This window comes from Eximiradius sp. (genome assembly GCA_937127445.1).
GTDB lineage: Bacteria > Bacteroidota > Ignavibacteria > Kapaibacteriales > UBA2268 > JAKIZO01.
Map to the genome: position 1 here is coordinate 57,672 of CAKZLY010000018.1, position 57,671 is coordinate 115,342.

The 57,671-nt window shown below is 34.7% G+C and carries 52 protein-coding genes and 2 tRNA genes (2 of these 54 cut by a window edge); 26 read left to right on the forward strand and 28 right to left on the reverse strand.

What is annotated here, in order from left to right; genetic code table 11:
• On the reverse strand, positions 1-542 hold the 5' portion of the coding sequence (locus AC6QZF_RS05690) for a sugar phosphate nucleotidyltransferase (RefSeq protein ID WP_499798912.1). 439 nt of this gene lie to the left of the window's left edge; 542 of the gene's 981 nt are visible here — the first part of the coding sequence; its start codon is at positions 540-542; its stop codon lies off the left edge, out of view.
• An 87-nt stretch (positions 543-629) separates the two neighbouring features.
• Positions 630-1,448 carry a polyphosphate kinase 2 gene (gene ppk2, locus AC6QZF_RS05695; protein WP_499798913.1) on the reverse strand — a complete coding sequence of 273 codons (819 nt, stop codon included), beginning with the start codon at positions 1,446-1,448 and terminating at the stop codon, positions 630-632.
• Between the two features lie 90 nt (positions 1,449-1,538).
• On the opposite strand from ppk2, the gene polA reads away from it, so the two are divergent.
• Positions 1,539-4,331 carry a DNA polymerase I gene (gene polA / locus AC6QZF_RS05700; protein ID WP_499798914.1) on the forward strand — a complete coding sequence of 931 codons (2,793 nt, stop codon included), beginning with the start codon at positions 1,539-1,541 and terminating at the stop codon, positions 4,329-4,331.
• Positions 4,332-4,440: 109 nt separating this feature from the next.
• On the opposite strand, the gene AC6QZF_RS05705 is transcribed toward polA, so the two are convergent.
• On the reverse strand, positions 4,441-5,376 hold the full coding sequence (locus AC6QZF_RS05705) for a flagellin (RefSeq protein ID WP_499798915.1): 936 nt from the start codon (positions 5,374-5,376) through the stop codon (positions 4,441-4,443).
• Between the two features lie 28 nt (positions 5,377-5,404).
• On the reverse strand, positions 5,405-6,340 hold the full coding sequence (locus AC6QZF_RS05710; RefSeq protein ID WP_499798916.1) for a flagellin: 936 nt from the start codon (positions 6,338-6,340) through the stop codon (positions 5,405-5,407).
• Between the two features lie 526 nt (positions 6,341-6,866).
• Between AC6QZF_RS05710 and AC6QZF_RS05715 the strand changes: the two genes are divergently transcribed.
• The 5 genes from AC6QZF_RS05715 to AC6QZF_RS05735 all read left to right on the forward strand — a co-directional run bounded on the left by AC6QZF_RS05715 (position 6,867) and on the right by AC6QZF_RS05735 (position 13,070).
• Entirely contained in the window at positions 6,867-7,247 is a 381-nt protein-coding gene (locus AC6QZF_RS05715; RefSeq protein ID WP_499798917.1) for a hypothetical protein, read from the forward strand.
• A 68-nt stretch (positions 7,248-7,315) separates the two neighbouring features.
• Complete coding sequence (locus tag AC6QZF_RS05720; RefSeq protein WP_499798918.1) at positions 7,316-7,750, forward strand: hypothetical protein; 435 nt, start codon at positions 7,316-7,318, stop codon at positions 7,748-7,750.
• Between the two features lie 91 nt (positions 7,751-7,841).
• Positions 7,842-12,218 carry a T9SS type A sorting domain-containing protein gene (locus AC6QZF_RS05725; RefSeq protein ID WP_499798919.1) on the forward strand — a complete coding sequence of 1,459 codons (4,377 nt, stop codon included), beginning with the start codon at positions 7,842-7,844 and terminating at the stop codon, positions 12,216-12,218.
• Positions 12,219-12,378: 160 nt separating this feature from the next.
• The gene (locus tag AC6QZF_RS05730) at positions 12,379-12,510 is read left to right on the forward strand and encodes a hypothetical protein (protein ID WP_499798920.1); all 132 of its coding nucleotides are present in this window, start codon (positions 12,379-12,381) and stop codon (positions 12,508-12,510) included.
• Positions 12,507-13,070, forward strand: a complete 564-nt coding sequence (locus AC6QZF_RS05735; protein ID WP_499798921.1) for a C40 family peptidase — start codon at positions 12,507-12,509, stop codon at positions 13,068-13,070. The genes AC6QZF_RS05730 and AC6QZF_RS05735 overlap by 4 nt, the downstream gene beginning before the upstream one ends.
• Here AC6QZF_RS05735 and AC6QZF_RS05740 read toward each other — a convergent pair.
• Together AC6QZF_RS05740 and pheS are read right to left on the reverse strand one after the other, a co-directional pair.
• Positions 13,067-14,158 (reverse strand): hypothetical protein, encoded by a 1,092-nt coding sequence (locus tag AC6QZF_RS05740; protein WP_499798922.1) that lies wholly within the window; start codon positions 14,156-14,158, stop codon positions 13,067-13,069. The genes AC6QZF_RS05735 and AC6QZF_RS05740 overlap by 4 nt on opposite strands.
• Positions 14,158-15,174 carry a phenylalanine--tRNA ligase subunit alpha gene (pheS, locus tag AC6QZF_RS05745; protein ID WP_499798923.1) on the reverse strand — a complete coding sequence of 339 codons (1,017 nt, stop codon included), beginning with the start codon at positions 15,172-15,174 and terminating at the stop codon, positions 14,158-14,160. Before pheS ends, AC6QZF_RS05740 begins: the two co-directional genes overlap by 1 nt.
• 137 nt (positions 15,175-15,311) lie before the next feature.
• Here pheS and AC6QZF_RS05750 point away from each other — a divergent pair, with 137 nt between their 5' ends.
• A complete protein-coding gene (locus AC6QZF_RS05750; protein WP_499798924.1) occupies positions 15,312-15,731 on the forward strand; it encodes an arsenate reductase ArsC in 420 nt (139 codons plus the stop codon).
• Positions 15,732-15,883: 152 nt separating this feature from the next.
• Here the strand turns inward: AC6QZF_RS05750 and AC6QZF_RS05755 are convergent, their stop codons facing one another.
• From AC6QZF_RS05755 to AC6QZF_RS05780, 6 genes are all read right to left on the reverse strand, one after another.
• Entirely contained in the window at positions 15,884-17,974 is a 2,091-nt protein-coding gene (locus tag AC6QZF_RS05755) for an alpha/beta hydrolase family protein (RefSeq protein WP_499798925.1), read from the reverse strand.
• A 141-nt stretch (positions 17,975-18,115) separates the two neighbouring features.
• Positions 18,116-20,380, reverse strand: a complete 2,265-nt coding sequence (locus tag AC6QZF_RS05760; RefSeq protein ID WP_499798926.1) for a methyl-accepting chemotaxis protein — start codon at positions 20,378-20,380, stop codon at positions 18,116-18,118.
• A 394-nt stretch (positions 20,381-20,774) separates the two neighbouring features.
• Positions 20,775-22,097: a transcription termination factor Rho gene (gene rho, locus AC6QZF_RS05765; RefSeq protein WP_499798927.1), complete on the reverse strand. Its 1,323-nt coding sequence runs from the start codon at positions 22,095-22,097 to the stop codon at positions 20,775-20,777.
• 110 nt (positions 22,098-22,207) lie between these two features.
• On the reverse strand, positions 22,208-22,411 hold the full coding sequence (gene xseB / locus AC6QZF_RS05770; RefSeq protein WP_499798928.1) for an exodeoxyribonuclease VII small subunit: 204 nt from the start codon (positions 22,409-22,411) through the stop codon (positions 22,208-22,210).
• 11 nt (positions 22,412-22,422) lie between these two features.
• Entirely contained in the window at positions 22,423-23,613 is a 1,191-nt protein-coding gene (gene xseA, locus AC6QZF_RS05775) for an exodeoxyribonuclease VII large subunit (RefSeq protein ID WP_499798929.1), read from the reverse strand.
• Positions 23,610-24,446, reverse strand: a complete 837-nt coding sequence (locus AC6QZF_RS05780) for a hypothetical protein (protein WP_499798930.1) — start codon at positions 24,444-24,446, stop codon at positions 23,610-23,612. Before AC6QZF_RS05780 ends, xseA begins: the two co-directional genes overlap by 4 nt.
• 141 nt (positions 24,447-24,587) lie before the next feature.
• Here AC6QZF_RS05780 and AC6QZF_RS05785 point away from each other — a divergent pair, with 141 nt between their 5' ends.
• The gene (locus AC6QZF_RS05785) at positions 24,588-25,463 is read left to right on the forward strand and encodes a tyrosine recombinase XerC (RefSeq protein ID WP_499798931.1); all 876 of its coding nucleotides are present in this window, start codon (positions 24,588-24,590) and stop codon (positions 25,461-25,463) included.
• Here AC6QZF_RS05785 and AC6QZF_RS05790 read toward each other — a convergent pair.
• The 5 genes from AC6QZF_RS05790 to gcvT form a co-directional block, all read right to left on the reverse strand.
• Positions 25,460-26,338 (reverse strand): HDOD domain-containing protein, encoded by an 879-nt coding sequence (locus AC6QZF_RS05790; protein ID WP_499798932.1) that lies wholly within the window; start codon positions 26,336-26,338, stop codon positions 25,460-25,462. The genes AC6QZF_RS05785 and AC6QZF_RS05790 overlap by 4 nt on opposite strands.
• A 161-nt stretch (positions 26,339-26,499) precedes the next feature.
• Positions 26,500-27,495, reverse strand: a complete 996-nt coding sequence (obgE, locus tag AC6QZF_RS05795) for a GTPase ObgE (protein WP_499798933.1) — start codon at positions 27,493-27,495, stop codon at positions 26,500-26,502.
• The gene (locus AC6QZF_RS05800; RefSeq protein ID WP_499798934.1) at positions 27,482-29,401 is read right to left on the reverse strand and encodes a hypothetical protein; all 1,920 of its coding nucleotides are present in this window, start codon (positions 29,399-29,401) and stop codon (positions 27,482-27,484) included. The genes obgE and AC6QZF_RS05800 overlap by 14 nt, the downstream gene beginning before the upstream one ends.
• A 73-nt stretch (positions 29,402-29,474) precedes the next feature.
• Positions 29,475-29,891: an OsmC family protein gene (locus AC6QZF_RS05805; protein WP_499798935.1), complete on the reverse strand. Its 417-nt coding sequence runs from the start codon at positions 29,889-29,891 to the stop codon at positions 29,475-29,477.
• A 146-nt stretch (positions 29,892-30,037) separates the two neighbouring features.
• Positions 30,038-31,129: a glycine cleavage system aminomethyltransferase GcvT gene (gene gcvT / locus AC6QZF_RS05810; protein WP_499798936.1), complete on the reverse strand. Its 1,092-nt coding sequence runs from the start codon at positions 31,127-31,129 to the stop codon at positions 30,038-30,040.
• Positions 31,130-31,322: 193 nt separating this feature from the next.
• Between gcvT and AC6QZF_RS05815 the strand changes: the two genes are divergently transcribed.
• Complete coding sequence (locus AC6QZF_RS05815) at positions 31,323-32,774, forward strand: S1 RNA-binding domain-containing protein (protein WP_499798937.1); 1,452 nt, start codon at positions 31,323-31,325, stop codon at positions 32,772-32,774.
• A gap of 59 nt (positions 32,775-32,833) precedes the next feature.
• Here AC6QZF_RS05815 and hpf read toward each other — a convergent pair whose 3' ends face one another.
• The 3 genes from hpf to AC6QZF_RS05830 form a co-directional block, all read right to left on the reverse strand.
• The gene (gene hpf, locus AC6QZF_RS05820) at positions 32,834-33,157 is read right to left on the reverse strand and encodes a ribosome hibernation-promoting factor, HPF/YfiA family (RefSeq protein WP_499798938.1); all 324 of its coding nucleotides are present in this window, start codon (positions 33,155-33,157) and stop codon (positions 32,834-32,836) included.
• A 127-nt stretch (positions 33,158-33,284) separates the two neighbouring features.
• On the reverse strand, positions 33,285-34,208 hold the full coding sequence (gene xerD, locus AC6QZF_RS05825; protein ID WP_499798939.1) for a site-specific tyrosine recombinase XerD: 924 nt from the start codon (positions 34,206-34,208) through the stop codon (positions 33,285-33,287).
• The gene (locus tag AC6QZF_RS05830; protein ID WP_499798940.1) at positions 34,205-35,008 is read right to left on the reverse strand and encodes a class I SAM-dependent methyltransferase; all 804 of its coding nucleotides are present in this window, start codon (positions 35,006-35,008) and stop codon (positions 34,205-34,207) included. The genes xerD and AC6QZF_RS05830 overlap by 4 nt, the downstream gene beginning before the upstream one ends.
• 114 nt (positions 35,009-35,122) lie before the next feature.
• Here AC6QZF_RS05830 and AC6QZF_RS05835 point away from each other — a divergent pair, with 114 nt between their 5' ends.
• Positions 35,123-36,571, forward strand: a complete 1,449-nt coding sequence (locus AC6QZF_RS05835; protein WP_499798941.1) for a PAS domain-containing protein — start codon at positions 35,123-35,125, stop codon at positions 36,569-36,571.
• Here the strand turns inward: AC6QZF_RS05835 and AC6QZF_RS05840 are convergent.
• Positions 36,562-36,978 carry a 6-pyruvoyl trahydropterin synthase family protein gene (locus AC6QZF_RS05840; RefSeq protein WP_499798942.1) on the reverse strand — a complete coding sequence of 139 codons (417 nt, stop codon included), beginning with the start codon at positions 36,976-36,978 and terminating at the stop codon, positions 36,562-36,564. The two genes, AC6QZF_RS05835 and AC6QZF_RS05840, sit on opposite strands and share 10 nt — an antisense overlap.
• 1 nt (position 36,979) lies before the next feature.
• Positions 36,980-37,318, reverse strand: a complete 339-nt coding sequence (gene queF, locus AC6QZF_RS05845; protein ID WP_499798943.1) for a preQ(1) synthase — start codon at positions 37,316-37,318, stop codon at positions 36,980-36,982.
• Positions 37,319-37,397: 79 nt separating this feature from the next.
• On the opposite strand from queF, the gene rlmB reads away from it, so the two are divergent.
• From rlmB to AC6QZF_RS05910, 13 genes are all read left to right on the forward strand, one after another.
• Complete coding sequence (gene rlmB / locus AC6QZF_RS05850; protein ID WP_499798944.1) at positions 37,398-38,165, forward strand: 23S rRNA (guanosine(2251)-2'-O)-methyltransferase RlmB; 768 nt, start codon at positions 37,398-37,400, stop codon at positions 38,163-38,165.
• A 2-nt stretch (positions 38,166-38,167) separates the two neighbouring features.
• Positions 38,168-38,656 (forward strand): pantetheine-phosphate adenylyltransferase, encoded by a 489-nt coding sequence (coaD, locus tag AC6QZF_RS05855; protein ID WP_499798945.1) that lies wholly within the window; start codon positions 38,168-38,170, stop codon positions 38,654-38,656.
• A gap of 1 nt (position 38,657) precedes the next feature.
• Positions 38,658-39,779 carry an anhydro-N-acetylmuramic acid kinase gene (locus AC6QZF_RS05860; RefSeq protein ID WP_499798946.1) on the forward strand — a complete coding sequence of 374 codons (1,122 nt, stop codon included), beginning with the start codon at positions 38,658-38,660 and terminating at the stop codon, positions 39,777-39,779.
• Between the two features lie 114 nt (positions 39,780-39,893).
• Positions 39,894-41,333: a carbon starvation CstA family protein gene (locus tag AC6QZF_RS05865; RefSeq protein ID WP_499798947.1), complete on the forward strand. Its 1,440-nt coding sequence runs from the start codon at positions 39,894-39,896 to the stop codon at positions 41,331-41,333.
• Between the two features lie 53 nt (positions 41,334-41,386).
• Positions 41,387-42,004: a putative metalloprotease CJM1_0395 family protein gene (locus AC6QZF_RS05870; protein ID WP_499798948.1), complete on the forward strand. Its 618-nt coding sequence runs from the start codon at positions 41,387-41,389 to the stop codon at positions 42,002-42,004.
• A gap of 92 nt (positions 42,005-42,096) precedes the next feature.
• On the forward strand, positions 42,097-42,741 hold the full coding sequence (locus tag AC6QZF_RS05875) for a hypothetical protein (protein WP_499798949.1): 645 nt from the start codon (positions 42,097-42,099) through the stop codon (positions 42,739-42,741).
• A 12-nt stretch (positions 42,742-42,753) separates the two neighbouring features.
• Positions 42,754-43,887 carry a GNAT family N-acetyltransferase gene (locus tag AC6QZF_RS05880; RefSeq protein ID WP_499798950.1) on the forward strand — a complete coding sequence of 378 codons (1,134 nt, stop codon included), beginning with the start codon at positions 42,754-42,756 and terminating at the stop codon, positions 43,885-43,887.
• Complete coding sequence (locus AC6QZF_RS05885) at positions 43,868-44,251, forward strand: GIY-YIG nuclease family protein (RefSeq protein ID WP_499798951.1); 384 nt, start codon at positions 43,868-43,870, stop codon at positions 44,249-44,251. Before AC6QZF_RS05880 ends, AC6QZF_RS05885 begins: the two co-directional genes overlap by 20 nt.
• Positions 44,252-44,319: 68 nt before the next feature.
• A complete protein-coding gene (locus AC6QZF_RS05890; protein ID WP_499798952.1) occupies positions 44,320-45,366 on the forward strand; it encodes a hypothetical protein in 1,047 nt (348 codons plus the stop codon).
• Complete coding sequence (locus AC6QZF_RS05895) at positions 45,367-45,819, forward strand: GatB/YqeY domain-containing protein (protein ID WP_499798953.1); 453 nt, start codon at positions 45,367-45,369, stop codon at positions 45,817-45,819.
• Positions 45,819-48,197 carry an endonuclease MutS2 gene (locus AC6QZF_RS05900; RefSeq protein WP_499798954.1) on the forward strand — a complete coding sequence of 793 codons (2,379 nt, stop codon included), beginning with the start codon at positions 45,819-45,821 and terminating at the stop codon, positions 48,195-48,197. The genes AC6QZF_RS05895 and AC6QZF_RS05900 overlap by 1 nt, the downstream gene beginning before the upstream one ends.
• Positions 48,197-50,038: an ABC transporter ATP-binding protein gene (locus AC6QZF_RS05905; RefSeq protein ID WP_499798955.1), complete on the forward strand. Its 1,842-nt coding sequence runs from the start codon at positions 48,197-48,199 to the stop codon at positions 50,036-50,038. The genes AC6QZF_RS05900 and AC6QZF_RS05905 overlap by 1 nt, the downstream gene beginning before the upstream one ends.
• Before the next feature lie 84 nt (positions 50,039-50,122).
• Entirely contained in the window at positions 50,123-51,070 is a 948-nt protein-coding gene (locus tag AC6QZF_RS05910) for a BadF/BadG/BcrA/BcrD ATPase family protein (RefSeq protein WP_499798956.1), read from the forward strand.
• 156 nt (positions 51,071-51,226) lie between these two features.
• On the opposite strand, the gene AC6QZF_RS05915 is transcribed toward AC6QZF_RS05910, so the two are convergent.
• The 4 genes from AC6QZF_RS05915 to AC6QZF_RS05930 all read right to left on the reverse strand — a co-directional run bounded on the left by AC6QZF_RS05915 (position 51,227) and on the right by AC6QZF_RS05930 (position 52,490).
• Positions 51,227-51,311, reverse strand: a tRNA-Leu gene (locus AC6QZF_RS05915).
• A gap of 7 nt (positions 51,312-51,318) precedes the next feature.
• Positions 51,319-51,396 (reverse strand) — tRNA-Val (locus AC6QZF_RS05920).
• Positions 51,397-51,460: 64 nt separating this feature from the next.
• Positions 51,461-52,057 (reverse strand): hypothetical protein, encoded by a 597-nt coding sequence (locus AC6QZF_RS05925; protein ID WP_499798957.1) that lies wholly within the window; start codon positions 52,055-52,057, stop codon positions 51,461-51,463.
• The gene (locus AC6QZF_RS05930; RefSeq protein WP_499798958.1) at positions 52,038-52,490 is read right to left on the reverse strand and encodes a CBS domain-containing protein; all 453 of its coding nucleotides are present in this window, start codon (positions 52,488-52,490) and stop codon (positions 52,038-52,040) included. Before AC6QZF_RS05930 ends, AC6QZF_RS05925 begins: the two co-directional genes overlap by 20 nt.
• A 150-nt stretch (positions 52,491-52,640) precedes the next feature.
• Between AC6QZF_RS05930 and htpG the strand changes: the two genes are divergently transcribed.
• Positions 52,641-54,491 (forward strand): molecular chaperone HtpG, encoded by a 1,851-nt coding sequence (htpG, locus tag AC6QZF_RS05935; RefSeq protein WP_499798959.1) that lies wholly within the window; start codon positions 52,641-52,643, stop codon positions 54,489-54,491.
• Between the two features lie 24 nt (positions 54,492-54,515).
• Positions 54,516-55,559: a tRNA preQ1(34) S-adenosylmethionine ribosyltransferase-isomerase QueA gene (gene queA, locus AC6QZF_RS05940; RefSeq protein ID WP_499798960.1), complete on the forward strand. Its 1,044-nt coding sequence runs from the start codon at positions 54,516-54,518 to the stop codon at positions 55,557-55,559.
• 147 nt (positions 55,560-55,706) lie between these two features.
• On the opposite strand, the gene AC6QZF_RS05945 is transcribed toward queA, so the two are convergent.
• Positions 55,707-56,444: a zinc ribbon domain-containing protein gene (locus tag AC6QZF_RS05945; protein WP_499798961.1), complete on the reverse strand. Its 738-nt coding sequence runs from the start codon at positions 56,442-56,444 to the stop codon at positions 55,707-55,709.
• Complete coding sequence (locus AC6QZF_RS05950) at positions 56,441-57,295, reverse strand: Nif3-like dinuclear metal center hexameric protein (protein ID WP_499798962.1); 855 nt, start codon at positions 57,293-57,295, stop codon at positions 56,441-56,443. The genes AC6QZF_RS05945 and AC6QZF_RS05950 overlap by 4 nt, the downstream gene beginning before the upstream one ends.
• 129 nt (positions 57,296-57,424) lie before the next feature.
• Here AC6QZF_RS05950 and AC6QZF_RS05955 point away from each other — a divergent pair, with 129 nt between their 5' ends.
• A protein-coding gene (locus tag AC6QZF_RS05955; protein ID WP_499798963.1) for a hypothetical protein crosses the window boundary here: on the forward strand, positions 57,425-57,671 show its 5' end (the start). Its footprint extends 443 nt past the window's final position; only the first 247 of its 690 coding nucleotides appear in the window; its start codon is at positions 57,425-57,427; the stop codon falls past the right edge of the window.

Sequence of the window (57,671 nt, forward strand, 5' to 3'; positions counted from 1 at the left end):
AATTTAGAAAGTGCAGTAACAAGTTTTTGAGTATCTTTGATAAAATATAGTCCGACGATTGCAAGTTTAGAAATTGGTTCATCGGGTTTTTCGACTAATTTTTCGATAAAATTAGAACCATTTGTTATGACAACACCAAAGCGACGTGGGTCTTCAACTTCTTTTACTCCAATTGAATTACAATCAGATTCGAAAGCTAAGCTAAGGTCAACATCAAAAATAGTATCTCCAAGAATAATCAATAGAGGCTCAGTTTCATAAGTATCACGTCCTGTCCAGATAGCGTGTCCCAATCCAAGCATTTGCTTTTGTTCGACGAAATCGACTTTCATCATTGAATATTTTTTTGTAACGAAATCTTCAACTAAATCACCCATATAACCAGTAATAATGGTTGCGTCGGTAATACCTTGTTGAAGAAGAGAATCAAGGATATGAGCAAGGATTGGCTTTCCTGCAACGTTTAGCAATACTTTTGGCTGAGAATATGTATGGGGTCTTAACCTTGTCCCAACTCCTGCAACTGGAATAACAGCTCTCATAATCAGAAATAATTAATATTCGTAAATTTAGTGATTATTAATTTACAATTTTTTTCTTAAATGATTTATAAAAAATACAATTAATATTTAATAAATATCATCAACGTAAGTCAGTTCATCAATTGGGGGACGAACATAATCAGCACTAATTTTTCTTGGTGGTAATTCTAATGTTGGAGGAGTAACGTCCTCATATTTTATCATTTTTAGGATGTGAGCAATACAATTAAGACGAGCTCTGCGTTTATCATCGGAATGGACGTTGTACCAAGGGCATTGTTTTGTATCAGTATAGCGGAACATTTCGTCTTTTGCACGAGAATAATCACACCACTTATGCCAAGAGGCAATGTCAATATCGGAGAGTTTCCAGCGTTTCATAGGATTAGTTGCACGCTCACGAAAACGAATTTCTTGCTCTTCATCACTGACGGAAATCCAATATTTAAGTAACATAATCCCAGAGCGGACAAGCATTTTTTCAAACTCTGGGCAAGAACGAAGGAATTCTTGGTATTCTTCTTCGGTGCAGTAGCCCATTACGTGTTCGACACCAGCACGATTATACCAGCTTCGGTCGAAAATCACAATTTCACCTGCACTTGGAAGATGCGCAACATACCGCTGGAAATACCATTGGGTGCGTTCTTTGTCGGAAGGTTTTTCGAGAGCAACCACTCGACAACCACGAGGATTTAGGGGCTCCACTATTCGTTTAATTATTCCTCCTTTGCCAGCGGCATCACGCCCTTCGAAAACAATTACAACACGAAGACCTTTTTGTTTGACCCAATATTGGAGTTTAACAAGTTCTTGTTGGAGTTTAGCAAGTTCTTGTTCGTAAAAATCTTTTGAAATTTTGCCTTTCTTATTGAATTTTTCAACGGGTTGGTCTTTTTTACCCATAAGATATCTCCAAAATTTTTTACTTTTAAATTATTGAAAAAAGTTATTAAATTCAATTAATAATGTTTCATAATATATTTTTTATGTTTGATGAATAAAAGACTATATTTAATTGATGGGATGAGCATTGTTTTTCGTGCTTACCACGCAATGAAATCAACAGAGTTGAGAGACAAAAACGGCGAACCTACAGGTGCAATTTTGGGATTTGTTAATATTATCACCTCTTTTTTAGAGAGGGAATCTCCTGAATATATGGCAATAGTATTCGATACTGAACATCCTACATTTCGCAATGAACTTTATAAACAATATAAAGCAAACAGGGATAGTTTTCCCGAAGATTTAGCCCCACAACTATTGAAAATCAAGAAATTTATACATTTAATCGGGATAGAGCAAATTGAAGTGCCAGGGTTTGAAGCGGACGACGTGATTGGAACGATAGCTAAAAAATCAGCACAAGAAGGTTATGAAGTAGTATGCCTGACAAACGATAAGGATTATTACCAATTAGTTGACGAAAAGATAAGTTTGATGAAACCATCACGGAAAGGAGAAGACTTTGAGATAGTTCGCAGATCGCAAGTTTTTGAAAAATTTGGAGTTAAACCTGAGCAAGTTGTAGATGTATTAGCATTAATTGGTGATACAAGCGATAATATTCCAGGTGTGAAAGGTATAGGGGAAAAAACAGCAATACCACTGGTGCAAGAATTTGGTTCAATTGAAAAGATATATGAAAATTTGGATAAAATCGAAAAAACTTCAATTAGGACCAAATTGGAAAACGACAAAGAAAGTGCTTTTTTAGCAAAAAAATTAGTTACCATCGACACGAACATACAGAAAGATTTCAATTTGGAAGAAATGAAGTTGAGAACCCCTGATTATTATGGACTGGACAAATTTTTTGAGGAATTATCGTTTATTCAAATTCGTCAGAGGTGGCAACAGAAGGGTAATATAAGCGTTAATTTCGATAAAACAAACAACTCTCAATTGAATAATATTGACAATATTAAGATAAATTATCAAATTGTCACAAATTCAGCACTTCGTAAAATCATCAATTATCTAAGCAGTTTTGAAATTATTGCTTTTGATATAGAAACCGATTCGCTCGATAGGCAAAGTTGCGAAATTGTTGGTGTTTCGTTTGCTGCAAAGCCAAATGAAGCGTTTTATATTCCAATTGCTAAGCGAAAAGATGATGGGTTGTTCAGTATTAAAGGCACATTATTCGATTTTTCAAATGGTGAAGAAAATAAAGAAGACGGAATTCCATTCGAAATGGCTATCAGCGAAATAAAGAAAATTTTAGAAAACCCACAAATTGCAAAATGTGGTCAAAATGCAAAATTTGATGCTTTTATTTTAAAACGATTTGGAATAAATATATATCCGATTGTATTTGATACAATGGTTGCAGATTATTTGTTAAATCCGGAGGTACGGCACAATCTTGATGCATTGAGCGAACGGTGGTTAAACTACAAACCAATTCCAATTTCTGATTTAATCGGCGAAAACAAAAAGCAACAAATCTCTATGCGAGATGTTCCAATAGATATTGTTTCGAAATATGCCTGTGAAGATGCAGATTTAGTGATAAAGCTGAAAAATGTATTGGAGAAAGAACTTGAAAAAACAGAGATGACAAAATTAGCAAATGAAATTGAGTTTCCGTTGGTATCAGTTCTTACAGATATGGAATACGAAGGAGTAAAAGTAGATAGAAATGTTTTACAATCAATTTCGGTCGAACTAAATGAAGAAATCTTAAAGCTTAAAAAAACAATTTTTAATTATGCAGGGAAGGAATTCAACATAGATTCACCAAAGCAATTAGGTGAAATATTATTTGATAAATTAAAAATTAAAGCTTTGAAAAAGACGAAAACAGGATACAGTACTGATGCTTCAGTACTGTCTGAATTGGCGGCAAAACATCCAATTGCAGAAACATTATTGGAATATAGACAGTTGATGAAGTTAAAGTCAACGTATGTAGATGCACTACCTGAACTAATTAATCCACGAACCGGCAAAGTACATACGAACTTCAATCAAACAGTAGCTTCAACTGGAAGGCTGTCTTCGACTGACCCAAATTTACAAAATATACCTATTAAAACAGACAAAGGGAGAGAAATTCGAAAAGCATTTGTTCCAACAAGAGAAAACAACGTAATAATTTCGGCAGATTATTCGCAGATTGAGCTGCGAGTAATGGCATTTATTTCTAAGGATAAAAATTTGACAGAGGCTTTCAAGCAAGGTCTTGATATTCATTCAGCAACAGCGTCATTATTATTTAACACTGATATTGATAAAGTGGATAGTCAGAAACGCAGAATAGCTAAGACGGTAAATTTTGGAATTCTTTATGGACTTGGAAGTTTTGGATTAGCGCAAAGATTGGGTATTTCAAGAACAGAAGCAGCAGAAATCATTGATAATTATTTTAAGAAATACTCTGCAATTAGAGATTACATTAATAACACTATAGAATTTGTTCGAAAGAATGGATATGCAGAAACACTATGTGGAAGGCGTAGATATTTTCAGGATATTAACAGCAAAAATTCTAATTTAAGAGCAGCTGCTGAACGTGCAGCGATAAATATGCCCATACAGGGGACAGCATCGGATATGATAAAAATAGCAATGATACGTATTCATAACCGATTATTGAATGATAGTTATAAAACACGCATGATAATGCAGGTGCACGACGAATTGGTATTTGACGTTCCTGAAAAAGAGGTTAAATCCGTCTCCCACCTTATCGAAAGCGAAATGAGCAGTGCTTTGTCGTTAGGTGAAGTGCCCGTAGCAGTAGATATTGGCGTTGGTAAAAATTGGTTCGAGGCACATTAGCTATCAATATATTTTAAGTTTAATAATCACAACATAAGTTTTATTTATTAAGTTCAACATTAGAAAGTAATATGAAAACATTTTTTCTCCTCCTACCAATTGGCTAAAATTAGCCTTGCAATAGTCTTAAATAAGCATTTGGATTTTGGTTCGACTGACTCAATGAGACAAGCGAGGCTTGCTGCAAGAATTGAGATTTAATTAGTTGTAGCTGTTCTTTTGCAACGTCAGCATCTTCAAGACGAGAAATAGCAGCTTTATAGTTAACTATTTGATTCTTGAGCAAATCTTCTTGGGACGAAAGTCTGTTTGAAATTCCACCAAGGTAAGAAGCGACTTTATTAATATTTTCAATAGCATTAGCAAGACTGGTAAGAGTAATGTCAATTCTACCGATATCGAAAATACCAAGGTTGAAAATTGAAACATCGTTTAATTGACGGAGATCAAGACCCGTAATGCCAGCAAACATATTAGTTTGAAGTGAGTTAATATCAAAATAGTTGCTTTCAATATTAAAATCGATATTCTCTCTTCTCATATCAATATTAATTGAAAGCAAAGTGTTGCGAGCATCGAGACCAATGAGAAAATTAGCAGTATAGGTACCACTGAGAAGTTGAGCCCCACCAAACACAGTAGAATCAGCAACAGTTTGAATTTGTTGAGCCATACGATAAGCGGCTTTGGCAAGAGCTACTTTTTCGTCAGTGCCCATCGCGCCTGATGCGGCTTGAGCAGCAGCATCTTTTATCTTTATCATCAGCTCATTAATATTATCAAGAGAATCCATGACAATATTAGCCACGTTGTTGGCATCACCTACAGTATTAAGAGCAGATTGCAAAGCACCGTTGCGAGCCATAAGTGAGCGAGAAGTAATATAACCCGCGACATCATCTGAAGCGTTATTGATCCTTTTACCTGTCGAAAGTCTCAATTGACGGAGAGAGATATCACGATTAGAGACTTCAAGTGCGTTATATGCATTTTCGGACGGTATATTTGTCCTTATTCTTGCATTCCCTCCAATAGCAAATGGCATTTTATCACCTACATATTATTCAAAATAATTATCTTTGAATTAATTGCAAGAATGCTTGCGGATTAGCATTAGCTTGAGCTAATGAAGCAAGCGAAGCTTGTTGCAAAAACTGTGATTTAATTAACTGCAATTGTTCTTTTGCAACATCAGCATCTTCAATTCTCGAAATAGCAGCATTATAGTTAGTAATCTGCCCCTTTAACAAATCTTCCTGCGAATTAAGTCTATTGACAATACCTCCAATAAGTGAAGCAACTTTATTTACATTATCAATAGCTTTAGCCAACGAAGAAATAGTTGCGGCGAGCATATCATCATGGAAAATACCCAAGTCACCAGAAGAAACGCTATCCAACAGACGCAAATCCAATCCCGTAACACCAGCAAAATTACCGGTTTTCATTGAATTCACATCAAAATAGTTACTTGGGATGTTGTAATCAGGATTTCTAAATGTCATATCAACACTTAAAGTAATTAATTCGTGACGCGCATTAGTCCCAATAACATAATTAGCCGAATAAGTACCGTCAAGCAGTTGTCGACCACCAAAAACAGTAGAATCGACAACAGTTTGAATTTGTTGAGCCATACGGTAAGCGGCCTTGGCAAGAGCAACTTTTTCATCGGTTCCCATAGCACCCGATGCAGCTGTCGAAGCACCTTCTTTAATAAGATTAAGCAAATTATAGATGTTATCTAATGAATCCATTAGGATGTTAGATACATTAGAAGCATCTCCTACTGCTAAAAGAGCAGCTCTCATAGCACCGTTTCTTGCTTGCAAAGCGCGAGAAGTAATATACCCCGAAACATCGTCTGCAGCATTGTTGATTCTTTTACCTGTTGAGAGCCGCAATTGTCTGAGCGAAATATCTCTGTTTGAAGTTTCCAGAGAATTATAAGCATTCTCTGACGAGATATTCGTCCTAATTCTTGCGTTTCCTCCAATAGCAAATGGCATTCTACACCTCCTGTGTTTGTAGCAACCGCCGGGGGAGCATTTGCTACAATCCAACTATTAATTAATAAAACAATAATTAATTTTCAACTTCAAATATTTTATTTTCAATATATATGCCAACATTATGCCAATATCTATCCTTCAAACTCATCTTTTCAATTTTATCAGAAGCAACAAATTTGTCTTGTTAATAGAAAATAATTTGCCATAAATCGAGAAAATCAGAAAATAAATCCAAAGAATGTTTTTGAAACTATTGTGATTTCTACATTCTGAAGTCAAACATTTCCAGAAAAGGAAAATTGATATTACTATGGGCAAGTACAATATTTTGAATATAGTTATACAAACGGCTAATATTCGCCAAAATAACACTTGAATTTCATAAATATAATTTTTTATTGTTAATAAAGTATCAAATCCCATTTATTAAAAAATTTGACTAATTTTGGACATTCAAATAATATTATACACAATTTTGGCATTTATTTCGTTCATCAAAAGTAAAAATGATGAGAAAAGAATTATGAAAACAATATTAATTGTTGGTGCAGCAACTGTAACATTAGCATTAGTTAGTTATTCGATTGCAATAATAAATGAACAGAGAAATAAAATCGCTTCGAAAAAAGTTTTATACTTTTTGACTATTGGATGGGTTTTAGATGTATCAGCAACGATTATGATGATTATTGGGTCAAGCAATACACCGTTTACTTTACACGGAGCGGTTGGGTATTCCGCTTTGCTGTTAATGACAATTGAAACATATATAATGTGGAAATTGAAAAGAAATAATGGTTTCAATGTAGAGGTACCCCAAAATATTCATATATATTCGAGACTGGCATATATTTGGTGGGTAGCAGCATATATTACTGGTAGTCTGCTTGTGTTCTTAAAGTAAATTAATGAATAATTAATTATTTTATATTTGTTTATTAATTATGCAAGTAATATATTTGTTATATGAAAATGAAGTATTGTCTCATAATTTTCTTTTTTAGCGTAACACTATCATTGATAGCGAGTGATGTTTTTTTATCATCATTTACTGCGAACTCTACCTCAAATACTATAATATTGGAGTGGAGAACAATTGATGAAAATGGATTGAATAAATTTGAGATTGAACGTTCAGTGAAAGGTTCTCCTTTTCAAAAAATATCAGAAGAAAAAGCAAAGGGTACTCCCTCTTTTTACCGTTATGTTGATAACGAAATTTTGATGAAAATTTCCACTGAAATTGATAAGAACGACCCCTCTACATTAAATAAAAATTATTACATTTACAGGATAAAATCTGTATTCAATAATGGAAATGTAGTTTACAGTGACGAAGTAAAAGTAAACCATTCCGTTAATAGCATTCGCCGTACGTGGGGAATGATAAAAGAAATGTTTAAATAATTTTCTATCATTTTTCTTAAAAATATTTTCAATTAGTTTCGTTTAATTAATTAGTTTCTAAATTTTAGTTTCCCTATAAAGAGGAGTTTTTATGGCTAAAAAATGCTTTACTTTTCTTTTAGCAGGTATATTATCACTATTGCTATCTGCTAATCTATCTGCTCAAACCCAAAATCTTACTTTTACCGTTCCTAATAGTCCATCCCAGTATGCATATTACTCAAATTCGCTAACTGATGCAGGATGGACTACTTTTACACGTGCTGACACAGGCTTAATATCATCTGTTTCAGTTACGTTTACCTGGATGACAGACGACTGGCCAGATGAAGGTTCGCTGATAATTCGTCATCCCGATAATACAGCTTATAATTTGATAACTAATGGTGTAACTTCAACGGGACTGACGATTAACGCAAATACGACCAACACTTTTACAATTTCTTTCACAACATTTGCAAACAAGCTTATTGCTGGTACCTGGCAGATGTATGTTTTAGATTCGTACGGTGATGGCGGACACGAAATAACTAACATCACGGTTTCAATTGATTATACTATCCCACCACCAATGAGTTATACTTCATCAACAGTTTTACAGGTTACCAATTCAGTATCACCCGGTACGCCCAAAGCACCAGTTATTGCAATCAGAATAACTACAAGTGGATTAAGTCCAGCAATTAATGCAACCAACTTTTACTTAACAACAACTGGGACTACCGATTTAGGTGATATTTCAAATGCAAGAATATATTATACAGGAAACAGTGCGGTATTCGACACGACTACACAATTTGGAACTGTTGTTGCAACACCAACTGCAGCCTTTAATATTGTAGGGAATCAAACACTACTCTTTGGAGATAACTACTTTTGGTTAACTTTTGATGTTGATTCATTTGCCACACAATATAATTTTATTGATGCAACATGTGATTCTATTATAGTTAACGGAATAACAAGATTCCCAACAACAACCAATCCAACAGGTAATCGGAAAATAGTTGCTCCATTTAATGGAAACTATTACGTCGGTACAGGACAAGTATATACTAATTTGAGTTCGTTAGCTTTTGATATCAGCTCCGTTGGGCTTACAGGCGTGGTTAATATTTATATTAAGAATAACATTACCGAACCACAAAGAATAACATTTTTTGCACCTCCAATTGGCAATGGCTATCAGGTTCGTATAAGACCAGACGCTAATGTAACTGCAACGATTTCAGCAAATCATGGAAGCCAGGTTATGCTGGTAGATGGATTTAATAACATTAGAATTGATGGTTCAAATGTTCCTGGTGGCACAACAAGAAACTTAACGTTTGCGAATAATAGTACAGCTTCGGTTGCCCATGGGATTTTCGTTCAAAATTGTTTTATGTTTGAATTAAAAAACACAAATATCCAAAATGGTAGTTCAAACACTGGAACAGCAGTAGTAGTTTCAACAGTAAATACTGCTACAGTGCAAAACAATGCAATTTCGAAAGCAAATATCGGGCTTACAATCCAGAATAATAGCCAAAACATCAATATTATTGGCAATCAAATTGGAAGTATGACAATATCGAATACTGTATCCGTGGCAGGTATAAATTTTGGGACAGGAACTGGATTTACAACTAGTTGTGATGGTTTTACTGTTGCAAATAATAAGATTGACGGGCTTATTTATACTGGTACTTCTGCAACATTTACTTATGCATTTTTAATAAACAATGCTGTTAACGGTATTGTAGAAAATAATGAAGTGTTAAATGTAGTAAACAGTGCGGGTCATCACATTGTGTTTAGAATAGTAGCAAATGAGGCAACACCTCCGAGGGACTTAAATTTGATTATACGAAATAATTCTGTTAACAATATAAGCGTTTCTGCTTCGAGTGGGAATTTCTTTGGTTTTTATAATACTTACTCTCAGAATGTTAAGATTTTGCACAATACCATCAATATTGGCAGTTCGTCAGTTGCTCCAGTTGCAATTGGACAGCGCTATCAAGTTGGGTGCCTTAATTACCACGTTAATAATAATATATTTGTAATGAACCCAGCTACAACAGGAGGACTAAAGTATATTTATTATATAGATGCAACACAATCAGTTACTCCTTTTGCAAATTTAAACAATAACTTATATAACATAATGACAGGGGCTAACTTCGCGTTTTATCTTGGTGTAGTTCAAGCCACATTAGCTAATTGGACAACAACACTTGGAGGAGGAACGTCTAATTCCGACTACAATAGTTTAATGAAACTTCCATCATTTGCTAGTGCGGGTGCCCCATATCTCGCTGGTTCAGTTCTTGCTGATGCTGAGTATTTGGTGCCAATACTTGTTGATGCTGAAACTGATATAGATGGAGAAATAAGAACCACTCAAAATAACCTTGCAGGTGCTGATATATTAATTCCATCCGAAATACAATTTTCGACTAATTTACCGTTATCTAAAGAAGAAACTGCTGGAATCAGCACAGTTGTATATAGCATTACACCTCAATTAGGTTCTACATTTAACGATGGTATTACTCGAACTCCTCCGACAGGAGATTTGCCTGCAATGAATTATACATGGTTCTTCAATAATAATGAAATTCAAACTGGGGTTAATAATTTTATTGTTAATAGAAATAATTTATCCATAATAAACACTAACGCAACTAATCACAATGGACAGTATTACTGTGTTGTTAATTTCTTCGGGACATATGGAGTAACTAATACTTCGACTTTATCTATTGTAAATCTCCCGCGTCCTGTGCTAACCTCTCCTGCATCAGGAACACAGAATGTCCCAATTACTCAAGTATTCACCTGGGGAACAGTCAACACTGCTCTTCAATATCAAATTCAAGTTGCATATGACGTGAATTTCCAGAATGTAATTGCTTCAAATATAGTAGGTACAAATAGCACATCATTTACAAGTTTGCCATATTTTGCAGATATGTTCTGGCGTGTTCGAGCAATAAGAAATGCCGATACAAGCTTATGGAGCGAAGTATGGACATTTAAAACAGTAGGGCCACCAATTGCTCCGCCGGCAATTATTGCACCAAACAATAATGCTATTGACTTGCCTTTGACGGTATCATTTATCTGGTATTCGTTCTTATCAGCAACGGGTTATACTTTGCAAGTATCAACAGTAAGTAATTTTTCAACTACAATTTATAATCAAGTAGTAACAGATACGTCAGTTACAATTTCGAATCTTCAACCAAACACACAATATTATTGGAGAGTGCGTTCTCTGCGTGGGTCAGAAATTAGCGCTTGGTCTACGGTTAGAACATTTACAACTGGCTCAGGACTCATTATACAATCATATTCGCTCTGGAATGGCTGGAATATGATTAGTGCATATGTAGAGCCAGTAAATAGTAGCATCAGCAACATTATGCAATCGTTAACAGGTAATTTGCAAATGCTCAGAAATTTTGCTGGGCAAGTTTATTCTCCTTCATTTACTAATACGTTGACAAATTGGGATAAATATCAAGCTTATCAAATGAGGCTTACAACAAGTGCTGTCTTTAATTTAGAAGGAGCACAAATTGTCCCAGAAAACACACCAATTACACTTAATATGGTAGGTTGGTATTGGTTGCCATATTTTAGGACATCGCCTGCATCAGTAGCAACTGCACTTGCCTCTATTAATGGGAAATATTTACAGGTAAAAACAATTACTGGACAAGTATATATGCCTCCATTTGCTAATACGCTTACACAACTCGAACCAGGCAAAGGGTATATGATTCGCCTCATTGTCAACAATGGAATTCTTACATATCCAGCAAACGGAGCAATTAAATCAACTGCTAACCACAATACAATCAAAGAGCCAAAATTCTTTGTTCGTCCAAATATATCAACCGGTAAAAACTCATTCATAGCTCTTGATGTTCAAGCAAACGAAGGCGATGAAATTGGTGTCTTCACACGTGATGGATTACTTGTCGGGTCAAGCGTTTGGCAAGAGAGTTTACGTGGCGTAGTAGTCTGGGGTGATGATGAATTTACTACTGAAAAAGATGGTGCATACGAAGGCGAAGATTTGATTGTCAAAGTATGGAAGCATTCTAACGAATGTATTGGCAATCTTAAAATTACTGAAAACAAAGATTTGGCAAGCGGTAATCGTTCTTATTCTTTACGTTACGAAACAGATGCTGTTGTTATGCTGAAAGGAACAGTTGAGATTGAAACATCAAGTGCGATAATCTCTCCACAACCAGCTTACAATGAATTGTTTATTGCTTTTGGGAAAGCATCGAATAGCGCAACTGATGTCGAGATTTATAATCAAAACGGTGATTTAGTGCTCAGATCAAACGTTAATGCTTCAAATGGGATAATTAAGCTCGATGTAAGCAATTTGTCAAGTGGTGTATATAACGTAATAATTCGTACAGGCAATACAACTTTAAAAGAGAAAGCGTTGATTTTGAAATAATATAACATATAAACCAATTCATAGAAAGGGAGTCGTTTTGAAAAAGCGACTCCTTTTCTATTTTCGAACATTTGCTTATTTAAGAATATGTAGTCGGTGTCCTTTGGCATATATTTTGCTGAATTAAGTATAAAATTATCGTATTTTTTGGGGGGAAATTATGAACGAAGCATTATTAAAAGCAGGTTTTATTCTTACTTCCGCTTTTATTTTTGTGCTTATCAATTCTGATATTGTCGTAAAAGTGTCCAATTACGTGAAAAAACAGTTTGTGAGCAATCACAAAAAATGATACAACATGCAAAACATATCATATTTTTGCTAATAATTTTACTGGCTTCAGGTTGCGCCAGTAGCATCCGCTTTTCAAGCGATCAAACAGGTGAAACTACAAAAAAAAATGAACCTCGTGCTACTGAAACACTTTCCCGAAGAAGCTCTGATATAGAAACAATTGAACAGAAAAAAGAAGAAAAAATCAGTGCGGATAGGGAAAAAGTTGTAAAAATTGCTCAAAGTTGGTTGGGGACACCATATGTTTGGGGTGGTAATACTCGCGGAGGTGTTGACTGTTCGGGATTAGTTAAAAATATTTATGAACAGATTGGGATTAATCTTCCGAGAACAGCGCAACAGCAATTTGAATTTGCATGTAGGATAAACGATAGAGAATTACGTCCAGGAGATTTGCTATTTTACCGTAAAGGGAATAAAATATCTCACGTTGCTATTTATATAGGCAAAGGTGAGATTATTCATTCATCTTCATCTGCAAAAGGAGTAATTAAGCAGTCTTTCAATGATAATTATTTATCAAGTATCTATGTTGGTGCTGGGCGAGTGTTACATTAAATTACAACTGTGAAATTTCGCGGTAAAGCTCGTAAAACTCCTTCCTTCAATAAATTTTCTCCGAATCTGTCGCTGAAAATGGAAAAATGCGAGACTAAACAACTTGATTTTAGTAAAAATTTGTCAAGTTTTTCAATAATATTGTCTTTTTCATTGACAATTGACTGAAAAAAGTTGTCTTTTCTTAGATACTCTTCAACTACAAGAGAAAAATAATCAGAAAATGAGTTGATTATTTGCAAAAGATTTGGTTTGATGCCAATTGCAGGACTATCAGCAAAAACTTCAACTCTCATCATTATGTTTTCATTTGGCTTTCTTGCAAAGAAAAGCAGAACAATCGGCTGAGAATTTGTATTAGCAAAAATATTGTATTCAGAAATTTTCGATAAGATTTGAAGAAAATCATCTGAATGTGAAAGCTCAGGCAATTCAGTTTTTAAAAAATATACTTTTTGCAAGCCAAAATTTTCAACATTTTGAGCGAGTTTATTATATAATTCTTTTAAAGGAAGAAATACATCTACAAAGCGTCTAATTAAATCAATATCTTTGCCCAAAGTTATAGATATAGTAAAAATTGCATTGTAATATGCAGATTTTGAATGTATATTTTCATTAAAATTTAAATTGTCCAGTATATTTGAAAAGTTCAGAACTTCTGTTCGAAGTATAGTAGTTTTTTTGACTGATAAAAATTCAATAATTTCAAGGATGCGTTGATTTTCAGGAAGGTTGAGCACTCTCGCGATTTCAGTATGAGGACGCAATTTCCCAGAAGAAGAGGTCGAAACTGAATGAACAAGTAAAACAAGCTGAGGCTCTACTTCGGCAACATAGAAAAAAAGTATATCACCAGTGCGTAATTTACTATGCAGCAACGCGGTAAATGTGCCCATCGGCAATTTGACTTTTGCAATTTCCTTATCTATAATTTCGAGGACAGTCCCCAACACAACTTCGCCAACTTTCAGTTTTTGCGTCTCTGTTTTGAGCTGCTGCCGGGAACGCATCGGAACGTAGTAATTACCAGAGCCTCCTCCCTGCCCTGTTCGGTCTGGTCCACCAATATTTCCAATATCATTCATTAAAATTGTTTTAGAAACTTGTAATTATTTTCATATAACAGTCTTATGTCATCAATACCAACTCGGAGCATCGTAACTCGTTCAATCCCAAAACCGAAAGCATAGCCTGAATATTCTTCCGGGTCTATACCACAATTACGCAGGACGTTTGGATGCACCATACCGCAGCCGACCACTTCGAGCCAACCTGAATGCTTGCAAACACGGCAACCTTTCCCACCACAAAGGTAACAAGTAATGTCCATTTCGGCGCTTGGTTCGGTGAATGGGAAAAATGAAGGGCGGAAGCGAAACTTTATATCACTGCCATACATTTTTTTTGCAAACACCATCATTGTTGCTTTGAGCTCTGCAAAATTAACATTTTTGTCGATATACAAACCTTCAATTTGATGGAATTCGGCAAGTGATCGCGCTGAAATGGCTTCGTTGCGATAAACTCTACCTGGCATAATAGTTCTAATCGGTGGCTTCTGCGATTGCATCACCCGGATTTGAACGGGAGAAGTATGTGTTCGCAACAATATATTTTGTTGGTCAGATTTAATAAAAAATGTATCCTGCATATCGCGAGCGGGGTGGTCAGGCTGGAAGTTCAGGGCATCGAAATTATGGTATTCGTCCTCGATATCTGGTCCTATAGCAACAGAAAAGCCCATACCGACAAAGATTTCCACCATTTTATCCAAAGTTTGATAAATTGGGTGGTAAGTGCCTTTTGGATGACGTCTTCCCGGTAATGTAAGATCAATGGTAGGTCTTGTAATTTCTTGTTCATCAAACTTTTCTTTAAGCAGACGGAATTTATCTTCAACTTCTTTTTTACATAGATTTAGTTCTTTGCCAATTGATGGTTTTTCGGCAGGTGAAATAGTTTTCATTTTGTCGAAGAGAGCTTGTAATGGACCTTTTTTTACTAAATAATCAAGACGAAATTGTTCAAGTTCTTTAGAATTATTGATATCATCGAGCTTTGCCAGCATCTCTTGTTTTAATTTAATTATTTCGTCGAACATAAAACAACCTAAATTAATTATTTACAAAGCTGTAATTTATTAAAATAAAATTAAGTTTCAAACAAACTTTTGTTTTATACAATTTGTAAAAATATAAACGTTATTTAATTTTGTTTGTTGCAGTTTTCTAATTATTTATGAAAATTCTTATTCTTTGCACTGGAAATTCCTGCCGAAGCCAAATGGCAGAAGGATATCTAAAGCATCTTGATAGTTCGTGGGAGGTTTATTCAGCTGGCACTCGTCCGGCAAATGAAGTAAATCCAAATGCTGTAAAAGTTATGCAAGAAATAGGGATTGATATAAGTTCGCAATTTCCAAAGTTTGCTGATAGTTATATCAATGAGGCGTTTGATTACGTTATTACTGTTTGCGACAATGCAAAAGATACTTGTCCTGTATTCACAGGTAAAGTAATGCATCGTCTCCACATTCCATTTGACGATCCTGCTGATGCAGTCGGAACGGAAGAAGAAGTGCTCGCTGTATATCGTCGTGTACGAGATGAAATTACAAAGGAATTTTTGAAGTTTTATAATTCATTAAAGAATTCGTAGAAAGCAAAAAATTCTGGCAAGATGATTTTCATCCTACGGGTTCCTACTTTGCAGATAATTATCCATCAGTTCATTAGTTTATCTATCTCAGTTTTATATGTTAAAAGGCTGCCCTTGAATAGGGCAGCCTTTATATTTGATCAAACTAATTATTAGTTATTATTTTTTGTGTATTTATCCAAGAATTTAATTACTTTATCTTGCCAAATGATGTATTCTTGTGGACGTGAGATAAAGTGAGTTTCATTTGGGAAAACAATTAATTCAGCTGGGATATTTTGACCGCGAGCAGCAGTGAAGGCTTCAAGTCCCTGAGTGTAAGGAACACGGAAGTCATTCATTCCAACCGAAATAAGAATTGGGGTGTCCCAGTTTTGAACATAATTGTGCGGTGAGTTTTTCTCCATATTCTCGCGATGTTGTTTTATCCAGTACGGACCACCAAATTCCCAATTTGGGAAGAATAACTCTTCGGTAGAACCATACTTACTAATAACATCGAAAACGCCATTATGTGCAACAAAGGCGGAGAAACGACCTTTGTGATTGCCAGCAAGCCAATAGGCGGCATATCCACCTGCACTTGCACCAATTGCTGATTTACCCTTGGGAAGCACAAATGGTTCTTTACTGAATTGGTCGGTAGCAGCAAGCAAATCGTTCATTGCCATTCCACCCCAATCTTTGCTAATTGCATCATTCCAAGCTTGTCCGAAGCCAGGAACTCCACGACGATTAGCTGCGAGCACAATATACCCATTCGCAGCATAAATTCCGAAATTCCAGCGATAATGATAATTTTGGCTAATCATGCTTTGAGGTCCACCCTGGCAATATGTAATAACTGGATATTGTTTTGTTGGATCGAAATCAGGTGGGTAAATAATCCAGGCATGAATTTTTTTGCCATCTAGGGCAGTAAACCAACGTGCTTCAAATTTAACTGGATTAATATATTTAAGTCTTTCGTCATTAAATTTAGTAAGTTTTAATTCTTCGCCTGTCGTTAAGTCAAGGCGGTAAAAATCGAGTGGATTGTTGAAATTAGTCTTACCCACAACCAAATATTTGCTATCTGGTGTTATTGCAAGTCCATGTCCGTAGTCCCACTGTCCGCGAGCAATTCTTTTATTGGACTTAGCTTGAATGTCGAACTCGAACAGGCTTACAACACCTGAGTCAGTAGCAGTTGCATAAATTTTCTTGCTATCGGGGGACCAGACAAATTCTTCAATCCATTGGTCGAAACCATTAGTAAGTTCAAAAGTTGACTTTTCTTGTCTATTATAGAGCATAAGGCGAACTCTATCGGATTCGAAGCCATTGCGTTCCTGACTTAGAAATGCAATCCAATTGCCATCAGGCGAAAAAGAAGGATGTTTATCATAGCCAGGTAAACTTTCTGTAATATTTTCACGAACATAATTGATGTTTTTACCATTAGATTCTATTTTTACAAGGAAAATATCTGAATTAGTATTCCAAACAAAATCGTTGTTGATGCGAGCAGTATAGGCGATAATTTTACCATCAGGCGACCATCCCAGTTCTTCGCTCCCACCAAAAGGTGCAAGTGGAGTATCAACAGTATCGTTTTTCATTAAATCAACTGGTTCGAAGCTGCCATCGGCAGGAACTACAAAAAGATGGCTTAATTTATCATCAACCCATTCATCCCAATGTCGGACAGGCAAATCAGTAAAATAAAGCATATTTGCTTTTGGGTATTCCGGATATTCGTCATTAATTGTTTGAAGCATTTTTACTTCAGAAGTAAAGGAAATATATTTCCCGTCTGGCGACCAAAGAATATTCGACACACCTTCAGACAAATTTGTGAGCCGCTTAGGGTTGCCTTTTGGAAAGTCCTGAATATACACTTGAAACGAACCAGATTTGTTAGAGAGATAAGCTATTTTCTTACCATCAGGCGAAAAAATCGGAGACATTTCATTGGCACCATCTGAAGTAATTTGCAAGTTTTTGTTTCCGTCAATAGAAGTAGCCCAAATATCGCGAGTTAGTTTGTTATCTTTGATTGACGGAGTGGCAACTGTATAGATAATCCAACTACCATCAGGGGAAAGCTGCATTTCTGATAGTCTTTTCATCGAGTAAAGGTCGTTAGTTGTGAGGTTGTGAGGTGTACGGTTGATATTATCTTCTTGTGAGGTCTTTTGGCTTTCTTTAGAACAGCCAAAAACAAAAAATGCAGTGAGCATCAAAAGAAATAACTTTTTCATTTTTCACCCAGTAATAGTAACAAAAAAATAAAAATAATAAAAAAAAGACAAATTATTGACAAAATGGAAATAAAAATGGAAAAGTAAATAAAAATGCCCATCCAAAAAATATTGGATGGGCAATAAAAAAATAAATAAGAATTAATGATACCCAGAAAATCGGGCAACTTCGAAAGAAAGACGTTCAGAGGCTGCTCTAATTTTATTAGCTATTTCGTTATTTTCGAATGTGATTTTTTCTATTCCGTTGAAGACTGTAAGGACCTCATTTAGAGAAGTAACTTTGAAAGAAACTTCTTGATTAATACTATCTGCCATAGAAGAAAGGTGTTTGGTGTTTTCAAAAATATTATTAGCAAATTCGCTTTGTTCTTTAGAAATTTTTGCGATAGTTTCAATCATATTTTGGATGTCAGCGAAACTGTTCAGAATATGATTTAAGCTTTGAGAAGCTTCGGAAGCAAGTTTTTGGCCTTCTTTAGCAACAGAGGCACCTTTATTGACAGAGTTAACAGCATTAGCGATATTAAGTTTGATCTCGTTGATAATATTTGTGATATTTTTTGTGAGTGCGTCAGTTCTGTCTGAAAGGACTTTCACTTCGTCTGCCACGACGGCAAATCCACGTCCGTGAACTCCAGCGCGAGCAGCTTCGATAGCCGCATTCAAAGCAAGTAAATTAGTTTGCTTAGCAACACCTTTGATTTCAGCCAACATTTTATCAATAGATTCAGTTTGAGTTTCTACTAAGCTTATTTCTTGAATAATATTGTTCATTTGCTCGTTCATATCCATAACTTTTGTGATAACTTTTTCTACGCTTTGTGAGCTTTCGCGAGCATTGTTCGTATCAGCAATTACTTTACGAGAAATGTCTTCTGAATTGCGAACAATTGAGTTAACCCCATCGTTTATCATCTGCATTGAACCAATTGTATCGTCAATATATTCAGTTTGTTGGGCAATATTATTTTTTATAATTTCGAGAGATTTATAAAATTCTTGCATAGAAGCCGAGAGTTCTTCAATGCTTGCAAGCTGAGTTTCCGAAGATCTAATCATTTTTTCGAAATTCACTTGAAGTTCCTGTTGGATAATATTTGCCACTCGCATAAGTAAGGTAAATCTAAAATGATGACAATTTTCGGGTTTATTCAGTCCGTTAAAGATTGCTTTTGCCATTTGCTCACAAGAGAGATAGCCACAAGCAGAGCAGTTTAGATGGTCTTTTTCGTCGTGTTTTTCCATTATATGATATATTTTATCTAAATCTTTTTTAGATGGATTTTTGACTTTATAATTATCAGATAAATTGATATAAAAACGATCATAAAGATTTTTCTTCCAATAGCGATTTACTTCATCCTGTATTGATTTAGCATCAGGCAATTCTGTTGAGCGTTTTTTATATAATTCGACCATTTTTCTATTTCTCTGCTCGATTAAAAACTCTATTTCATCAGGCGATTTATGTTGATTTAATGTTCCTGGACCACCATTACAACCCATTTCACAATTCAAACAATCAATTAATAATGGTGCATAACCTTTTTCAATATTTTGATATAAATGATCCAAATAGTGATAAATGATTTCAACACCTTCAATTTTACGGGAAACGTTAATAATATCAGGAACTTCGCGCATAGCGGTCCGCATAAGTCCACCGGGAGAAGAAAATAGCACAGCTCTTTCAGCAGGAGGATTATCATAATCAATAGCTGGAAATAAGTTGAGTGAAATATCGTGTTGTTTGAGATATTTATCAATTGATTTATACGTTACATTGAAATCACCAAGCCCTGTTTCATCGAACTCACGACGTTTGGCAAAACAAGGTGAAATTACTACAACTTTGTGATTTCTATATTGCGGATAATATTCTTTTATCATTTTGATAGTATGGAGCATAGGACTATCAGCTGGTGCAAGATATTTGAGCAACTCTAAACGGTAAATCTCGATATAGGTAACAATTGCAGGACAAGGCTGTGCAATAATTGCTTTTGGATTATTCTCTTTAAGGTGTTCAAGGTATGACTTAATCGTTAGTTCAGCACCGAAGGAAACATCAAAAATTGCTTGAACTCCAAGCGATTTCAGCCAACCATTTAGATTAAGATACATTTCTGGGAAGTTGGCAGCAATAGCAGGAGCGGCAATTGCAACAACGTCTTTGTTAAACTGCAAATAATTAAGAAAGGCATCGAAATCATCAATACCAATTCTTGCATCGTGTGTACATGCCTTGATACAATTGCCACAGGCAATACACAAATTAGGATTGATTTTTACATAATTTCCTGTCGCGTCATTGCAAAACTTTGATGGACAAACAAGAATACACATATGACAATTGACACATTTGTCAGAGTCGACAGTTACAACTTGTTTAAGTTCTCTCATAAATTATTCTCTATATGTAAGACATAAAAAATATATACTTAAAATAAAATATCGTTCATTTTTAATAATAATTTACATAAATTTAACAAAAAGTGATTGCTAAACATAGCGTTAACATATTAACAACATAATTGCTATTTTTATTAAATAATTACAAAAATATTCTTTTCAATTAAGTAGCAATGAAAACCTTGTTATGCTCATCATTTTATAACGAAGACAGTTTAAAATCGAATTAAAATTTATTAAAAATTTCGAAGTAATTAAAAATATGTGAAAAAAGAATAATATAAATTTAATATTCAATTAATCTAAATTGATAAAATGGATAAAAAAAAAAGCGAGATCGTCTTATTAGCAGAGACAACCTCGCAGAATAAATAAGCACAAACCATTAGCTATTCATAGAATTCAAAAATTCTCGGTTAGTTTTACGAGTTCTCAATCTATCGAGAAGGAACTCCATAGCCTCGACAGGTGTAAGTTCGCTCAGAACTTTTCTCAAAATCCAAATTCTGTTTAGTTCGTCGGGTTCGAGAAGCAATTCTTCGCGACGAGTACCCGAGCGGTTGACGTCAATTGCTGGGAATATACGGCGGTCAGCAAGGCGTCTATCGAGCACAATTTCCATATTACCAGTGCCTTTGAATTCTTCGAAGATAACTTCGTCCATACGGCTGCCAGTTTCAATGAGAGCAGTAGCAATAATAGTAAGCGAGCCGCCTTCTTCGACATTACGAGCAGCACCGAAGAATCGCTTAGGTTTATGGAGAGCATTAGCATCAACGCCACCTGAAAGAATTTTTCCGGAATGTGGCACAACTGTATTGTTAGCACGAGCCAGGCGAGTAATCGAGTCAAGCAAAATGACAACATCTTGTTTAGCTTCTACAAGACGTTTTGCTTTTTCGAGCACCATATCAGCAACTTGAACGTGGCGATCAGGTGGTTCGTCGAAAGTAGAGGCAACCACTTCAGCTTTTACAGAGCGTTCCATATCAGTAACTTCTTCTGGGCGCTCGTCAATGAGTAGAACTATTAATTTAACTTCAGGATGATTTGTTGTAATGCTATTAGCTATCTGTTGCAATAAAATAGTTTTACCAGATTTTGGAGGAGATACAATAAGCCCGCGTTGACCTTTGCCAATTGGACATAGCAGGTCGACAACACGCATAGAATATTCATTAGGTTGGCGTTCGAGCTTTATTCTGCTATTTGCATAAAGCGGAGTAAGATTATCAAAAATTGTTCTTTCGCGAATATTTTCAGGGGGAAGATAGTTAATCGTTTCAACTTTCAGCAAAGCGAAAAAACGTTCCTGGTCTTTTGGGGCACGCACTTGACCACGGATTGTGTCCCCAGTTCGCAAATAAAATTTTTTAATTTGTGATGGTGAAACGTAGATGTCATCAGGTGAAGGCAAATAATTATAGCCAGGGGAACGCAGGAATCCATAGCCATCAGGCATAACTTCGAGAACACCTTCGCTAGTGATTGCTCCATCAGCCTGGGTATCTTTTACCTGTACTGTTGCCTGTGCCTCGATAATTTTTAAGATGAGTTCCTGTTTTGTGAGGTCGCTGAAATTAGTAATACCCAGGTTTTTAGCAATATTAGTAAGTTCAGCGATACGTTTGGATTTTAATTCATTTACGTCAATAGAGCTTTTATTTTCAGCTCCATTTGCTTCGTTGTTTTGATGATTAGAAGCCATAAAAACCTTAGAATATATTTAGACAAATTAGATAACACGGACAGAACAAGAAAAGTAACTAATTGAATAGTTTAATTTAATCAAAAAAATAATATAAATCAAAATAATAATTATTCATTTTGTTCAAAATCTTTGGAAATTGTTTCGATTTTCATAGTTGCTTCGTCCAGAAACTGTCTGCATTCATTTGCAAGTTTAATACCTTCCTCGTATAGTTCAATCAACTCATTCATCGGGAGAGTGCCTTCCTCCAGTAATTGAGAAATTTTTTGTAATCTTTGGATATTGCTTTCAAAATTTATCTTTTTTTTCATAGACTACCCTTTTAGAATAATTCTTTTGGAAAAATTTTTTCAATTTTTACATTTGCAGAGTCGAATTTTCGAATAATGTCAACAGATTTAAATTTAGAAATTGGTTCATCGACTTTGATAATTCTGCCTTGATGGCGCAATAGAGCAAAACCTTTATCCAGTGGACGAACAGGATTATTAGACGAAATTTGGAGTTCTAAATTTGATAAAACATTTCGCTTATTTTGGATTATCTGAGAAAATAATTTCTGGAAATCCAATAAATCAATCGTTTGATAGTAAGTATTTATTTTGCCAATCATTATTTTTTTTAGATACTTACCGAAATTCATCTCGATTTGTTGTCTTTTCTGATTAATGTAATTTTTCAGCAAACGGTTGAAATTTAATTTATACAAAGTCAATTCTTCTAAAATATCATCTAATAATTTAGGAGTAACAAATTCAGCAGCAGCAGTTGGTGTGGCAGCACGTACATCAGCGACAAAGTCTGAAATTGTAAAATCAGTTTCGTGACCGACAGCAGAAACAATAGGTTTTTTACAATTGAAAATTGCATTAGCAACTATTTCCGTATTGAAGCACCATAAGTCCTCGATAGAACCACCACCCCGCCCAATAATAATAACTTCGGCGGGGGAATTTTCAAGTTCTTTAATGGCTCGTGCAATATCTTCTGCAGCATTTTCACCTTGAACAATAGTTGGACGAAAATAAACTGTACATTTTGGGAATCTTCTCTCGATGGTAGTTTTCATATCTCTAATTACAGCACCAGTTGGAGAAGTAGCAATACCAATATTTAAAGGAAGTTTTGGCAGAGGCTTTTTTCTTGAACTATCGAAATATCCGAGTTTATTGAGTTTTTCTTTAAGTGCTTCAAATGCAATAAACAAGTCCCCCAGACCAGCAGGCTGGATCTGATTAACTTCAATCTGATACTTACCTTGTTGAGCATACACTGTAACGCGTCCCATGACAATCACTTTCATACCATCTTGCATTTCAAATTGCATAGGACGACTTGCCCACATAACGCAATTGATAACAGCATCGCTGTCTTTCAAATTAAAATACTTGTGACCAGAATTATGTTGTTTATAGTTAGAAATTTCACCTTCGACACAAACATTGTCGAAAGAAATTTCCAATGTTTTTTTGATAGCTTGAGTTAGTTGGGATACCGAAACAGCATTTGTCATTTTGATTTAGCAATAATTGGTTGAAGTGGAGTAAATGTAACGTTTTTAATTATTATTTCAGCAGTATCTTTAAGTGGTTTTTCTTCAAAATTGTCTAAGTAATAACCTACCGCTATTTTTAGAGGAACTCCCGTTGGATTGTACACTAATTCGTCTTCGGAATATAAAGAAGCTTTATTGCCTTTTTTAGCAAAGTAAGAATAAAGAACCTTATCAACATTTTGAGTTCTATAAAGAATTTCATCTGGTTTAATTGTAATTGAGTGTGAAGATGGAGTGTATTTATAATCTTTTTCAATAATAGGATTTTTAATCAAAGCAAATTTATGAGAAGTTGTATATTGATAATATTCTATGTGTTGAGTTTCAATAAAAATAGGCTTACCATAAATATTAATTCCTGATTCGGTCATTCCATTAATGTTTCGCCCAGAGCGGCGGACTGCAAATTGAACAAAAGTATTTGAATCAATGTTATTCAGAATGGTTAACAAATTAAAATCGAAATTACCAAAATCAAAACTATCAACTGTTTCCAATTCAGCACCTGCCCATTCTTCATCTTGCTTTGTAATCAACAGATGAAGACAGCCATCATTATCGACGAAAACATTTTTGGAACTTGTAGCATAGAAAAGATCGTTGATGCCTTCAGCTTCTTTTTTTTCTTTAACCTTCCATTTAAGTCCGGCAAATTCGATAATTCCATTTTGCGGAAGAATAATTGTGGTAGTATCAGTTGTATTTAAATCTTGTTTTTGAACATTGTCCTTTTTACAAGCGGTAGATACAAAAATTAAAAGTACTAATAAAAAGCAAATTGAATATTTCATATTTTTCAAATGCCCCCAAAAATTATATACAATATTAGCAACAAATTTTGAAATTCCATAATGAATTTGACGTAATAAAAATGTATTTGTGGCTCAATTTTTGATAATCGTAAGAAATATTATTATTAGTATTAATAAAAGATGAATATAATCAACTATATATATAATTTCCATAATTATCTGAAAAATCAACGTAATTTTTCTGTAAGAACCGTAATCACCTATGAACGTGCGTTGAATGATTTTCTAAACTATTTCGAAGAAACTTATGGAGTAGTTCCAGAAATAGGCGAAATACAAACAGAAGATATTAAACCATTTCTTGGATGGCTGCACGACCGAAATTTATCAAAAAGCAGCATAAAATTGAAAGTGTCGGCTATTAAATCATTTTTTAAGTATTTGAGAAAGCATAATATAATAGATATTAACCCTGCAAAGGCAGTAGCAACACCCAAAAAAGAGAAGAAATTGCCTTCTTATCTTACAAAAACAGAGACAGAACTTTTATTTTCGGAAGCAATATGTCAGAGTTCTCCACAAGTTGTATGTTTGATAGAGCTTTTGTATGGCTGTGGGCTACGCATAAGCGAAGCACTTAATCTAAAACTGAATGATATTGATTATTATAATAAGCAAGTAAAAGTATTAGGAAAAGGCAACAGAGAAAGGATTGTTCCAATTGGAAGCAAAGCAATAGAGGCGATAAAGAATCATTTGAAAATGCGGAGAACAAGCAACAACTATCTATTTTCCTCAAAAACAGGTAAGAAGTTAAATTCAGCGGTTGCTTATCGTCAAATAAAGCAAGAAATAACAAAAGTGTCCGGGACAAAACGTAAAAGCCCACATACTTTGAGACACACTTTTGCTACACATCTTCTTGATAATGGTGCGGACTTAAAGGCAGTAAGTGAAATGCTCGGACATAGATCATTATCGACTACACAAGTATATACTCATCTTTCGATAGAAAGATTGAAACAAGCATATAAGCAAGCACATCCAAAAGCTTAGGCGCTTTCTTTAGCAATAATACTTAAAAAGTCAGAAGATTTTCGGAAATCTTGTTCGAGTTCGAAAGTGAACATTTCGACATCAAGAGTTTTTAATTCAGGTAAGTAGTTAGTAAGGCACAGCCAGGCTGGATGATTTTCTAGTTTCAAAGACTGAATTCCTTCGTAGAAGCCAGCATCCCAAACTTCGCAAAGTAAGTCTGCAACACGAACAACAGAAACCAATTCCTGATAGTTTTGTGCTTCGAATGGATTTGTATGATATGCAATAATAGTTGTTAATTCGTGAGGCAAACGCCACAGTTTGGCAATTTCGCCTCCAACCTGCATATGATTAACGCCGTAGATTTCGATTTCAGCTTCGATATCGGTTGCTCCCTGAGTGACTTTATCGACGACTTGATAATATTTCTTGGCATCATATTGAAGCATAGCAAGTTTGCCAATATCGTGAAGGAGCCCGCCTATGAACTCATTCTCTTTGTATGATTTATTTATTTTTGTAGATAATGATTTGGCAACCATACCGGTGCAGGATGCATGCCACCAGAATTTTTCCATAAGCCCGACAGCAATTTTCTGAGAGCTGAGCAAGAATTTTGAAAATATTGAAACTCCTAGAACTATATTAGTAAGTCTATTCAACCCAAGAGTAATAATTGCTTGATGGATTGTGTTTATCTCAGTTCGTGTTGCATAGAGTGGAGAATTTGCGACGCGTAATAATTTCAAAGTAAGCGATGCGTCAGCTTCAATTACTTTCGACAAACTTCTAATATCAATATTGTCATCTTCTAATAAAGCTAAGACTTTAGAAGCAACAGGAGGCAATGTTGCAAATTCTTGCGTCTCTATTAAACTTTCTATTATAGACATTTTGCCTTTACCAGAACCATTATTTTATTAATCTACAAATTTATTAATGTTTATAATACAAAAAAAATTTATTTATTTCAAGATAAATATAAGAAATTTTAAACATTTACATTAAATCACTTTTAATATTACAAAAAATTCATTTAAAATTCACAAATTAATTACTGTTTATCATTAATTAAAGCCCACATTTTATATTTAATTTCTTCTATTCCAATATTTGCAACAGAAGAAATTAAAATAGTATCGACATCTTTTTCCCTGAATTTAATTTTCTTTAATTCTTGGATTTGTTCTGGTAGAAGAGCATCAATTCTGCTAAAACAAATAATTTTTTTCTTATTAAGAAGGTCTTTGTTATACAATTTTAGTTCATTTTTAAGAATTTTATAGTCAGCTTTTGGATCGGGACTAAGTCCATCGAGCATAAAGAGCAGCGCTCTTGTTCGCTCTATATGGCGAAGGAATTGGAGCCCTAAACCTTTACCTTTTGATGCACCTTCGATAAGACCGGGTACATCTGCAACGGTGAAGCTTTCAGTTTCAGAAATACGAACCAACCCTAAATTTGGGGTTAGTGTTGTAAATGGATAATTTGCAATCTTTGGCTTTGCAGCAGAAATAACAGAAATCAACGTGGATTTGCCGACGTTAGGGAAACCGACAATCCCCACATCGGCGATTAATTTAAGTTCGAGGATGAGATTTCGTTCTTCACCGGGAAGCCCAGGATTAGCCTTTCTTGGAGTTTGATTTGTGGGAGTAGCAAAGTGAGTATTTCCCCAGCCACCATTACCACCGTGAGCAATAACAAATTCCTGATTGTGTTCGACCATATCAACAATGACATCACCAGTTGCAGCGTCTTTAACAACCGTTCCTTGTGGAAGCTTGATAATAATATCTTTTCCATTGCTACCTGTTTTCATTCCCCCTTTGCCGGGGCGGCCATCTTCGGCAATATATTTATTTTTATAATGAAAATCAAGCAAAGTAGTAAGTTGTCTATCAGATTTTAAAATAATATTTCCTCCCCGACCACCGTCCCCACCGTCGGGACCACCTTTGGGCACATATTTTTCGCGACGAAAGGAAATAGCACCATTCCCACCACGACCTGCTTTAACGTATATTTCAACTAAATCAACGAATTTCATTATCTTGTTCTTTTTTGTTTAATAATAATAAATCAATATCAATTTCTTCGTTGCTAATATTTATTTTCTTTTCTTTCTCTTTCATATTACTCAGCAATTCATTGTTCAATTCGTAACTTTCACGAGCTGCTCTAGTAGTGTCGTCTTCGATTTTTGGTTCTATTAATTCACCAGTATCTACATCGAATTCATATTCAGCTGAGGTTTGTTTTATAGAAAAGTCATCAACTTGTACATCAATATCGTTATATTCTGATATTGTATATTCGCTTGCATTATCAATATTGTCGAAATCACTCTCTGCAAATTGTTCCAATAGTTCAGTTTCGGAAGGTTCAGATTGAGAGGCAGAATAATTAGCATCACTGATTGACTGGGGAATATTTTCATTATTAGTTATTTCAGAGCTTAGGCTATCCTGGGAAGAATCAATTTCAATCAATTTGTTAAGAAAATCTGCTAAAGAGATGGATAAATTGCCTTTGTATTCAAAAGAAGGGAGTTCTGTCAAATTATCTATTTCCAATGGCAAACTGACCGAAACATTTTCGTTTCCCGCGATTAAAGAAACTGCTTTTTGAAAGATTTGTTTTTCAGCTTCGTAGATTACATCATAATTTTCTTCTTCTGGGATAAAACTATCAATTAATTGAAGTTCTTCTTCAAATAAATCAATATTAAAAGAAGTAAACGTTTGCTCGTCAACATAGTCGTTTTGTTCGTTTATATCTATTGTAGAAATTTGTTCATCAACATTATCATCAAGTTTTTCATTTATTAGATCTAACAAAGCATATTCATCAGAGGAGAATTGCATTTCGTGTTTTTCAATCTCATCTTCTTGTCTTTCAGTATTTATTTCACTATCATAGTTTTCAGAGATTTCACTTTCAATTAAGTTATCAAAAGCAACGTCTAAATTACTGTTTAAGTTAGATATATCTTCATTTAAAACTTCTAAAAAATCCTCTTGAATTGGTGGCTCAGCTTCGTAGGCAGCAGTATCTTCTATTTGCAAAGACTCTTCAACAATCTGCTCCTGCTCTTGTTCCAGATCATAAACTTCATCACTAATTTCATTAACAATTTCGATAATATCGGTTTTAGTTTCAGATAAATTTTCGACTAATTCAGCAGTTTGCACTTTCATTAAATTATAACGAATTAAATCTATTAATTCGTTACGAGATATTTCCTTATTCTTATGGTGCGTTTCAATTAGATATGCTAAATAATTTAACTTTTTATCCAGGAAAAACATAATCATAGCGTCGGCCGGTGCTTTTACAATATTAGTGTCGTCAGAAAAGAACTGGAAAATTGGTTCTAATAAATTAACAAATTCATTTTCATCTAAATTCAGCACGAAAGTGTTGTCGAAATGTTCAAGATAATTTTCAAGCTCATAGATAGAAATCGTAGTTTTGCCATTTTCAGTTTCTTTGGCAACAAAATCATAGAAACTTTGATATAAATAATCGTAATCAGAAAAATACGCTAAATATTTTAAGAACTGGTCATAAGAAACAGTCAAACTCTCTCTAAAGATAAAGTATTTTAAAGTTGTCCTCGGACGGCAAAGGAAATTCAGTCTTAATTTTACGAAGCTTTCGATAAAAGAATGTAAATTATCGAAAGGAACGATTGATATTTGTTTGAGAAGGGATTCGAACTCAAAACAAAGATTTGTTTTAGAATAGAAATCGAAAAATGGATTGGCTTCAAATCTCATTTTTTCTTTGAAAATCCACAAGTCACGTTCAGCAGTTATCATAGTCCTATAGACATCAGGCAAATCGGGACATTCTAAAAGTTCATCGATAGAGATTTTGCCAATAATATTTAGCGAATTGCAAATTATTTCTGTGTTTTGTTTAATTGCCTTGGTGAAAGCAGTTTTTTCCATAATTATTTGCCGTCCAAATTATCAATGATTTTTTGTTATTTATATCGGGAAAAATACCAAAAACTGAACCAGACTACCTTAATAGTTCAAGTTCTGAAGTAATTTCACAACCAGCTGCTTTAAACATAGCAATTGCTGGACAATAAGTTGTTTGCGAAAGTTCGACAGCTCTTTGTAAATCTTTTAATTCTGCATCAGGACTTTTCAAAATATATTTAATATGAACTTTTGTGAATACTTTTGGGTGATTATCGTGTCGTTCGCCATCAATAATCGCTTTGAATGCTTCAACGGTTTTTCTTTTTTTACGAACTATTGCAACAACATCCATAGAAGTGCAAGCCGCAAGAGCTTGCAGCATTATTTCCATTGGGCGCGGAGCAATATTTTCTCCACCGTTTTCAGGCAGAGCATCGAAGTGAGTTTTATGTTCATCGGGACTAATACCAACAAAATGCATATTTTCAACAAGTTCGAGTTCGATTTTCATAATAAAATATATCAAAGTTTAACAATATTTGGTATAAACGAAATAAGTAAAAATAAATTAAATAAACAATTTAAATAAATTCATTTTTGTAAAAAGAGAGGATATTGTTGCGTAATATCCTCTCTTTAAAATATAAAGTGTTTTTGTTATACAACAAATGGGAGTTTCACAACTTCGGCTGGGAAGAATTTTCCGCGAGCTTCGATTTCTATTTTTGTTCCTGGTTCTTTGTATGCAGCTTCGACATACCCCAAACCAATTGTCTTATTAAGAGTAGGAGAAAGGTTGCCGCTTGTAACCTCGCCTATTTGTTTTTCATCAGCATAGATTTTGTAGTGCTGACGAGGAATAAATTTATCAACGGTAATGACAAATCCTACTAAGTTTCTTTTAGGTTTCTCTTCTTTTACTTTTGCTAAGACGTCACTACCATTGAATTTACCTTTGTTGAGTTTTGTAATCCAGCCCAAACCAGCTTCAATTGGATTTGTGGTTTCATCAATATCATTACCATAGAGGCAATATGCTTTTTCCAATCTCAAAGTGTCGCGGCAACCCAAACCAACAGGCTCTAATCCAAACTCTTTGCCAGCTTCGAGCACATCGTCCCAAATTTTTTCGGCAACTGAAGTATCACCTCTAAAATACAATTCAAAGCCTAATTCGCCAGTATAACCAGTTCTTGAAATGATTGCATCAAAGTCGGAAATTTTACCCATTTTGAAATTATAATACTCGATAGGATTTAGGTCAATATCAGCAATTTTCTGGATAGTAGCTTTGGAATTTGGTCCTTGAATGGCTAATAGATTTATATCATCAGTTGCATTGTAAAGTTCAACTTCAAATCCTTCTTTGTTTTTCAGGCACCAATCCCAATCTTTATTGATATTAGCACCATTGACAACAAGCATCCAGAATTCGGGTTCGATGCAATAAACGAGCAAATCGTCTACAATGCCACCATTTTCATAACACATAGCTGAATATTGCACCTTTCCCGGAGATAGTTTAGAAGCATCATTTGTTGTGATTTTTTGGATGAATGCCAAAGCATCTTTTCCTTTCACTTCAAATTCACCCATATGTGACACATCGAACATTCCGACAGAATTTCTCACTAAATTATGTTCAAAAATTATTCCTTTGGGATATTGAATAGGCATTTCATAGCCGGCAAAAGATACTATTTTTGCATTAGCATTTAAATGCTTCTGATAAAAACGTGTCTTTTTCATTTTTTTCTCCATTTTAAAAATTTCATGTTTACAAATATATGTTATTTTTAAATCAAATGTTCGTTTGAAATGTTCGTTTGATAAAAATAAATTTTGTTCTTTAAAGAAACAGAAAAATTTATTATATTGTAGATCTTATTTTGTAAAAATTTTTAAATTAATTTGTTGAATTTTTTGTAATTGGGTGCATCAAATGTCTAATATTGAAAATCAAAATGTCGTCGGTGAAAATAATGAAAAATTAGAAGTAACTAGTTCTGAAATCATTAACCAACCATCATCTGAAAACTTACCTGCTGAACCGGTAACGCAAACAAACGAACCTGCAAAAGATATAAGCAGTGGTAGCGCCTCAGATGAAACTGCACCCAAAGTGGAACACCCAATTGAGATAAGTGAAGAAGAAAAAGCACGAATTGCAGCCGAGGCGAAAAAACGTGCCGAAGAAAAGCAAAAGCAATTCGATGCTGATTTTTCCAAAATCAAAGAGGCTTTTGAAAAAGGTGAAACGATAGAAACCAAAGTTACTAGTAGAATCAAAGGTGGACTGCGTTTAATGTATAACGATATTCCGTTATTTCTGCCAACATCTCATTTTGGGATTAAAAGAAATCCATCAGAAGAAGAACTCACTGCTGTAATTGGCTCCAATATGCAGGTTCACATACACGAAATTTCAGAAGATGATGATAAGAGAAAAACTATTATCGTTAGCAGAAAGAAAATCCTTTTGGACAATATCTGGAATAAGATAAAAGTTGGTGATATAGTCGAAGGGACAGTATCATCAGTTGCAAGTTTTGGAATTTTCCTTGATTTAGGTGGCATTGAAGGATTAATACATATTTCGAGGTTATCACAACAGCACATAGAATCAACTAAAGATTTTGCTAAACGTGGCGACAAAATGCAAGCTGTTGTAATTGAAATAGACAAAGAAAACAATAAAATTGCTTTAAGCCGCAAAGAACTCGAAAAATCCCCGTGGGAAGGTATTGAGCAGAAGTATCCTGTTGATTCTGTGGTTAAAGGTATTGTTAGACGCTTTACTAATTTTGGTGCATATGTAGAAATTGAAAAAGGCTTGGATGGATTGGTTCGCTTGAACGAATTATCTTGGACAAAGAGAATTAAAAACCCTGCTGATTGCTTGCAAATTGACAATGAATATGAATTTAAAGTAACGAATGCATCGGAAGAAAAGAAAACATTGCATTTGTCGTTGAAAAGACTAACGGAAAATCCGTGGCAATTTATTAAAGAAAAATTCGTTCCTGAGAAGTTATTCAATGGTGTTGTCAAACAAGTATTAGCACAGGGTTGCGTTGTAACAGTAGAAGATGAAGTTGATGGATTTATGCCTCGTAGCAAAATGAAAAACCTGTTGCGCGGCAATAAAATTCCTTTCAAAGTAGGGCAAGCTGTAGAAGTGATTATCAGCGATGTATCAGTAGAAGAAGAATCTATGATATTAGAGCCTAATCCAGAATATTTCAACACTGCAATATCTATTGAAAACAAACCTAAGCCAAAAGAAAAAAGACCTTCGAAAGAACTACAAACTGATAAATCTGAAGGAGGATTTTCTATTGCAGATTTATTGCCTGAATCAGTAACAGAATCACTTCTTGACAATAACAAATAAATGTTCGTATAAAAAAGCAAAAACCCCGCTCGAAAGCGGGTTTTTTTGTATTTGAATGATTATCTAATAACTAATTCAGGTGTGCTTTTATTAATTCTGGATTCGAAATGTTTGGTTTTGTATTTACGAATTTGGCGAATAATTTTTTCACTTGCTGTATGAAGACTTTTGTGAAAGTCGTCGCTGCTTTCAGTTGCTTTAAGCGTAGTACCTTGCAAATGCACTGTAAATTCGACTGTTTTAAGTGTATCATTTACGAACACCACATTAGATGAAATAATTCCGTCGTGGTATTTCTCAAAACTTTTCGATAGTTCGATAGCTTCTTCGTGCAATTGAGGATGATTTCCTTTGAAATGGCGGAATGTTACTTTAGTTTGCATAGCAACCTCGCTAAAAAATTCGTTTAACACATCTCTCTTAATGAGAGCATTTAAAAGAACATCTAAAATTAATCACGTAGAATTTAACAAAACATTGTTAATATTTTAACATTTTTTTCAATTTAAATTATGAGCGAGGATGAAACGAATGATAAACTTCACGAAGATAATCTCTATCTAAATGAGTATAAATCTGAGTTGTAGAAATATCTGAATGCCCCAGCATTTCCTGAACAGCTCGTAAATCTGCCCCACCTTCAATCAAATGAGTAGCAAAAGAATGCCTGAACATATGAGGGTGAACATCTTTTTCAATTCCTGCAATTTTTGCATAATTTCGTAGCAATTTCCAAATACCCATCCGAGAAAATTTATTTCCTCTCTGATTAAGAAATATGGTATTTCCAGAAACACCTAAACGATAGAATTGAATTCGCACATTGTTGATATATAAATTAAGCCAATTTAATGCAAAAGAGCCAATTGGGACAATTCTTTCCTTGGCACCTTTTCCGAAAACACGGACAATTTCGGCATCAAAGACAACTTGATTTATTTCAAGATTAATCAGTTCGGATACTCTCAACCCGCAAGCATAAAGCACTTCCATAATTGCTCTATCGCGTAGTCCGGCGGGACGAGATGTGTCCGCTGCTTCAATCATAGCGTTCACTTCCGCAAAAGATAATACTTCGGGCAAAGCACGGCGTATTTTGGGAAGTTCGATTAAATCTGTAAAATCGTTTTTTGATTTCCCAATGGAAACAAGATATTTGTGCAAAGCTCGAATAGAAGACAAATACCTACTTTTCGAAGAAGCAGCAAGTCCAATTTCAGATAGAAGTTCAATAAATTGAGTAACCAGCTTTTCGTTGCTTTCTGAAAAACTTGTAATATTCCGTGAAAGAAGAAATTCAGCATAAGTTTTAACATCGTGTTCATAAGATGAACGCGTGTTTTCGGACAAACCTTTTTCTAAGGAAATATAATTGAGGAATCCTTTTAAATTGCGAATAAAGTCCAGTGGCAAATTTGTTTTTGAAGTAATCATTTTTTCTTGTTGAATTGAATGAGCATAAACCAACCAGCCCTATCCCCACCAAGTAATAAAGCTAACTTGCGGGCGATCCGCTGCATAGGACGGTTAAAACGTTCCAGTTTATCGTAATAAGTTAGCACAGTTTTTATTTTAATATTTTCAACTGGAAGTTTTTGTAACATTTTAAAAGCTTCTTTACGAGTGTAAGCTTTGGTCCCGGGGCTTTCCATTTTGTTCCACAGCACATTAGAGAGCGAAAGCCACGGTTTAAATTTGAGCAAAGCGTGTTTTATCCAGAACAGATAAGCGAGTATGCTATGACGGTGATATATCATTATTTTTGCTGTTCCACCAGGCGCGAGCACACGAACAATCTCTTTAAGTGCGGCTTCGGTATCGGGAGTATGGTGAATAACGCCCCAACTCCATACCAAATCGAAAAAGTTATTCTGGAAAGGCAGATTTTCGCAGTCGGCAACCTGAATACTTTCAGCTTGAAAGCCATAAATATTAAGCCTATGATGGACATGTTCGCAAGCTTGTTCGGTTAAATCTACTCCGAAAACCTTTGCACCGGCTCTTGCCCATTGCAAGAAATCGGTGCCCGCGCCAACACCTACTTCAAGCACTTTTTTGCCGTACCAGCGGGTAAATTCTGCAAATGCAAATATTTCAGGTTGAATCGTATATCGAAATTCTTCTATTTCTTCGAAATAATCCTTAGTGAATTTTTCTTTACTGCTGCTCCAAGAACCACAAGTTTCGTTATTCCAGTAATTTTTTACATCGTATTTTAATTTTTCTTCACTCATAATAATTTACATTAAAATTTTTTAACATTCTTATATTTGCAAAAATAAATAATAAAATATCAATTATATTTGTATATTTTGAATTATTTTTTTCGAAAACATTAATCGAAATTAATGAAATTAATAAATTTCGAAAATATTGTCAAAATAGCTGACCAACTATCAATAAAACAAAAATTTCTATGTGTGATTTTCTTTCAATTTATTTATGCTATTTCATTAATTTATTTTTATGGTAAAATAGGACAATCCATTACTTTTCTTATAGTACTGCCCGCATTTATTTCGGCATTCTTATTGAACTCAGTTCAGACAGTGTTGTCAATTTCATTTTCTGCATTATTTACAATATATTATGTACAGTATTGGGCAAATGAAATTGATTTTTCGCTTATCAAATTATCTATTGGCTTCTTATTAACATATTTATTATCATTTTTCATAAGCAAATTAATTGAAACAACCCGACAATATCAAGACGAAGTCCAAAACCGCAAGAAAATTGAAGAGAATTTGCTGAGGGCAAATGAAGAATTAAAATTATATGTTGAACGGCTTGAAGTAGAAATCCAAGAGAAATACAACACTGAAAGGACGCTGCGTAAGTCCGAAGAACAGTATAAAGAACTTGTTGAAAAAGCAAATATTGGAATAATAATCGATGATGTAGACGGAAACATCAAGTATTTCAACGAGCAACTTTGTGTTATCACAGGCTATTCAGCAAGCGAAATGATTATGATGAATATCAAAGACATAGTATATGAAAAAGATTTGCCAATAGTTTTGGAAAAGCATCAAAAAAGAATCATGGGCAATAATCCGTATGAGAGGTATGAATTTCGTCTAAGGACAAAAAATAAGAAAATTTTATTTGTCGAAGCTGATGTATCTGTAATTATGCAGCAGCAAATAGTTATTGGGACAAAAGCATATATTTGGGATATCACTAAGAGAAAATTAACAGAACTTGCTTTGAAAGAAAGCGAAGAGCGTTTCAGAAGTATTTACAATAATGCAACGATAGGATTTTATCGACTTTCAAATGATGGACGACTACTAATGGGTAATCCTAAATTTTTTGAAATGCTTAAAATTTCTGAAAGAGAATTATTGAATAAAAAAATCGAAGAAGTTTTAGAAGTAGATGAAAACCGTCAAAATTTTCTGGAAATAATAAAAAGAGAAAAGAGGATAAACGGATACGAAAGCGAATGGTATAGAAAAGACGGTGCTTTATTTTTCGGTCGTGAGACTGCCTGGACAATAACTGATGAAAAAGGCGATATTCAATATATAGATGTTATTCTTGAAGATGTTTCGCTAAAAAAGCAAGTTGAAGCGGAACGTGAGCAGCTCATTTCGCTTCTGCAAAGTGCAAAGAGCGAAATAAAAGTGTTGAGCGGACTATTGCCAATTTGTGCTTCTTGCAAGCGAATACGTAATGAAGATGGGAATTGGTCTAATATTGAGCAATATATAGACGAACATTCCGAGGCTGAATTCAGCCACGGAATATGTCCGGACTGTGCAAGGAAGTTATATCCAAGTGCTTACAAATAGACTTCTACTTCTGCAAAAGCGTCAACAGTTTCGTAAACTTTAATTCCAAGTTTTTTAATATTGGGGAATTTTCGGAATTCCTGTTGAAAATGCTCGGCCAAGAATTTAGAAATGTTTTCGCAAGTAGTAAAGTTATTAATTACAAAGTGTCGGAAATTATTATTGGCTAAAAAATCTAACATAACTTTATCTTGTCGGTCCACAATGAAAGAATGGTCGAGCTGTTCAATAATTGGTCGAATTATTCGCTCGATGTGGTAGAAATCAATCAGCATACCGTTTTCGTTAGGTTCTCCTTCTAAGGATAGCTGCATTTTATAGGAATGTCCGTGAATATTCTTGCAATTTCCTTCGTGATAAGGGAGACGATGACTCATTTCCCAAGCAAATTCCTTTGCAATTCGCATATTAGTCCCTTTTATAAGTCGCAACAATAGTGCTTGTTATACCACCGCGCACACCCCATTGGCTAATGACTTGCATTTCAAGTGGTTTGCAAGCAGCAACTAAATCGTCTAAAATTTGGTTTGTAACTGCTTCGTAGTATATACCTTTATTTCTGAATTCCAAAAAATAGTATTTCAAAGATTTAAGTTCCAAGCATAATTCGTCAGGTATGTAGGTAATAGTGATTGTTCCAAAATCAGGTAAACCTGTTTTCGGGCAAACAGAAGTAAATTCGTGATTAACGTGGGTAATTTCATAGTGGCGTCCAGGGCTTGGATTTGGAAATGTTTCAATTTGCATAATTTTTTCTCCATTTTTATTGATACAAATTCAATAAAATATTATTAATTTTATTTTTTTATGACGAATGAGATTAAAAATGAGTGATGAATTAGGATATATTTACGGGAAAAACTCTGTTCGTGAGGCTTTGAGGTCGCAATCAGAAAAAATCAGCAAAATTTATGTATTATTTAATATTCAAAGTAGAGAAATATCATCTATTATTGCAATTGCAAGAAAACACAAAATTCCGTGTGTCCAACTTGATAAGAACAAATTTAATGCTCTGGAAAAACGTGTTTGCCCCGAAGGCAGTCGCTCGCAAGGAATAATTGCTTTACAGGAATTAGTTGAGAACTTGACTCTTGGTGAATTGCTTGATAAAATAAAGATAAGTGAGAATCCAATGTTAGTGATATTAGATGGTATTACAGACCCGCATAATTTAGGTGCAATCGCTCGTGCGGCTGAGTGCGCAGGTGTAAAAGGTATCATAATACCTGAACGCAAAGCTGCAACAATTACACCTGTTGCAATGAAATCGTCTGCTGGTGCATTACAGTATTTATCTGTTGCTTATGTATCGAACACAAATCTGGCCATTCAAAAGTTAAAAGAATCTGGTTTTTGGATAATTGGCACTTCTGATAAATCAAAAAATTTATATTTAGATAACATATACAATCAGCCAATAGCAATAATAATTGGAAGTGAAGGTAGTGGAATTAAACCATCAGTTGCAAAGCATTGCGATTATCTTGTTAAAATTCCTATGCAGGGGAAAGTGTCCTCGCTTAACGCATCTGTTGCGGCTGGTGTAATTCTATTTGAAGCAGTACGTCAAAGAAATTATGCAAGGAAATAATAATGAAAAAGAGAATTGCTATCTATCCCGGCACCTTCGACCCTATCACAAATGGGCATCTCGATGTTATCGAACGAGCAGCAGAAATGTTCGATAAAGTGATAGTAGTAATAGCAATAAATACAAAAAAAGTAAATTTATTCAACGAGCAGGAAAGGCTGGAACTTGCTCGAAAATCTCTTTCGCATTTACCGAACGTAGAAGTAGTTTTTCATAGTGGGTTAACAGTGGATTTTGCTCGGTCGGTTGGTGCAGTTTCGATAATTCGGGGTATTCGTGCGGTATCAGATTTTGAATATGAATTTCAAATTGCATTAATGAATAGAAAGCTCGCACCAGAAGTGCATACCTTATTTCTAATGCCTCACGAAAAATACACTTACCTTAATTCAAGCATTATTCGTGAATTAGCCCGCTTTAGAGAAGATGTTTCGGAGTTTGTTCCACCTTGTGTTGCCGAAAAACTAAAAGAAAAATATAACGGTAAATAATATGATTATTTGCGGAGTGATGACTGGCACATCGCTTGATGGCATCGATATTGCTATATGTGAATTTAATTTCTTTCAAAATAAATTTAAATTTGAGCTCATATGGCACGGGCACTTTTGTTTTTTTTATGAGCTGAGAGACTTATTGTTGGAAATAATTTCAAAAAAACATATTGATTTAAGAACTTTGTCTCAACTGAATATTGCTTATACAAATGAAATTGCAATTGCAATTGAAGATGCTAAGGGGAAAAGTGGGATTTCGAATATTGAAGCAGTTGGCTTACACGGTCAAACACTCTGGCACAATCCTGAAAAAGAAGCATTTTCCGGACAAAGTGTTGCGTCTACTTTCCAGCTTGGCAGTGGAGCGCACCTTGCTACTATTCTAAACACAAAAGTAGTATATGACTACCGCACTTCTGATATTTCGTTAGGAGGACAAGGAGCACCGCTTGTACCATTTTTTGACTACCACTTTCTTAAATCAATGAATGAAAATGTAATTGCATTAAATATTGGTGGAATATCGAATATCACGTTTTTGCCAAAAAATTGTTCCGCAGATGAAGTAATTGCATTTGATTGCGGACCTGGCAATTGCTTGATTGATATTTGTGCTCAGAAATTGTTCGGTGTTGATTATGATGATAATGGTCATTTAGCTTCGCAAGGGGGAATTATTCCTGAAATTTTCGATAAACTTACCACTATTAATTTTATCAGGCAAAAACCTCCCAAATCAACAGGAAAAGAACTCTTCAATATTAGTTTGATTGAAAAGTTTTTTGGCAAATATTCAAAATACGATATTATAAGAACTGTTACTGAATTCACTGTTTATGCAATTGCTGAAAATGTTATATTATACGCAGATCCTGTTTCTAAGATAGTTGTTTCTGGTGGTGGAGCAAAGAATTCTTTTCTATTATCATCTCTAAAAAGACAAATTGAAGGCTCGAAAATAACAATTATTGATGAGATAGGTATTCCGAGTAGTGCCAAAGAAGCAATTGCATTTGCTTTTCTTGCTTATTGCAGATTGTTAGGTATTGCGACAAATCTACCTTCTGTAACAGGTGCAAGCGAAGCAATTTCGCTTGGCGTTATTGCAGGTAATTAAATTATTCATTTCTCGATTTATTTATATAAATTCTATTTTTTTCATTTTTTGGTAATTTTCTATTTAACAAATGTTTAATAATTTGATTATAGAGATAATTGGAGGCATATAGAAATGTTTGTTTACTTGGGTGGAATCTTTTTACTAATTATTGCCTATTTTACTTGGGGCAAATTTGTTGAAAAGGTAATTGGGATTGACAGCAAAAATACCACTCCTGCATATACAGTAGCAGACGGAGTGGACTACGTACCGTTACCGACGTGGAAAGTATATCTTATACAATTGCTGAATATTGCAGGATTAGGTCCGATTTTTGGTGCATTACAAGGGGCATTATGGGGACCAGCGGCATATTTATGGATAGTTTTTGGCTGTATTTTCGGTGGCGCAGTTCACGACTTTGTATCTGGAATGATGTCTTTGCGACACAAAGGCGCAAGTCTTCCTGAACTTCACGGTATTTATTTAGGTAACGTAATTAAGAACATTATGCGTGTATTTATTGTTCTGATGATGATTTTAGTTGGGGTTGTATTTGTCAAAGGTCCTGCTGATCTATTAAACCTGATTTTTACAAATCAAGGGATACAATTAAATACATATTTCTGGATAGCCCTCATATTTGTTTATTACATTCTTGCAACGTTGCTGCCCATAGACAAAATAATTGGAAGAATATATCCAATTTTTGGCATTGCACTACTTGTAATGGTGTTTGGAGTAGGAATAGGTATATTAGTCGAAGGATATACTTTACCTGCATTTACGCTCGAGAATTTACATCCAAAGGATATACCAATCTGGTCAACGATGTTTATAACTATTGCTTGCGGAGCATTGTCGGGATTTCATGCGACACAATCGCCGATGATGGCTCGATGCCTGAAAGATGAGAAAAATGCAAGAAAGGTATTCTATGGCGCTATGATAGCAGAGGGATTAATTGCTATGATTTGGGCAACAGTTGGTATGGCATTTTATAAAGGAGGAACAGCTGGGCTCGCAGCTGCTCTTGCAAATGGCGGCCCTAATACTGTTGTATATCAAGCTTGCGTAACTTTGATGGGGGTAGCAGGTGGAGTATTGGCTGTATTGGGCGTAGTGGTTTGCCCAATAACGTCTGGAGATACTGCATTTCGTGCTGCACGAATTATATTGGCTGATATGCTTAGCATAGAACAAAAATCCATTATTAAAAGGTTGCTAATTGCTTTACCGATGTTTGCTGTATCAGTTTATATTACTTTCATTGATTTTTCAACTATATGGAAGTATTTTGCTTGGAGCAATCAAGTGCTGGGAACTGTTACGCTCTGGGCTTGTTCGGTATTTCTATATAAATATCGTGGTTCGTATCACTGGATTACCACTATTCCTGCATTATTTATGACGTCTGTAACGATTACATTTATTTTAACACAGCCAATAGGCTTCAATCTTACTTATTCAGTCGGCAACTGGGTTAATTTATTAGTTGTAATTTCCTGTCTGATTATTTTCTTAACTTTAGGAAAGAAATTTTCACATACAATTGCAGAAGTAAGTATGTAATCTCTATATTTTACTTATATATAATAAAATAAAAATGTTTCGTTATTATTTTTATGATTGATGTTATTAACATATCAAAAAGTAATAACACATACGACTTTAATGAAAAAGTTGGAGTAAATTATTTTTCACAGGAAAAGAACCAAAACAATAATGAATTAATTAAATTAAATAAAAAAAATAAGGATACTTTTACAAAATCGAGTGAACTATCGGAGAAAGAGAAGAAGATTGTTGAGGAGTTAAAGCGTCGGGACGAAGCAGTACGCCAACACGAGCAAGCACATATAGCTGCCGGCGGCAGTCTTGTTCGTGGTGGAGCTAATTTCAATTATCAGGTGGGCCCCGATGGCAAACATTATGCGATTGGTGGTGAAGTGCAAATTGATGTGTCGCCCGAAGATACTCCTGAAGCCACCATCAGAAAAATGCAGCAGGTGCAGAGAGCTGCTCTTGCACCTGCCGATCCTTCCCCACAAGATAGAGCAGTTGCAGCAATGGCAAGCCGCATAGAAGCACAAGCAGCGGCTGAACAGCGTTCTAATCAATCTAATTCATCTATTATCAATTCAAAATCAAATAATTCGGAAGCAAGAAAATCATCAACAAATATTTCTCCACAAGCAAAACTTGCTCTTTCGGCATACCAAAAATCAAATTATTCATTTTAACTTTTCTATTTTTTAGCAATATATTTTTATTTTTTATTTTATTCACAAATTGTTATTTTGTGTTAATAATACTTATAATGTCGGAAATCAGAATGAAAAAAGTTGCTTACTTGTTGCTTGTATTAGTTTTTACTGCTTGCATAAATTTGAAATCACCATATCCAGACATAAAGTATTATAGGCTTTCAAACGAGCCACTGATGCTTGTTAATCTGGATACTTTTCCTGTATCGGTTCAACTGCGAAATATTACAATTAATGATGAGTTTAATACTGACCACATTATTGCAACAGATGCACAAACGAGGAAAGTACAAGTATATTATTACAATCGCTGGATTTCAAAATTCGATGATTTGGCAACGGGATTTTTGCTGTCCCGCATATCGTCTTATGGTGTTTTCGCTGGTGGATTTCATCCCGCCTCGGGCATAAACGACCCTGACTATATTCTTGAAGGCAGAATTACAAACTTTATTGCAATCAACAGCGAGAAGAAAAACGCGCCTGATGCAAATTCAGTTGAAATTACGATAAATTGCTCATTTTATAGAAGAAGCAATGAATTTTCGGGGCTTAACTTGCTATTTAACAAGTCATATACTCAAAGAGTTAATCGTATAAATTATTTTGTCGAGACCATTCCTCTTGCAACAAGCAGAGCTATGGCATTAATTTCCGATATGATACTTGTTGATATGATTAATCATATAAAATTGGATAAAAATAACAACTAATTAGGTAAAAGTATGGATTTTTCTGTTCGTTTAATTGATCCCAAAACTGAGCTAAAAAAATTTATCAAAGCACAATGGAATTTTTACAAAAAAAACGATAACTTTGTCCCACCATTATTAGCAGACCAATTAAAAACCTTAAATATTGAAAAAAATCCTTTTTTTAAACATTCTGAAATTGCTTTTTTTGTCGCAGAAAATAATAGCAAAGAAATTATTGGGCGAATTGCAGCAATCAAGAATGACAATCACAATGCAACACACAAGGATAAAGTTGGTTTCTTTGGCTTTTTCGAGTGCATTAATGAACAGAGTGTTGCCGATGCTTTATTTGCAGAAGCTGAGGAATGGCTTAAATTGAAAGGTTTGGATACGATACGAGGTCCGGTAAATCTCTCTCTAAATGATACAATTGGCTTGCTAATTGAAGGCTTCGATAGTCCTCCAGTTGTACTGATGACTTACAATCCACAATATTATATTACTTTAATTGAAAACGCAGGATTTTCGAAAGCAAAAGATTTGTATGCATATTTATTGGATAAAAATGACTACTTAACTGATAAATTAATTCGTTTGCAATCAGCGATTCGCGAAAGATATAAAATAACAGTTAGAAATGTAGCATTTCGGGATAAAGTGCAATTCAGGCAAGATGTTGAAACTTTGAAGGGAATATATAATGGTGCCTGGGAACCCAACTGGGGATTTGTCAAGATGACAGATGAAGAATTTGATTTTCTTGCAGCAGATTTGAAACAAATTGCTGAACCGGACTTTACTTTTATCGCTGAAATTGATGGTAAGCCTGCTGGATTTGTGCTTGCCCTTCCCGATATTAATGTATGTCTGAAATATAACAAATCGGGAGGTTTGCTCGCAGGTATTTGGCATCTGCTAACTAAGAAGAAGCAAATAAATCTTGTTAGAATTATTGTATTAGGTGTATTGCCAGAATTTCAGAAAACGGGTATCGACGCAGTTTTATATTATGAACTTGGCGTTCGTTCTGAAAAGCATGGGATTCGTTACGGTGAAGCATCCTGGATACTCGAAGATAATGTTATGATGAATCGAGCTTTACAGACAACCGTAAAAGGGAAGCTTTACAAAAAATATCGAATTTATGACCGCGCAATTAAATAATTTTTCCACATATTGTTTGCATATTCAAATCAGTAGAAAAGTAAAGATTAAAATTGGGAAGCTCGGAGCAATCGAATTTCCCAAGGGAATATACTTATATTGCGGAAGTGCTCGCAGTAATTTTGATGCAAGGATAAATCGCCATCTTAAGCGAGACAAGAAAATTCACTGGCATATTGATTATTTACTTGAAAACAAATATTCAAAGATTGTCAAAATTGAGAAGTTCAAATTAAGCGAAAATACTGAATGCACGCTGTTGAAGCAGTATATCTCGAACAATTTAGCTGAAAAGTTTGCAATTGGGTTCGGTGCATCTGATTGCAGAAACGGATGCAGTACACATCTGCTAAGACTTTTGTAAAAAACAATTTTCTTGATTAACTTGCGTTTTTATAAAATTATTTGTTGGACGAATTAATAAGTTATGTTATGAAAACAATTGTTGTGTATTTGCTTAGTTTTATGTTGCTTTTTAATTATTCTTTTGCAAAAAATGAAATTTTAACAAAAAAAATTTCTGACAAATCTGCTTCGTTTGTTATTAATACAGACACAAAAAGAACTGTAGTAGTTTTGCACCCAGCAAGTGATGCGGCAATAAGCGCAAAAGAAATAAAACAAAGCAGTATAATGCAAGAAAGTGTTGATATTTCCGAAATAAAGCCTTTCAAAGGAAACTATTGTATTGTTTTTGACGGGATGCAATCTGTTATACCAATTACTCTTAAAGGATTGCAAGCAAAAACTCAATATATTCTATCAGTTTACAAGCCCGATACAAAAGATGAAGTGTTAGCTCAGCATAAATTTTCAACTTTAGCCGAAGAACCAATAAAACAAGCATCAGGTATTGCTTTTCGTCAGCCAACCGAGACAAGCATAGAACTTATCTGGGTTAATGGCAATGGAGAAAAAAGAATAGTGATTGCCTCGAAAGGTAAATCAGTTGTAAGTCAGCCAGAAGACGGAAAAACATATAGTTCAAACTCTAAATTTGGCTCGAATGAAAGCAAAATCGGAGATAATGCTTTTGTCGTATATTCTGGAACAAAAAATGAATGCAAAGTTGAGAATTTAGAGCATTCTACAATATATTCTTTTCAGGTATTTGAGCTAAATGGAAGCGGCGAGTCAACAAATTACCTCACTTCTACGCTTTTTGGGAATCCACGCTGGAAGATGACTGCGATTCCAGCGCCAGAACTTCTTCCTGCAAAGAATGTTCACGAAATTGGTTGTGTTCTTTCGTGGAAAGGCTCGCCGAATGTTCAGAAGTATATTTTAGATATTGCTTATGACGAAGGCTTCACTCGTTTTGCGGAATTTTATGAAAATGCTGATATTGGTGATATTACAGAAATAGAAGTAATTGATTTAAACCCGAATGAAAATTGGTTTGTTCGCGTAAAAGCAATTGGAGAAGGCTCACAAAGTGAATATTCAAACATATTAAAGGTAAAAAAAGGAGATAAGTAGATGAATTTGGAACAAAGAATAAATGAAGACTTGAAATCTGCTATGAAAAGTGGAGATAAAGTTCGCATTGATGCATTACGTTCTTTGCGTGCTGCTATTATTGAATTCAACAAAAGTGGTTCAGAAACTGGGCTTACACCTGAAATAGAGTTTAAAATTTTGAATGGAGCAGCAAAAAAACGCAAAGATGCAATCGAAATGTATAAATCTGCTAATCGCCCAGAATTGCTTACTAAGGAAGAAGCTGAACTCGCAATTATACAGGAATATTTGCCAAAAATGATGGCAGAAGATGAAGTAAGAGGGTTTGTTGCAAACAAGATAAAAGAAGTAAGTGCCACCTCGATGAAAGATATGGGAAAGGTTATGGGACCAACGATGAAGGAACTCGCTGGCAAAGCAGAAGGGAGTTTGGTGCAAAAAATAGTCAAAGAGCTATTGGAAGGAAATTGATGAGCGAATCTGTTCAGCAAAAGTTTGACCCTTTTGCCGAAACTTTACGGCAACTTGAATTTAAAAGTGTTCTTGAATATATTGCTAAATTCTGTAAAAGCGAAGATGCAAAAAACATTATCTTCGCTTTAAAACCAACAGACGATGTAGATAAATTAAGACGAGAGCACCAACTCATAGATGAAGCTCTCATCTTGCTATTTAGAAATGAAAATCCACCGCTTGAAAGTATTGGCGATAGTCTTAATTTGCTATATAAATCGCAAATCCAAAATGCAATGCTATTGCCGACTGAGTTGCTTGAAATACTTGATTTGTTGCGCATTGCTCGTAATTTGAAATCATATATCAAGCCGAAAGCTGATGGTTTCCCGACCATTTTTTCATATATAGAAAATCTCTACGATAATAAACTATTAGAAAAACATATTTTAGACATAGTAACTGAAACAGGCGAAATAAAGGACACTGCTTCCCGCGAACTTTTTCAGATAAGACAAGAAATTAATGTAAAATCAGCAAGACTTCGCTCAAGAATTAATAAAATAGTTCGGCAGTTTTCTGATTTTGAAATGCTACAGGAGGAATTTTTCACTATCCGCGAAGGGCGCTTTGTTATTCCGGTTAAAGTAGAACACAAACGACAAATATCAGGTATAATTCACGGAGTATCTCAGACAGGTGCAACTGTTTTCCTTGAACCAACTGAAATAATTGAACTGAACAACGATTTATCGCTGTTGCGTGATGAAGAAATGAGGGAAATCCAACGTATATTAAGAAACATTACCCAGGAAATAGGTTCAGAAAGCCACCAACTAATTGAGAATGCACGAATAATTGCAGATATTGACTCGATTTTTGCTCGTGCTTCTTATGCAATGCAGTTTGGTGGGATTAAGCCAGAAATTCTGCCCCAATATGACAATTATATTTATTTAAAAAGCATTCGACATCCTATTCTTGTTCAATCAAAAGGTAAAAATAGTGTTATTCCGCTTTCAATTGAATTTACAGATGAAATTCGTGGGCATCTTGTTTCTGGACCCAACGCTGGCGGAAAAACCGTCGCACTGAAAAACATTGGTTTGAATGTTGCTCTCGCATTGTCCGGCATTTTCCCTATTGGAGAGTGCAAGACAAATTTCCGCACGATTTTTTCAACTATTGGGGATAATCAATCAATAGAAAATGACCTTTCTACATTTAGTTCGCAAATGTTCCAAATCAAAAATATATTGGATAGTTGTGATAAGTATTCACTTGTATTAATCGACGAAATTGGTTCAGGGACAGATCCACAAGAAGGGGCAGCCCTCGCAGCTGGTATTTTGGACACATTTATAGAGCTCAACTTATTTTTTGTAGCTACCACTCACCAATCATCGCTTAAAACTTACGCATTGAACAAACAAGTAATTGCAAATGCTTCGCTTGAATTTGACGAGGAAAAGTTCAAACCAACTTATAACTTTTTAACGGGGATTCCGGGAAACTCTTATGCATTCTCACTTGTGGAAAATATTGGGTTGCCAAAAATTGTAATCAATCGTGCCAGAAAATATTTAGGGACAAGACATTCCGAGCTGGAAGAAAGTATTGCAATATTGCAAAAATACCGTGCCGAAGCTGTTCGCTCACGTAGCGAAACTGAACAAATGAAATCTAAATTAGAAAAAATGATAAAAGATTATGAAGCACGAAGCAAAGAACTGAAAATTAAACGAAAAGAGCTTATAGATAATGCTAAAACGGAAGCTTTATCTATATTAGAGGAAGCGAATTCATTGATTGAGAGAACAGTTCGAGAAATCAAGGAACAGAAACGCCAAATTTCTGAAATTAAGCAAGATTATAAAGAAAAAAAGCAATCTCTGGAAAAAGAAGTAAAGAAAATTGAGAAAAAGCAGAAAACCAATCGCACCGCCCCGACAGAACTAACAAAAGGGCAAGCTGTTGCTCATATGGATAATCCAGCAAATATCGGGGTTGTAATTGATTGTGATAATTCTGCACAAATAGCACTTGTTGAATTCAATGGACTAAAATTTAAACTGCCTTACGCCCAGTTGATAGTTGCCAAAGACACGCAAACAAAACAAACTTTACACATTGACTACATTAAGTATGATGCAGTAACTAAAATAGACTTACGTGGATACCGAGCTGATGAAGCTTTGCGTGCATTGGACGAGTTTATTGATAATGCTTTGCTGAACAATATAGATTATTTGACAATTTTGCACGGTAAAGGCACGGGGGCGTTGAAACAAACGATACACGATTTTCTTTCTAGGCACCCTGCGATCTCATCTTTCCGTTTAGGAGAATTAGTTGAAGGTGGTGCGGGCATAACAATAGTAAAATTTAAAGAATAATGAAGACACAAAACAAAAATAGAGCAAGCTTATATTTAAAAACCATTGCTTTTATTAAGCCGTTCAAGCTGTTGCTTGTTTACTCCGTAATACTCAATCTACTTTTTTCGCTTTTTAACACTTTATCGGTAGCACTAATAAAACCAGTTTTTCAAATACTATTTAAAACCGATACATCAGAAACGATTGTAAAGCATCAAAATTTAACTTTTCTTGAACAAATAAAAAATATTTTTTTTGATTTCTTGCTTTCATTAATCATCGTTGATGATATATATTGGACATTATTTAGATTTGGACTAATTATTTTATTAGTATTTTTCTTAAAAAACTTTTTCAAATACTGGAATGCAGTTGTAATGTCCAAGTTTGAAGAAGGTGTTATAAAATCAATACGTGATAAAATATTTTCAAAGCTAACGTCTCTTTCGATAGATTTTTTTAACCGAAGCAAGCAAGGGAGCCTAATTTCAATAATAGCGAATGACGTTCAGGCAGTCAATTCGACGATGATTTCATCGTTTTCGATAATATTACGGGAAGGTTCGCAGGTGGTATTTTTTCTGTTGTTTCTTTTGAGTATTTCGCCTGAACTGACTTTAATTGCATTTTCATCAAGTATATTTAGTTTAGGTATTGTTCGATTAACAAAGAAGTATTTACGGAAGTATGCTTCACGTATGCAAAAAGCTTTGGCAGATTATACAGGAACGTTAACTGAAATTATTTCTGGGATTAGAGTGGTAAAAGCATATAATGCTGAAAGTTTTGCCAATGAAAGATTTAAGAAAGATAGCGAACGCTATGTGAAGTCGGCAGTAAAACATAAGATGATAGTTACTATAATACCTGCAATCAATGAGATTTTTGCTATTTTCGCGCTTACGGTTGTGCTGGTAGTTGGTGCAATGAAAATCAACCAAAAAGTTATGTCACCTGACGATTTAATGCTATTCCTTTTCACCCTGTTCTCAATAATGGCACCACTTGCATCAGTAATCAATCAAATCGTTCAGTTTCCACGTGGATTTGTTTCTGCTGAAAGAATTTTTGAGGTATTAGACACCGAACCATCAGTTAAAGATGGGTATTTGGAGATTAATGAATTCAAAGATAAGATTGAAGTAAGGAGCGTTTATTTTGCGTATACAGATAAATATGTGCTGCAGGATGTTTCATTAGAGATAAAGAAAGGCAAAAAAACAGCATTTGTTGGAGGAAGTGGCAGTGGTAAATCAACAATGCTTGATTTACTGATTAGATTTTACGACCCACAAAAAGGGCAAATATTAATTGATGGTGTTGATATTCGTAATTATCAATTATCTTCTTTACGTTCACTATTTGGGGTAGTTTCGCAAGAGAATATGTTATTTAACGATACAGTTGCAAATAACATTAAGTTTGGCAAAGAACACGCAATAACTGAGGAAATAATTGAAGCATCCAAACTGGCAAATGCCTATAATTTTATTGATAAATTGGAATTAGGGTTCGACACACCAATCGGTGACCGAGGCACAAATCTTTCTGGTGGCGAACGTCAACGAGTTGCAGTAGCAAGGGCAATTGTCGGGAATCCACAAATTTTAATTTTTGATGAAGCAACTTCTGCACTTGATGCAGAAAGTGAAAAAATCGTTCAGGAAGCAATTGAAACTTCACTTGAAGGGAGAACTGCTATAATTGTAGCCCACAGGTTATCTACAATAATTAATTGCGATATGATTTATGTTTTCAACGAGGGGCAAATAGTCGAACAAGGCACACATTTGGAGTTGATGGAAAAGAATGGATATTACAAGAAATTATATGAACTACAATTCGGTGTGAAAAATTAACCGAAATTTCTTTATAAGTTTATTTTTGATGGCATAATTATTGTTTTAATATTTCTGTTTTTTCATAACATTTCAGGATTGTATATGGCTCTTTCAAATGAGTATACTATAATCGGTATTGACGGCGGCGGAACTCACACAAGAGGTATATTGGTTCGCGATGATAAAGCAATTTCACATGCTTCAAGTGGTACAGCAAGAATAGGTTCAGTTGGAGTAGGCGAAGCTTGCGAACGAACATTAAATATAATACTTGAACTATGCAACAAAGCAGAGATTGAGACATCAGAATTAGATGCGGTAGTTGTAGGACTGGCTGGTGTTTGGCTAGAAGAGGAGAAGAAAAGAGCAGCTCAGTTGCTCCGGACACTTGCTCGTCAGCAAAGCATACAACTTGGTGATTTGCTTGTTACAAGCGATGCTGAACTTGCTATAGAAGGTGCCTTAGGCAATAGCGATGGGATTATTACAATTGTTGGGACTGGTTCTATTGGACTTGCTCGAATCGGAAAAAATCAATTATATCGTTGTGGTGGTTGGGGAATTGAACTTGACGACGAAGGTAGTGGTGCCTGGATTGGTCGAGAAGGGCTAACGTCCGTTGTGCGCGCTCTGGATGGTAGGGGCAAGCCAACAGTACTAACATCAAGAATTCCTGATTTTTCTCCAATTATTAATCTGGATAGACCAAGAACTATAGTCAAAGCATATCAGGATAGGGCCTTCGAATACCATAATCTTACGCCCGCAGTTATGGAATGCGCCGTTGCGGGCGATGAAGTGTGTCTTGATATTATCATTCGAGCTGCCAATCATTTACTTGAACTTCCTGTTGCTCTGTCGAAGCATTTCAAATCTAAAACTATAAAAGTTGCCTTAATGGGTGGAATTATCGAAGCAAATACATTATTAGCTCAAATGCTAAAAGACAGAATTAATAAACACGGGAAATTCGAAATAATTGAGCCTATTGGTTCAGCATTAGATGGAGCAATAAGTATCGGAAGAAGATTGATTGAGCAGGATATGTAGGTTTTATAATTATTTGTTCGTAAGAAATTAAAACAAATAATTATATTATTGCTGAGGCTTTTTGAAGTTCTCAGCATTTTTTTTTATTAGTAAAGAAATCACTTAAAATAGCAATATAAAAAAATGATTTAGAAAGCAACGAGGTTTAATGAAGAGTGCAGAAAGAGGGACTCGAACCCTCACGGCTTTAAGGGCCACTGGATTTTGAGTCCAGCGCGTCTACCAGTTCCGCCATTTCTGCTTATTGGTGGTGGGCGCGGAGGGAGTCGAACCCCCGACCCCCTGCTTGTAAGGCAGGTGCTCTAGACCAACTGAGCTACACGCCCTTGAGAATGGAATACAAAATTAATGTATTTTTTCTTAACTGCCAAAGATTTTTTTTACAAAAAATTAAAAATTTCCAAGTTCTATGGCTATTTCGCAGAATGGTTTGCTTAATTTATTGTTATTAAAGGTATTACCTACATAAGAATAAGAAGCATCAAAAGAGAAACGCCAACCAGCTCGAGTTAAAAATTTTAGCCAGGAACGTAGATTGTAATATACTGAAAAGTTTGGTTCGAAAGCAACGAACCAATCTTCTCCGTAATCGGGGTTGTAGCCAGGCAACAGATTTTTTTCGGTAGAGATTAAATTATATCGGATATGACCAAGCGAAAACTTCGTCTGGATGCCATAAGACAAATTTTCATCAGGGTTAAAAATGTATTCAAAAGCAGAGGAGAAATAATTGTATTCGAAAATTGGGCGAGCATTTATATTGGTATCAAGAAAATTCGCTTTAATGTTACGCGAAATCATATTGTATGAACCAATGGATAAATTATAATTATTGTTAAAGTTATAGACGATGCTCCCACCTGCCAAAAGACAAGGCTTGTTGCTTACCATAGTAGGGTTAACTGCAAGGTGTGCATAAAAAGAATTTCCCGCAAAGGATTGTAAAGCATACAGGAAAATGATGCAGCTAAGAAGCGCTTGCCTCATATTCTTCCATAAGTTTGTGAACAAAGAGCATAATATCGGTAGTAGTAATAATCCCGAGAAGATTTTTTTGCCAATCGACAACTGGCAAGCAATCAAGACGATATTTTGCCATAAGTTTGATGGCTTTTGCAACGCTATCTTCTGGGAAAATCACATGTTCCTGACGGGTAATAATTTTTTGGAAATCAAGGATTTGATTTTGAGAAAGTTCGCCTAAATTATCTTCGGCATCGTATAAGTTTCGCAGGGTATATTCCATAATGTTTCTTTCGGTGATTATTCCTATGTATTTCGAACCTTCTACAACTGGTAGATGCTTGATTTTTTCTTCTCGCATTATTTCGTCTGCTTTTTTTATTGTCTCATTAACATCTACAAAGAACACACCTTTGTTCATTATATCGGAAATCTTGGAATTGAAATTTTTATACATGATATACCTCACGAGATTTTATTATATATATATACAAATAAACGATAAAATTATTTTATTGAAATTTAATAATAGTATATCAATAATGGATTTGGCATTTCGTCAATAGTTTTTGTCGAAAATTGTATGTTGGAGAAATTGGGTTGGCGTATGAGTAATCAAACAGCAGAAAAATATGAATTCAAAGCAGATATGAAGCAATTGCTTCACATAATTATTCATTCGCTATATACACACCCTGAGATATTTCTTCGTGAATTAATTTCAAATGCTTCTGACGCATTAAATAAACTAAGGATAATGAGGCTGACTAATTCTGATATCATTTCTCCCGAAGAAGAATTGAAAATTACAATTGAGCTGGACAAGGAAAACAAAGTATTTTCTATTGAAGACACTGGGATTGGAATGACCAAAGATGATCTAATTTATCAGCTTGGCACAATCGCAAGTTCTGGGACACTGAATTTCATTCAAAGACTTAAAGAACAAAAAGGTCAGGTAGATGTAAATCTAATCGGGCAGTTTGGGGTTGGGTTTTACTCCGTATTTATGGTAACTGATGAAGTAACAATAGAAACATTATATGCAGAAAGTGGTTCTACTACTTGGGAATGGGTATCGAATGGGACAGAAGACTTTAGAATTTCCCCATCGAATCGTAACAAGCGTGGGACAAAAATTTCTTTCAAATTGAAAGATGATTATAAAGAATTTGCGGAAGAGTGGAAAATAAAGGAGATACTAAATAAATATTCTAATTTTGTTGATTTTCCAATATATGTCGGGAGCGAAAGAGTAAACAAGGTTGAAGCGATCTGGCACAAAAAAAAGGAGGAAGTATCAGAAGCGGAACTTTTTGAATTTTATAAATTTATTGCTGGTGATTATCAGCCGCCGCTGGGACATTTGTTTTTGAACATTGAAGGAAATGTAAATTTTAAATCAATAATATTTATACCGCAAACCCAACCTAATATGCTTTTTGGGGATTTACGTGATAAAACAGTTCATTTATATTCAAACAAGGTATTCATACGAGACGATGATAAAGAAATCCTGCCTGAATATTTAAGATTTGTTAAAGGAGTTGTCGATACTGAGGACATACCTTTGAACGTATCGAGGGAGGTTGCTCAAAGTTCGCCTGCAATGGCGAAAATCAGGAACGTGCTCACTGGAAGAATATTGAACTTGTTAGAAGATTGGGCTGAAAACGACAAAGAAAAATACTATAAGTTTTATAAAAATTTCGGTTCAATATTGAAAACTGGTATTAATACTGATTTTTCCAATAAAAATCGAATAATTGAGCTGCTTCGTTTCGAAACTTCTGCTCTACCACGCGGAGAAATGACCTCGCTAAAAGAATATGTTTCGCGCATGAAAGCTGAGCAAACTGAAATTTATTATATATCCGGTTCGCATCTTGATATAGTCGAAAAAAATCCGAACCTCGAATATTTTAAAAAAAACAATATAGAAGTTCTTTACTTAACTGATACAATTGATATATTTACTATTCCATATATTCGTGAGTATGAAGGCAAAGCTCTAAAATCAATAGAAAAAGCAGACATAAAGATAGAAAGCAACTCACAGAACGAAGTTCAACTTTCACAAGAGCAAAAGGACAAGCTCATTGCTAAATTCAAGCAAGTGCTAGGCGATAAAGTTGAAAATGTAGTGTCATCTTCGAGATTGATTGATTCGCCTGTTACTTTGGTAGTTGGTGAGCAAGGACTTGACCCACAACTCGAAAAGATGATGCAGGTAATAGACAAAGACTTTACTGTTTCGAAAAGAATTTTAGAAATTAATCTATCACATCCAATAATAAATAATTTACTGCACAAATTAGAAAACGGAAATGAAGAGATAGTCGAAGAAGCAATGCACCAGCTCTACGAAGGAGCACTTCTAATTGAAGGATATATGAAAAATCCTGTTGATTTTGTCAAGAGAATGAATCGTTTTATAGAAGAAGCAACAAAAATTTAATTAATAAATTGGGAAGGAAAAACAATGAAGCTTTCAGAATTTAAATACACTTTGGCAAAAAGTGCTATTGCAAAATTTCCGGCGGATCCACGTGATTCTTCAAAATTACTCATCATTGATAGAAATACGGGCGAAATTGAAGAAAAAGTTTTTTCTGATATTCTTTCAACTTTTCAAAGGGGCGATGTATTAGTATTAAATGAAACAAAGGTCTTCCCTGCACGTTTATACGGCAAAAAAGAAAAAACGAATGCCAAAATTGAAGTGCTATTGCTTCGTGAGCTCAAAGCCGACGAACGTATCTGGGATGTACTTGTTGAGCCTGCAAGGAAAGTGCGCATTGGGAATAAAATTTTCTTTGATAGTCCGAAATTTTATTGTGAAGTAATTGATAATACTACTTCGAGAGGTAGAACAGTTAAGTTCACATATGATAATGATATATTCAAAATCATTGAAAGAATTGGTGAGATGCCTCTTCCGGATTATCTTCGTCGGGAACCGACTGAACATGACAAAGAGACATATCAATGTGTGTTTGCAAATGATAAATATTTGGCTTCGATTGCACCATCATCTGCAGGATTGCATTTTACAACAGAATTGTTAGAGAAATTATCTCAAAAAGGAGTTAAAATCGTTACATTAAATTTGAATATTGGACAAGGTATTTTTGAACGTATTGAAGTTGAGGATCTGACTAAACATAGAATGTACTCAGAATATTTCGAAATACCAAGAGAAACAGCAGAAGGTATTAATAAAGCACTTAAAAACAAGAAGCAAGTTGTTGCCGTTGGGGCTTCGGTTGCAAGAGCTCTCGAATCGAGCGTATTAACAACTGGAGCAGTCAAACCCAACAAAGGTTGGACTGATAAATTTATATATCCACCGTATGAGTTTAAAATTGTAACACGATTGATAACTAATTTCCATATGCCTGCAAGCCCATCTTTGCTGCTGACGGCTGCTTTTGCTGGACGAGATATAATGTTCAAAGCTTATAAGCGTGCTGCAAAAAACGGGTATCGTTTCTTGTGTTATGGCGATGCTTTGATGATAAAATAGATGAGTAATGTGAAATTTTTTCAATAACCGAATATTAAGAAGGCGTTATTATTAGAATAAATAGTGACGCCTTATATTTAATAATAGGAATTCAGAAACAAAAAGGCCGCCCTAAAAAAGCGGCTTTATTTATTACAAGAGACAAAATTATTCAATATCTAACAAGGTTCCATCGAAAGGAATTTCTTCTGGAATAAGAATACGTCCACAGTTTTCACAATGATAAATAGTATCTAAATTGTTTCTCATTTCAACCACTTTTTGAGGCGGAACAGAACTATAGCATCCTAAACAAGAACCCTTTTTGCATTGAACCGCTGCATCATAATGATAATTCAATATTCTGTTATATTCATCATAAAAATTTTTGGGAAGCATTGAAACAATTAATTTTCTTTTATTTTGAAGGACTTTTACTTCGTCGGATTGTTGTTCGGATATAGCTTCGAATTCCTTTTTCATTGTATCAAATTCTGCGAGGGCGGTTTCATATTGTGCTTTTTGATCTTCTAAAATACGCATAATATTTTCTTCTTTGACACCTTCGGTTCGCATTTTGGCAGCTAATTTTTCGTGTTCTTGCTTTAAGTGTTCGATTTCTTTTGTTATTGCATCAAATTCTTTATTGTTGCGACTCATAAATTGTTGTTTTGCTAAATTTTCTTCTTTTTCTTTAAGTTCAACAAGAGTAATTTTAGCATTGGTGACAAAATCGCGAATTTCTTTTAATATATTTTCGGTTTCTTGCACAATAGATTTGAGTTCGTCGACTTTTTTCTTTTTTTCCTCCACCCTATCGGGTAAATCCCCAAACTCTTCCTGAAGAAATCGAAGTTCGTTATCGATGTATGCTAATCCTGCAATTAATTGAATTTTTGAAATCATTGTTTATTCCAATTTATTTTGACATTTCTTAAATATTCATTTTGAAGTGATTCCCAATTATTATCGGGGTAATAAGAAATAGGATTTGTATTCACAGATGAAACGCTAATTTTCACAGAATTATCTATAGAGTTTCTAATCAATTTGGCAATACCAAGAGAAACGAATTGCTCCATTTCGTAGTGACCGGGGTCGATAAGCAGCATTTTTCCTTTAACTGAATGAAAGGTATGATAAGTAATATCAGCGGTAATAAAGGCGTCTAAATTTGCATCAAGAGCATCTTTCAGAAAAGAAGTGCCACTGCCACCAACTATTCCAATTTTGGTTATGTTTTCAGTCTTTTTGCCAGTAGTGTATTTGACGGGAGCTAATAATTTATCTGAAACAAGTTTTACTAATTCCTGCTCGTTCATTGGCTGTTGTGCTTCGCAAATAACTCCAATACCGGCGTCCGAGCAGTTTGGTGTTGGCACAAGAAACGAAACAACACGCAAACCAAGCAAATTCGCAATTATTCTGCTGGTTCCTTCTGAATGTGCATCAAAAGTTGTATGAATAGATATAAAAGTGATTTCATTTTTAATAAGCTTTGAGACAAGTCTGCCAACGCGTTCATCTTCGACAATTTCAGTTAAAGGACGATAAATTAGAGGATGAAAAGATATTATACAATCAACTGATAAATTAATTGCTTCGGAAATAACTTCATCAGACAATTCCATAGTAACGAGAATGTGGCTTACATCGCTACGCCCGCTTTGGACTTGAAGACCAACACAGTCACCTTCAATTGAAGTTGATTTAGGTAATAATTTATCGATGGTAGATAGTATATCGTTAATTTTCATCAATAAAAATAAACTTTATTATATTATCAATCGTTTAATATTCAAATTTACAAATAAATCTTAATTAATACAATTTAAACTATTAATTAATCGTTATAAATTTAGTCAATATACACTTTTAGACAAAATATGAAAAGAATATATATATATTTTTTGGTAATAATGCTATCGTCGACTGAAATTTTTAGTCAAACTCATTTTTCAACTCACGATACAACATTTATTTTTACACCTGGCAGAAAGTTGCAAACAATGAGCGAGCAAATGGGCTTGCTAAATAATGCTGGGGGAATTGAATTGTTGTTTTCAAACTCAGGATTTGGATTTGGTGGTTTTTATCAATATTTTATAGACGATATTACAAAAATTGGGACAA

Coding starts and splice junctions, on each gene's coding strand:
- AC6QZF_RS05740 (WP_499798922.1), bottom strand. CDS start 14,158: ATGAATGATATTGGAAATATTGGTGGACCAGACCGAACAGGGCAGGGA.
- AC6QZF_RS05910 (WP_499798956.1), top strand. CDS start 50,123: ATGGCTCTTTCAAATGAGTATACTATAATCGGTATTGACGGCGGCGGA.
- AC6QZF_RS05840 (WP_499798942.1), bottom strand. CDS start 36,978: ATGCGAATTGCAAAGGAATTTGCTTGGGAAATGAGTCATCGTCTCCCT.
- AC6QZF_RS05790 (WP_499798932.1), bottom strand. CDS start 26,338: ATGTCTATAATAGAAAGTTTAATAGAGACGCAAGAATTTGCAACATTG.
- AC6QZF_RS05735 (WP_499798921.1), top strand. CDS start 12,507: ATGATACAACATGCAAAACATATCATATTTTTGCTAATAATTTTACTG.
- AC6QZF_RS05800 (WP_499798934.1), bottom strand. CDS start 29,401: ATGGAAAAAACTGCTTTCACCAAGGCAATTAAACAAAACACAGAAATA.
- AC6QZF_RS05875 (WP_499798949.1), top strand. CDS start 42,097: ATGAAAAAAGTTGCTTACTTGTTGCTTGTATTAGTTTTTACTGCTTGC.
- ppk2 (WP_499798913.1), bottom strand. CDS start 1,448: ATGGGTAAAAAAGACCAACCCGTTGAAAAATTCAATAAGAAAGGCAAA.
- AC6QZF_RS05950 (WP_499798962.1), bottom strand. CDS start 57,295: ATGAAAATTAACGATATACTATCTACCATCGATAAATTATTACCTAAA.
- queF (WP_499798943.1), bottom strand. CDS start 37,318: ATGCAAATTGAAACATTTCCAAATCCAAGCCCTGGACGCCACTATGAA.
- rlmB (WP_499798944.1), top strand. CDS start 37,398: ATGAGTGATGAATTAGGATATATTTACGGGAAAAACTCTGTTCGTGAG.
- AC6QZF_RS05895 (WP_499798953.1), top strand. CDS start 45,367: ATGAATTTGGAACAAAGAATAAATGAAGACTTGAAATCTGCTATGAAA.
- xerD (WP_499798939.1), bottom strand. CDS start 34,208: ATGATTACTTCAAAAACAAATTTGCCACTGGACTTTATTCGCAATTTA.
- AC6QZF_RS05830 (WP_499798940.1), bottom strand. CDS start 35,008: ATGAGTGAAGAAAAATTAAAATACGATGTAAAAAATTACTGGAATAAC.
- AC6QZF_RS05715 (WP_499798917.1), top strand. CDS start 6,867: ATGAAAACAATATTAATTGTTGGTGCAGCAACTGTAACATTAGCATTA.
- AC6QZF_RS05925 (WP_499798957.1), bottom strand. CDS start 52,057: ATGAGGCAAGCGCTTCTTAGCTGCATCATTTTCCTGTATGCTTTACAA.
- AC6QZF_RS05760 (WP_499798926.1), bottom strand. CDS start 20,380: ATGAGAGAACTTAAACAAGTTGTAACTGTCGACTCTGACAAATGTGTC.
- xseB (WP_499798928.1), bottom strand. CDS start 22,411: ATGAAAAAAAAGATAAATTTTGAAAGCAATATCCAAAGATTACAAAAA.
- AC6QZF_RS05725 (WP_499798919.1), top strand. CDS start 7,842: ATGGCTAAAAAATGCTTTACTTTTCTTTTAGCAGGTATATTATCACTA.
- AC6QZF_RS05805 (WP_499798935.1), bottom strand. CDS start 29,891: ATGAAAATCGAACTCGAACTTGTTGAAAATATGCATTTTGTTGGTATT.
- AC6QZF_RS05905 (WP_499798955.1), top strand. CDS start 48,197: ATGAAGACACAAAACAAAAATAGAGCAAGCTTATATTTAAAAACCATT.
- AC6QZF_RS05785 (WP_499798931.1), top strand. CDS start 24,588: ATGAATATAATCAACTATATATATAATTTCCATAATTATCTGAAAAAT.
- htpG (WP_499798959.1), top strand. CDS start 52,641: ATGAGTAATCAAACAGCAGAAAAATATGAATTCAAAGCAGATATGAAG.
- AC6QZF_RS05890 (WP_499798952.1), top strand. CDS start 44,320: ATGAAAACAATTGTTGTGTATTTGCTTAGTTTTATGTTGCTTTTTAAT.
- AC6QZF_RS05815 (WP_499798937.1), top strand. CDS start 31,323: ATGTCTAATATTGAAAATCAAAATGTCGTCGGTGAAAATAATGAAAAA.
- AC6QZF_RS05870 (WP_499798948.1), top strand. CDS start 41,387: ATGATTGATGTTATTAACATATCAAAAAGTAATAACACATACGACTTT.
- obgE (WP_499798933.1), bottom strand. CDS start 27,495: ATGAAATTCGTTGATTTAGTTGAAATATACGTTAAAGCAGGTCGTGGT.
- AC6QZF_RS05880 (WP_499798950.1), top strand. CDS start 42,754: ATGGATTTTTCTGTTCGTTTAATTGATCCCAAAACTGAGCTAAAAAAA.
- AC6QZF_RS05930 (WP_499798958.1), bottom strand. CDS start 52,490: ATGTATAAAAATTTCAATTCCAAGATTTCCGATATAATGAACAAAGGT.
- AC6QZF_RS05755 (WP_499798925.1), bottom strand. CDS start 17,974: ATGAAAAAGTTATTTCTTTTGATGCTCACTGCATTTTTTGTTTTTGGC.
- xseA (WP_499798929.1), bottom strand. CDS start 23,613: ATGACAAATGCTGTTTCGGTATCCCAACTAACTCAAGCTATCAAAAAA.
- rho (WP_499798927.1), bottom strand. CDS start 22,097: ATGGCTTCTAATCATCAAAACAACGAAGCAAATGGAGCTGAAAATAAA.
- AC6QZF_RS05705 (WP_499798915.1), bottom strand. CDS start 5,376: ATGCCATTTGCTATTGGAGGGAATGCAAGAATAAGGACAAATATACCG.
- AC6QZF_RS05750 (WP_499798924.1), top strand. CDS start 15,312: ATGAAAATTCTTATTCTTTGCACTGGAAATTCCTGCCGAAGCCAAATG.
- coaD (WP_499798945.1), top strand. CDS start 38,168: ATGAAAAAGAGAATTGCTATCTATCCCGGCACCTTCGACCCTATCACA.
- AC6QZF_RS05710 (WP_499798916.1), bottom strand. CDS start 6,340: ATGCCATTTGCTATTGGAGGAAACGCAAGAATTAGGACGAATATCTCG.
- gcvT (WP_499798936.1), bottom strand. CDS start 31,129: ATGAAAAAGACACGTTTTTATCAGAAGCATTTAAATGCTAATGCAAAA.
- AC6QZF_RS05945 (WP_499798961.1), bottom strand. CDS start 56,444: ATGATTTCAAAAATTCAATTAATTGCAGGATTAGCATACATCGATAAC.
- AC6QZF_RS05730 (WP_499798920.1), top strand. CDS start 12,379: ATGAACGAAGCATTATTAAAAGCAGGTTTTATTCTTACTTCCGCTTTT.
- AC6QZF_RS05780 (WP_499798930.1), bottom strand. CDS start 24,446: ATGAAATATTCAATTTGCTTTTTATTAGTACTTTTAATTTTTGTATCT.
- AC6QZF_RS05860 (WP_499798946.1), top strand. CDS start 38,658: ATGATTATTTGCGGAGTGATGACTGGCACATCGCTTGATGGCATCGAT.
- pheS (WP_499798923.1), bottom strand. CDS start 15,174: ATGTTCGACGAAATAATTAAATTAAAACAAGAGATGCTGGCAAAGCTC.
- AC6QZF_RS05885 (WP_499798951.1), top strand. CDS start 43,868: ATGACCGCGCAATTAAATAATTTTTCCACATATTGTTTGCATATTCAA.
- AC6QZF_RS05900 (WP_499798954.1), top strand. CDS start 45,819: ATGAGCGAATCTGTTCAGCAAAAGTTTGACCCTTTTGCCGAAACTTTA.
- AC6QZF_RS05720 (WP_499798918.1), top strand. CDS start 7,316: ATGAAGTATTGTCTCATAATTTTCTTTTTTAGCGTAACACTATCATTG.
- AC6QZF_RS05865 (WP_499798947.1), top strand. CDS start 39,894: ATGTTTGTTTACTTGGGTGGAATCTTTTTACTAATTATTGCCTATTTT.
- AC6QZF_RS05835 (WP_499798941.1), top strand. CDS start 35,123: ATGAAATTAATAAATTTCGAAAATATTGTCAAAATAGCTGACCAACTA.
- hpf (WP_499798938.1), bottom strand. CDS start 33,157: ATGCAAACTAAAGTAACATTCCGCCATTTCAAAGGAAATCATCCTCAA.
- queA (WP_499798960.1), top strand. CDS start 54,516: ATGAAGCTTTCAGAATTTAAATACACTTTGGCAAAAAGTGCTATTGCA.
- polA (WP_499798914.1), top strand. CDS start 1,539: ATGAATAAAAGACTATATTTAATTGATGGGATGAGCATTGTTTTTCGT.